Origin of the sequence: Paenibacillus planticolens, from assembly GCF_013141725.1 — a bacterium.
Lineage (GTDB): Bacteria > Bacillota > Bacilli > Paenibacillales > NBRC-103111 > Paenibacillus_E > Paenibacillus_E planticolens.
The window spans coordinates 56,569-114,239 of the sequence record NZ_WHNZ01000040.1 but is presented as its reverse complement, the minus strand read 5'-3'; the positions used below and the strand labels follow the sequence as shown (position 1 = coordinate 114,239).

Sequence of the window (57,671 nt, the reverse complement as noted above, 5' to 3'; positions counted from 1 at the left end):
TGCTTTAGCTAGTTCGCTTAATCAAATGAAGGATAGTCTTCATAGCTTGGTCAAACAGATTAGTCAAAGCGCCGAGCATGTAGCTGCTTCCTCGGAGGAGTTGACAGCTGGCGCAGAACAAACCAGCCAGGCTTCCGCAACCATTGCTTCTACCATTCAGCGGGTCGTCGTTAGCGCAGAGAAACAGTCCCACAGTGTAGAGGAAAGCGTGCGGGCGATGAGTGAAATGTCTGCCGGAGTACAACAAATTGCGGCAAACGCACAAGTTGCATCTTCTGTGTCTATGCAAGCCGCCGAAAAGACATTGCAAGGAAACAATGCGATTCTGTCGGCAGAAGAACAGATGGAGTCCATTCAAACTTCATTCAATCAGCTTGCTGGTGAAGTGAAAGAAATGGGCCAGCGCTCAGGGGAAATTGAACAGATTCTTGACGTGATCTCCGCTATTGCCAGCCAAACCAATTTGCTCGCTTTAAACGCGGCGATTGAAGCTGCAAGAGCCGGCGAACAGGGGCGCGGATTTGCCGTAGTTGCTGGCGAAGTACGTAAGCTGGCCGAACAATCATCCCAATCGGCCGATCAAATTACGCAGTTGATTGCGCATATTCGCAGCGGTATCGATAAGACGACTCAAGCGGTGGAGTCCGGAGCCAAGGAAATAAATGAGGGTATCCGGGTTGTTCACCTAGCAGGAGAATCTTTCGAAGAGATTAAGGGACTTGTAGATCACGTAGCCAGCCAGGTTCAAGAGGTATCGGCGGCCTCGCAGCAAATGTCAGCCAGCGCAGAACAGATCGTCCATTCTTTTGAAGAGATTTCAGAAGGATCGAGAACCGTAACCTCCGGATCACAAAACGTAGCGACTGCCACGGAGGAGCAATTGGCTTCCATGAAGGAGATTTCCTTATCCGCGTCCTCTCTGTCTGTAATGTCAGAAGAACTACAGGCGCTGGTTGGCAAGTTTAAAGTTTAGTTGAGGTGCAGCATGATCGATTCCATGAGCAAAGTTACGCTAAATTCCTGGCTAGTACGTAAAAGAACTTCCCTTACTGTGCTGTTCTTGATTCTTCTGTTCGTAATTATATGGATTGACAAGAATCATCCCCAAGAAAATTTGACGAGTATGTATCTTATTCCCTTAGTAGTTGCAGGCTTTGCCTTCTGGAAACACCTGCATGTACAAATTATTGTATCCTGCGTTTTGATATGGATCAGTGATCATTATGCGCTATATGATCACCCTCTAAGTATACAACTGATAGTATCTCATTGGTTAACCTACACATTAGCCATATTGTCCGTATCCACTTCCATAAGGTTATATATTAGGGAGAGAGAGAACACACTGCATTTAACGTTTGCACTAGCGAAATCTTTGGATTCCAGAGATCCGCATACTGCTTTTCATTCAGAGAACGTAGCCAGGTACGCTTTATTAATAGCCAAAGAAATGAAGCTGCCCAACCGGCAATGCGATGCGATTTATTTAGGCGGCCTCCTGCATGATATCGGGAAAATAGGGGTGCCGGAAGCTATTTTATCGAAGCCAACGCCTCTAACCAAGGAAGAGTATGATTCGATTAAGCAGCATTCTACCATTGGTTATAACATGGTAAAGCATATTCCTTCGTTCGAAAAAAGCGGCATTTTGGATATCATCTTATATCATCATGAGCGGTATGACGGTGCTGGATATCCTGAAGGGCTATCGGGTAAGCAAATTCCCCGATTAGCCCGTATCCTGTCTATTGCCGATTCTTTTGATGCCATGACGTCGACTCGAGTCTATAGAAATAAGATGGATTTGGAGTATGCCGTCGATCAGATCCGAAAAAACCGGGGGACGCAATTTGACCCCGAAATTACGGATGTTTTCTTAAGGATGCTGGAGAAAGAAGGACCGGATATTTTATTGCATATAGAGAGCATCAAAATGTCCCGAACTAGCTTAGTCACAAGCTAATCGGGCTCTTTTATTTTCCATGAAGGGGAGGGACCTTGTGATATCTAAGGCTTTTGACCGGGGTACAAACGCTTCTGCTGCCGCTGCTCAGCCAATACCTGCATCATCCATTGCTGGATGCCATGGGTATACGAATTTGCATAGGAGTAATGTGCGAGATTAACGGTTTCTAAAGGGTCCTCGGTTAGATTATAAAGCTCATATTCATCCGGGACCGGCTGTGTTTTGACCGAAGAGGCATAAAGGGAATGAGTTCCACCGCCGTTTCCTCCGATCGCTCCAATCGGCTGGATGACTTCGTCTTTTACCCCCGGATCGCTCCAGAATTGAGGATTATCATAATAGCGGGAGAGTTTCCACAACTCTTTCCTGCCATTCCTATAAAGAGCTGTAATGACAGTCTCAATGTGGTTAGGTTGAATCACGGAATGAAACGGCTCACCTAGTAGATTGATTTGGTGTTGGCCGCGGGTAAAATCGTCGTCGGTCATGAAATAAACCGGTTCATCCTTAATAAGGAAGGGGGTCTGCCCTAAAATACGGGGAGCAAGGTTGCGTCCCACAAAGGGATGGACTTCACTGAATTTGTTTCGCAAGCCGTTTTGAATCTCTTGGATGTCAACATTCGCCAGTCCGAGCATGGTGGGCAGGAGATCCAAATGGCTTGTTAGTGTATCAATATGGGCAGGCTGCGGAAAAAGATGTTGATTATGAATGAGGAAAGGAACATGCAGAGCCTCTTCATAAGCACAGTAAAATTTTTGACGAAGATGGCCGTGAGCGCCAAGCAGTTCCCCGTGATCCGATGTAAAAATAACAATCGTATTGTCATAGAAAGAGGAGCGGGTAAGAGCTTCAAACACTTTAGACATTTGCTGGTCGGCATTCTTTTGCAGCTGGTAGTACAGCTTGCGGTAATGCGATTCGTCGATAATGGGCTGTAAGGCTTTCGGATAGAGATCCCGATAGCTCGCCTGACAGCGCGGTTTCGTGGTGAGAGGATCATGGATGGTTGGAGGAGGAGGCACCTCCGGCATCGGATCGACATGGAACTGAAACGTGGGTATCAGCTCCGTGAAAGCACCGTATAGAACAATATCGTGCGGATTTACAAATGAAGCTACGAGCAGCCAGGGCTTGGCATCCTTATCATGTTGACTCTGACGGTCGAGGGAGTCGATTAACTCTACCACTTCTGCGGCATAGACTTCGTCTCTGCCGCTTAACCCGATTGCAGCGGAAGAAGCCGAATTTCGAGGATCTTTGCCGTGAGGTTCCGGACCGATCCAAGTGGAGAAGCCGAAGTCCTCTAAGCGGTCGGCATGATCATATAAGGCTTCCTGCTGCTTGTCAGGAACACCGGTCAGCGGATTATAGCTGGGGATGCTCGTGTGGGTGCCGGGAACGATAATATCGGCATTGGATACATGCCATTTACCTTTATAGTAGGTTTGGTACCCGGCTGCGCGAAAGTAATCTCCCATCGTAGGTACTGTGCTCGGATCCAGCCAAAACATATCGGAGTCAAAGGCGCTCTTGGCCACGCCGGTCGTCTGGCTGACACCGTGAAGCGACGGGTACTGACCGGTCAACAGAGTAGCCCGGCTCGGGCAGCACGCAGCGCTGCCAATGTAATGTCTGTGGAATTCCACGGCATTGGATTTCAGAAGCTCTTGGGTAACGAGATTTTGTTTGCGCCACTCTCTGATTTCTGCATTTTCATACACAGGGGGATAGCGTTCCTCGTCCACGAGAAACAGGAGAATGTTAGGTTTTTCAACATTTCGGGTACGAGGTTGCGTATTCTTCATGGAATGCACATCCTAATTTAGCGTTTTACTTTAAATTATGAGGTGAAGCCTCCAAACAGTATGATTCCGGAAAATTTCTAAAAGGCAAATGGACGAATGTTGAGTGGTTGTTGACTTGAAATACATGCAAACGGGCAAGCTAACTAGCAAAAAAGGAGCTGCCAATATGAATATCATAGAAATACTCGGTGATACGATTAAGCCGTTTCTGGACGGTGAAAAGCCGCCTTTAAACGTCGGAGAAGTCATGAATTTGTGGTTTTATTTGACAGCAACAGAGCAAACGATGCGAGGCGAGCAAGTATCCTTTAACATTACTGAGGACCCTGAGCTGAAAGAGAAGCTGCAAGACGTCATTAACAATGTGCATCGGCCGATTTTCACGGAGTTAACGGAGTTTCTGAAGGCGGAAGGCGTTCCGCTGACAGAGGCGTCGCCGGATAAGCCGGTTGGGGATTTCCGGCATATTCCGGAGGGCTCCAAACTGTCGGATGAGGAAATAGCAAGTCTTCTCAGCTTCAATCTTGTACTCGGCATCAATTATGGTTGCCGGGGGATGACGGAAGCCGTGCGGCCCGACGTTGCCCTCATGTTTGCCAAATTCCAGATGAAGAAGCTAACTTTTGCGATAACGTTGAAGGATCTGTTGATGAAAAGAGGGTGGTTAAAAGCACCCCCGTATTTTAAGCCGGAAGGCTAGGATGAAGAGATTAAATACGGAAGGGCTTGTCGCGGCTCTTTCAAAGAAAGAAGCAATGAGAGGCTTTCCCTAGTCAATTCTTTGGCTTGTGGGACAGCCTTTTGTGCAGTTATGCTTCTTCGGTCAAATTAAAGGCAAAATTTACCTGTAAATTGACTGCGGATGTTTGTTAGAGCAATTTAGCTGGAAAAGCTCCCTCTAATTCCACCGATTTTGCGAGAACCTACTAAATCCGGTCAAATTAACAGGAGGATTTCCTTCTATTTTCCCTGCGGGGTCATCTTTCGAGCAATTAGAGGGAGATTTTCCGGTTAGATTCCTAATCTAGTCTTGTTTTTCCAGCGAGACAAGCCCAGTCTTTTCGCAAAAATAAATACGAACATATGTTCATTTCTTGAAAAGAATGGTAAAATGGATAAATGTTAAACATAAACATTCCATACAATTAGAGGAGGAATCAAGTTGAACGTCTCAAGCGAAGCCGCGAACGCTTCAATAGATGTAAGCAAGCTCAAGCGAGGACCGATTGTTGCTGCGCTGGTCATCGGCGCTTTCGTTGCTATTTTGAATGAAACGCTGCTCAATATCGCCTTTCCCGATTTGATGAAAGAGTTCGCGATTACGCCGGCAACCATCCAATGGCTGTCCACTTCGTATATGCTCGTGATTGGTATTCTCGTCCCTGTTACGGCGCTTCTTCAACAATGGTTTACGACGAGGCAAATGTTTCTGACGGCTATGATTTTGTTCCTCATAGGGACCGTCATCTGCGGTGCGGCTCCTATATTTAGCGTCTTACTCGTCGGCAGAGTTATTCAGGCATTAGGAACTGGTCTTATGCTGCCTGTCATGATGAATACGATACTTGTCATTTACCCACCGGAGAAAAGGGGGGGCGCGATGGGAATGATCGGTCTCGTCATTATGTTCGGACCGGCGATTGGCCCCACGTTGGCAGGCCTCATCATTGATCAACTGGATTGGCGTTGGTTGTTTTTCCTGGTTATCCCGCTTGCAGCATTCTCCGTTATTTTCGCGGCCGTATACCTTCGCAATGTCTCCGATTTGACCAAGCCCAGGGTTGACTTGTTGTCCATTATGCTGTCCAGCATCGGCTTTGGCGGCATCGTGTATGGTTTCAGCAAAGCGGGGGAAGGCTCCTGGACCGCGCCTGAAGTCGTATGGACCATCGTTGTCGGCGGTATTGCTGTTCTTTTATTCATCATTCGGCAGTTGGTCGCTGCGGAGCCGATTCTTAATCTCCGGGCATTCAAATACCCGATGTTCGCGCTTGTGACGGTCATGATGCTGGTGCTTATGATGACACTGTTCTCCACGATGATTTTGCTGCCGCTGTTCTTGCAGACGGCGCTTATGATGACGGCTTTCAAAGCAGGCTTAACCTTAATGCCTGGCGGTATTATCAATGGGGTTATGGCTCCGATTTCAGGCAAATTGTTCGATAAATTCGGTCCCCGCGTGTTGGTTATTCCGGGTTTGATCTTGGTGCTGATTGCGCTTTGGTTGTTTACGGGCATTTCTGTTCAAACCTCGACGGGCCATGTTGTAACGCTGCACATTATTCTGCTTATAGGTATTTCACTAGTCATGATGCCTGCCCAAACGACGGGTCTCAATCAACTTCCCCGCCATCTGTATCCGCATGGAACGGCCATCTTGAACACACTTCAACAGGTTGCCGGTGCAATCGGTACGGCCTTGTTTATTAGCATCATGTCATCCGGTACGAAAAATTATTATGCAGCGAACCCTAAGGGGGACCCTGCAGAGGGGCTTGTAGCCGGACTGCATAATGCGTTTGTTATTGCCTTTTGGATCGGCTGCATCGCCCTTATCATCGGATTCTTCATCAAGCGCGTTCAAGCGCCGCAAGAGGGAGAGAAAGGCTTGGCGTGAGGAAAATACAAAAAGAAGCACTCTCTCGGTGCTTCTTTTGTATCTTCTATGATTGCCTCGTTGGTTAGGCCGCCTGCCGGTCATAGCGATTGAACATCATGTTGTACAAGACGGCAGACAGGAGAGCTATTCCCCCAAGCAGAATGAATGTCCACGAGAAGCCGATCCAAGAAGAGATCGGGATCGACAGCGGAGCCAAGGTGCGCCCGAGGGTGTACCGCAAGCTGCCTGCGGCAAAATATTGGCCGCGCATATGTTCAGGAGCCAATCGGGAGACGAAGGCTTGCTGAGGGCCCGCCGACATGAGCTCAGCCAACGTGAAGACGGCAATGGCGAAGGTGAAGCCCCAGAACGTGGACATGTGGCCGAACATGATGATGCCCAGTGCATAGAATACCGAGCCGCCGATGAATACATAGCGATCCCGGTAAGCGAGCATCCATTTGGTAACGACGACGGTAAAGAGAGCGACGAACAGGCCGTTCTCGGATACGATCAGTCCGAACAACTGCTTGCCCGTCAACTGCAGATTCCAGTCTCCGTAGGAGAAGATTGTCGTTAACTTCACAGTTTCCTCCATAAAAACAGGGAACAGCAGATCTAACTGCATGAAGGTTTGAGACAGCAGGACACCTGCAAGAATGAACAGCAGGAACACCCGGTCTGCTGCAATGATCTTATAATCGCGCAGCTGTGCGGCCAAGAAGCGGTACCAAGGCTCGCCGGCCGCCAATCGGTGACGCTCGGCGAGCTGTTCCGGCAGCGTTTCGTGCAAGGTGCGGCTCATCGTCATAGAGAGGATGAGGCAGAACACCGAAGCTGCGGCAAGCACGATATACGGATTATCCTTGTACGTGATAGATCCGAGCAGCGGACCGATAACGACGGACACGTTCGTGGCCGTATAGAAGATGGCAAACACACCGGAACGGTGTTCCTCTTTTACAACGTCAGCCACCATCGCCTGACTGGCAGGCCAGTATAGGGAGCCGGACATGCTGGCCAAACTGAATCCGACGAAGCCAAGAATAGGCATCGCAATCAGGGGCGAAGCGGCAAAGGCGAAGATGCCGTAGCCGATGCTTTGCCCGAAGGCTGCGATGATCATCATCCGTTTGCGTCCGAACCGGTCTGCGCAGTAGCCTCCCATCAAATTGGCGAAAACGGACAGCGTTTGCGACAAGATGAGCAGAATGCCGGTCCAGCCTTTGCCGAACGAATTCGCAAAATAGATCGATAGAAACGGAAAAAACGTCCAAAAAATAACGTTAAAAGCGGTCTCTCCAGCGAGCCGGATTTTTAAATTGATATCCCAATCTTTCATTCTCATCTGTATTTACCTCTAGTTGTCAGTCTTTATTTATCATACTACCATTGTTCATAGAGAAACAAAACGAAGGAAGAACATAAGGATAATCGGAATATTGAACCGTCAGGCAGCATTGCCTGGCCCCCGCATCGGTCCAGAGACGGAGAAAGAATGTGTCCGGCGTCTGAATGAAATACGTCGCGAATCGTATATACTTATATAAAAACAGCAATAGGAGGAACATTTATCATGAATGCTCAAACGTTGATCGGGTATGGCGTGGGTGCTCTGATCATCATACTGGTGTTATGGTTTAGAACCCGTGGTAAAAAACGTCCGATCAAGAACAAAGGCATGGGAATCTTAATTCCCGTCATTTTGCTGCCTGTCATTTTTGGTTTTTCCATCTATTCGTTATCCAAAATTCCCGATCATCCTTTTCATTTACCTGTGATCTGGGAGATGCTGTGCGCCATCCTGTTGGGAATTGGGCTTGGCAGCATTATGCTGTATCATACCGGCTATGAGAAGCGGGAAGACGGGTTTGTTTACCCGAAGCCGAACAAAAACTTCAAGTATGTCATCATCGCCGTGCTGGTCATTCGCATCGCGCTTTCGCAGTATTTTAAAGGACTGGATTATACAGAATTTACGGTTCTTACAATGTTGATGGCGTATATATACATTTGTGTCTGGCGTATCGGAAGTTTCTTGAAGTACCGCAAAGCCAGTTTCAACTAAATAGTGCGGAGGAGTCCCCTAGCGGCATGAGGCTAGGGGCTTTTTCTGTTGTGCCGAGAGGGCGGACGCTCACGATATATCAGTAGAAGATCCTTATCGAATGATGTAATATAAATTAGACAAGAAGTTGCGTTTTTCGCGTAAGGACTAGGTCAATTGGGGGTGGCACATGAAATTTCTGATTTATTTTGCACAGTGCAGTGCATTAATCGTGACCTTTGTTTTTCTGTTAAGATGGCTGTATCCCTACTATGTAAAATGTTCCAAAAGATGGCGGTCGATCATTTTCGGAATCGCTTTTGGGATCTTCGGTTTGGTCATTATGCAAATGCCTCTGAATGTCGCCCATGGGCTGCATATGGATGTCAGATTTGTGAGCGTTATTTTCTCGGCAATTTTCGGGGGGCCTTTATCGGCCATCATCACAACGCTTATGATCGGCGCTTATCGGATCGGCCTGGGAGGAGCGCTGCTTTTCCCGCTGGGTTCTCTCCTGACCACAATGCTTATCTCCATGGTCGTTCATGTACAGAATAAGAAGAACAGAAAATTCATGGAAAAATACGGCTGGTTGCTTGGGCTGGTCATCGGTCTTGAGACCGTTGGTTGGTCGCTGCTTGCGCCGCAGGAAACGATGAACTATTTTATGACTGAATTTTCAGTCACTTATGTCATTTTTCATACCGTAGCCATTCCGCTTTATTACTCCCTAATCGCTTATGAAATTAGAAGCTATGAGACGGAGAAAAAGCTGCGCGAGAGTGAAGACCGTTATCGGACACTGGTGCAAAATTCTCCGGATCTCGTGTATTGCTGCGACCTGGACGGGCAGATTACACAAGCTAATAATAAAATGTCGCATTTCTTAAAGATGAGGGAGCGCGACTTACTCGGTCAAAATATGCTGGAGCTGATCACCTCGGAGAAGACTCGCGAGCAGTGGAAAAAGGCGCTTAGCGAAGTGCTGCGTACCAAGGAATCGAAGTCGTTCGAAGCGGAAAGCATTACGCCGGGCGGCGACAACAAATGCATGCACTACACGATATCGCCCATTTTCAATCAGCACAAGGAGATTGTGGAGGTAACCGGAACCGGTCATGATATAACCGAGCTTAGACAGCAGGAGAAGGTGCTTCATCAATACAAAGGCCATCTGGAGGAACTGGTGGAGGCGCGTACATCGGAGCTGGCGGAGGCAAAGGAAATGGCAGAGTCCGCGAACCGCGCCAAAGGCGAGTTTCTGGCTAACATGAGTCACGAAATTCGCACGCCGATGAATGCGGTCATCGGTTTAAGTTACTTGCTCCAGCAAACGGAGCTTTCGGAACAGCAGCAGATCTATGTGGATAAAACGATTATTTCCGCCAAAAATTTGATCGCGCTCATTAATGACGTCCTTGATTTTTCGAAAATAGAAGCAAAAAAGCTGGTCATCGAGCAGGTCGACTTTGATTTATATGATGTGCTGAATCAGATATCCAATTTAATTGGGATGAAAGCCTATGATAAAGGGCTGAAACTGCATTTCTCCATTCATCATGAAGTTCCGCAAATGCTGGTCGGCGACCCGTTCCGTTTGAATCAAATTTTGGTCAATCTGTCGAATAATGCGGTGAAGTTTACGGATGAGGGGGAAATCTCTTTTGAAATATGCCTCGTATCCAAAAGCGACCGCTGCGTCACCCTTGGATTTACGGTGCGCGACACTGGCATCGGGATAACGGAAGAACAGCAGGAGCAGTTGTTTCACCATTTCACACAAGCGGATATGTCGACAACCCGGAAGTATGGCGGTACGGGGCTGGGTCTGGTTATCAGTAAAAATCTCGTCGAGCTGATGGGGGGAGCCATAGGTGTAGAGAGCAAAGCCGGTCTCGGCAGTTCTTTCTCCTTCACGGCGGATTTCGGATACAGTACAGGGGCGCGGCTTGCGGAGATGAATAAAGACTCACGGCTGAAATTGCTTCGCGTCCTACTGGTTTGCGATGATGCCGACATGCAGTTGGTGCTTAAGCATCAGCTTGAGCAGTTCCAGTTCATTGTAAGCACGGCAGACTCCGAAAATGGCGCCATCGAACAAATATACCGCAATGGCCGCTATGATTTGGTGATTGTGGATTGGAAGCTGAGGGACTCGGTCGCCATTCCGCTTGCCGAGCGCATCCAGCTCGAGTTCTCGTCGCCAATGCAAGTAATTGTAATGGTTACCGCTTATCATGAACCTGAGCTGCAGAAGGGCATTCGCTCCCAAGCCATTGATAAAGTATTGTACTACCCGATCAGCCAATCCCAATTGTACAATGAGCTGATTAGCTTGTTTCAGCAGCATTTTGTGGCGAAGCAAGTCATGGGCCCTGATCTTGAGAAGTCGGAGCGTTTTAAAGCGCTGCAGCATGCGAGTGTTTTGCTTGTGGAGGATAACGAGATCAATCAATTGGTCGCTATGGAGATGTTAAAAGAGGTGGGCGTGCGGGTCGAGGTGGCAGAAAATGGTCTTGAAGCCATATCGCTAGTGAAGCAGCGGCGCTATGATGCGATTTTGATGGATTTGCAAATGCCGGTAATGGGCGGCTACGAGGCAACGAAGCAAATACGTCAGTTGGAGCATGCGAAGGATACCCCAATCATTGCGATGACGGCGGATGCCATGAAAGGCGTGAAGGAGGAAGTGCTTGAGGCCGGCATGAGCGGCTATATTACCAAACCGTTCGATCCGATCCAGCTGTTCGGATTGCTGCAGCGGCTGATCCAGACCTCGACAGTGAAGGGGTACAAGCAGATTGCGGCTTCGGCGGAGACGTTGGATGGGGAATAAGACGAGGTGCTATAATGGAGCAAGTACTTACGAAGCAGGTGATCGTACGAGATGTTAGTTATTAATCAGCGCGAGGTTATGGAATTGCTGCCAATGTCAGCTTGTATAGAAATTATGCAGGCTGTTTTGGCAGATTTGACAAGCGGACAAGCTGTCCAGTCGCTTAGAAGCGTTGTACCTTTGCAGGGAAGCCACCTTATGGGACTCATGCCGGCTTACTTGAAGCGGGAAGAGAGGGTGGGCGCTAAAGTGATTACGGTGCTGCCGGATAATCACGCCAAAGGGATGCCCTCGCATCAAGGGTTTGTTTCATTGTTCAATTCGACCAACGGTCAATTGGAGGCCATCGTGGATGGCACCAAGATCACCGCTATCCGAACGGCGGCTGTAAGCGCGGCGGCAACAAAGCTGCTGGCGAAACAGGAGGCGAGCACGCTGGCAATGATCGGGACGGGTGAGCAAGCCCGCACGCATATTGAGGCGATGAGGCTGGTTCGTCCGATCGAGCGGATCAAGGTATGGGGGCCGAACCCGGCCTATGCCCAGAAGTTGAAGGAGGAGACGGAAAGCAGGTACAACGTGCTCGTTGAGGCCGTCTCATCCGCTGAGCAGGCCGTTCGGGACGCGGATATTATTTGCACGGTCACAGCGTCGACAACGCCGATTGTGCAGGGAGCTTGGATCAAGGAAGGCGCGCACGTGAACGCTGTCGGAGCCTGCCGCGCGAAGGACAGGGAGCTGGACACGGAGCTGGTGCGCCGGGCGGAGCTGTTTGTCGATCGCCGGGAATCTGCCGTAAACGAGGCGGGGGATTACTTGATTCCCCTGCAGGAAGGCGCGATCACGGAGGAGCATATTTTAGCCGAAATCGGGGAGTTATTCGCTGGGCTTAAACAGGGGAGAAGCTCGAATTCAGCCGTTACACTTTTTAAATCCTTGGGCCTTGCCTGCGAAGATCTTGCAGCAGCCCACTATATTGTTCAAGAAGCGGTTCGTAGGAATAAAGGAACACAAATTGCATTTTAGGAGGAGCTTAGATGAAGACGAATCTCACGGAGGGGTTGTACCCGTTTCACTTAACGCCGGAGCAGGAGGCCCGTGCCAGCCAGCTTCACGAGAGCAGTATCATTATCGATCTGCTGTTTCAGGGGCCTTTGTCGCCTAAAGCGATTCCTGCACATATCTCAGAAAGCATCCGTGAAAGCTGTGAGCCTTTTCGGGACGAACCGATGGTGTACAGCGGCATGCCAAGCAAAATGATTCATGACATGGCGGCTCGCGGAGAGCTTCCGGCATTTAAAGAGGAATGGTACCGCTCCGGTATTACCGCGGGTAACCGCCAGCTGGGTATCTCTGATATCGAGAGCCTTGTGACCAGCATGGGGGAAATTCAGCGTCAATTCGATACGATGGATTGGTTGGTCAAAGTGCTGAAGGCTGACGATATTCGTACCGCCAAAAGCAATCATTTAAAAGCGGGAATCGTGACCGCGCAGGAAACGGACGGATTAGGAAAGAATCTGGCTTTACTTGACGCGCTTCATCATTTTGGCCTGCGTGTACTGCAGCTCACGTACAACAATCAGAACTACATCGCTTCCGGCTGTGCCGAGCAGGTTAATGGCGGCGTGAGCAATTTCGGCGCTCGTTTTATCCGCAGAATGAACGAACTGGGCATCGTCGTTGACACGAGCCACTGCGGCAAACAGACGACGCTGGATGCTTGCAGGCTTTCGACGGCTCCGGTCATCGCTTCCCACACCGGCGTAGAGGCGCTGTTCGGCCATATGCGCTGCAAAAGCGATGAAGAACTGCAAGCTATCGCCGGGACCGGCGGCGTAATTGGTATTTTCGCAATGCCATGGTTCGTCTACAAGGATCCGAATGAGACGACGATCGAGCATGTGCTGAATCATATTGACTACGTAGTTCGGTTGGTCGGGGTCGATCATGTGGGTATTGGAACGGATTGGCCGATGAGCGATGTGGAGTGGTCGTTGGTGTATTTTAAGGAGCATATTGCACCAAGAATTGGCTTTGCCAAAGGGGACGGTCCGTCTACCGAGACGGTGAAGGGGCTTGAGAAGTACAGCTATTTTATTAATTTTACCCGTGGATTGGTTGCCAGAGGGTACAGCGATGAGGACATTCAGAAGATTTTGGGCGGCAACTGGCTGCGCGTATTTGAACAAGTTTGGGGATAGGAGCGAACGGGGATGAGCACATATTTTCAGTCAATGACGTTCAATTTGTACTGTGCCGGTGTGTATGAGGGGAAAATCCGTTTTGCCGAAAACGGCATTATGCACGCGAAAGTGGATTCTCGCAGGAGGACCCAAATGCAGGAAAATGTCCTTCCGGAGAGGACACACTATGTGCTGCCTTTTGCTAAAATCAAGACATCCTTGGTGCATTACGACCAAGCGGTGTGGCAGGGAGAAGAGGTTGTTCTTGGAAACGGCGACTTGTATCACAGGCATGTTAGTTACACGGCTTTCTTGGCGGATGATGCCGGGGTAGTAGGGCAGACGGGGCAAGAGCTAACATCTCAAGTTTGGGCGATGCGTAAGGATACGGCGCTTGACATCGTGACGGTGGAGGGACGTGTCGTAGCGTTCGTGGCACCGAACCGATATGGCATGGAGGTTCTCGTGGCGGAGGGGTATGAAGCGCTGACCCCGCTTACGGTATATGATGATCCGCTGCTGTCCAAACCGGAGTTCGGCGTGAATGACTTGGGAACTTTCCTCATCCCGATGCGGGACGGTGTGCGTTTAGCAACGGATGTGTACCTTCCTGAGGGCGCTCAACCGGGGCATAAACTGCCAACCATTCTTATTCGTACGTGCTATGACCGCAGTTTGAGAAAAGAGTTTTTTAAACGTTGGGCGAACAAAGGTTACGCCGTCGTTAATCAGGATGTCAGAGGGCGGGCGGACTCCGAGGGAGAGCTGGTTCCGTTTTATTATGAGCGGGACGATAGTGCGGATACGATTGATTGGATCGTGTCGCAGGATTGGTCCAACGGGAGCGTAGGCATGTGGGGCGCATCCTACCTTGGGTATATCGTGACAGCAGCGTCTACGAGCGGACACCCGAATTTGAAGGCGGTCGTCAATGAAGTGAACGTGGGCTCACCATTTGTGGATACCGTACGCAAGGGAGGAACCGTTTGCTCTTGGCCTTTGCTTTGCTGGACGCTTGCGCAGTCGGTGGGCACTCGGACGGACTTTGATATTTTTGCGGGTAAAACGGTCGACCCGGAGAAAGCCGTCGATGCCAGGCCAATCAAGGAGATTCCCCAGCAGATGATCGGCCGAGCATCCGGTCCTTGGGATCTGTGGAGCGAGCATACGGAGTATGACGATTTTTGGAGAAATTGCACGTTCACGGAGCGTGGCGACCAAGTAAAGGTGCCGATGTTTGTCATTTCAGGTTGGTACGACGGCGACAGCGCAGGCGTTTCGGAGACGTGGAGAATGCTGACCAAGCACGACGTACCCAACCGGAAAATACGGCTCGGACCGTGGGAGCACGGCCCTAACCGGGCAAGGGATCTGCTCGGCACGAGCTTCGGCAACGATGCGGTCGTCTACGATTATGACGTATCGGTGTTGCGCTGGTTCGACCGTTTCCTCAAAGAAATTCCGAACGGCATTGAACAGGAGCCAAGAGCGTCGTATTACGTCGTCGGGAGCAACGAGTGGCGAACGTCGGAGGATTGGACGCCTGCTGAGGCGATCGTTAGGAATTTTTATTTGGGCAGCAATGGGCGGGCCAACTCTAGCTATGGGGATGGGGTGCTGATCTCAGAGCCTCCTCATCATAGTCCTGCGGATACGTATGTTTACAACCCGGAGGACCCGGTTGCCGACAGCGGCGAAAGAGAACCGGAGAACATGCGCAAGCATGAGCTGCGCAGCGATATTCTCGTGTATACGAGCAGTGAGCTGGAGAGCGATTTGACCGTGGCGGGCGAGCTGTCGTGTGAGCTGTTTGCGGCAAGCACCGGCGTTGATACGGACTGGGTCGTCACTTTAAGCGATGTCGATTCTCTGGGCAATTCGATCAAGCTTTCGAACTACATCGTGCGAGCGAAGTACCGCAATGGATTGGATGCGCCGGAGCTGCTCACGCCCGGACAGGTGGAAAAGTACGAAATATTCATGCAAAATATCGCTCATACGTTCCGCCAAGGCCATCGCCTTCGGTTTACCGTCACGTCGTCCAGCAAGTTTATCGCGTTCCCCAACACGAATACCGGCATTAACCCATATGAAGATCCGAAACCGGTGATCGTGCAGCAGACGATTTATCACTCGAAGGAGTATCCGAGTCATATTAAGCTGCCGATTCTTTCGTAGCATAGAGGAAGTGAAAGAGAAAGGCACCGTTGGGGTGTCTTTTTGGTGTGAGTGAAAATCCATCTCCCGAATGTCGATGATGGTCCCTTTGACGTGAGTGGATATTTAAGGAAAATAAAGGTAAAATTTCCCTCGAATTTGACTGCAGAAGGTTGTCAGATCCATTTAACAGGAAAAACTCCTCTATTTGCACCGATTTCTAGAGAATTTACTGAATCCCGTCAAAATAACGGGAAGTTTTCCTTTTAAAATCCCTATAAGGCCATCATTCGAGCAATTTAGAGGGAGGGAGATTTTCCAGTTAACTTACCAATTTATTCATGCGGAGACGGCAAGTCTCCAAAATCCATGCTCCAGTCTCCAGCCTCCATGCTCCGCAGGAAAATAGAGGAACTGCAGGGCGTTACTTTTCTAAAAACGGCCCTTTGGACGAATGGGAGGGAACTAGGGTCCGCTATTTCGTCACGCTGGACAGAAAATTGGTCAATGGAGGGTAGTTAAGACCCTGTAGTTCCCTCCAACGCCCGAAATTCCGCTTTCCGCCTAAAATAAGGGAATGGAATTCCCTTCGATAGGGCGAATCTCAAGATGAGCCGGTATGAGAAGGCTCAACCATCCCCGCTCACAGCTCCACTATCAGCCCATCATACGCAACAACAATCCCATGAGGCTGAAAAATATCAACCAAATCCTCATGCAGCAACCCTGCATTATGGGAAAAATGCGTGACGAAAACTTGCGCTCCCGGCTTTAGGACCCCGGTTTCGTCCATCCACGTTTTCGTTTCGAGGACAGCATCCACGTTCATGTGATTGTTTCTGTGTCCGACACGGCCTGTCGTGCATTCGAGTATGACCAGGTCGAACTGCTTATCCTTCAGCCAAGCCCAGGTTTCATCCGGGAACCAGCCGCTGTCATTGCCGTACAGGATGGTTTTGCCGTCTTTTTCGATGGAATAAAGCAGGCATGTTTCGAGAGGGTCATGGTCCGCCAGCAGTGGCACGATCGTGGCAGTTTGCGTCTGGACAGCTTGAAACGGAATAACCCGGTGAAACTTATAGTTGTGTTTCAGCCCGTTAAGCGCCTGAAAGCATAGACGGAAAGGAATGTCATGCCCATAGACATGCATGGTTTCGCCGCCTGATTGGGCATAGCCTTCTGCACGGATGGCCATATCCTCGGCATACAGATGATCAGAATGCGAATGGGTGATGAGTAGGTCCTTCACGCTGTTCATATCCAGACCGTATTGAAGCGAATGCATGAATGTATCGGGCGGAAAATCGACTTTTAGGTCATGGTCGATCATCACCGAGGTGCGTGAGCGAATATTTCTCCCTCCGCGTTCACGGGCTTGTTTGCAGGTGAGACATTGGCAGAATAGGGATGGAATCCCCTCATAAGCTGCTGTGCCCAGAAAATGAGCCTTCATGGATATACCCTCCTTAACGATGTACAGCATAAAAACAATCGGGCAAGCTGTTGTTTTGTGATTATTTAGTGTTGTTTATTGTTGTAATCTTGTTGTTTATTGCCAATTGTATCGTCGCCTGGCAGCGCTGTCAATGCAGAAAAATGATTGCTGGATTCCAACAGGAGAACATGTTTTTCAAGTTGAAAGAACGAGGCTCAACGGTGGGAAACCAAAGATTGGGGCGTTTTTGTGACCAAATGCAAATAATATGAAGGAAATTAACACGTGGTTAATAATTTCTATTACTTTCTCCTAACATTTTTCCGATAAGATTGCTGGGACAAGAGGCAGGCGGTAAACTCTCCCTTACTAATTTGAATTTCGGAGGAAATACATGCAATCGGCAGCACATCAACTTCACATGTTAACGAACAGACGGATGAAATTGAGTCTTAGGCAAAAAATGATCGGATCCTTTACAATGGTCCTTCTACTTATGGCCATATTAAGCCTTACGGATATTTTGAAAATGAAGCATATGAAGCAGGATATTACAGAAATCGCGAATCGGTGGATGAAAGGTACGCAGGCCATTGAGGATTTCAGCTATTTGACGGAGCATTTTGCGAAAGATTTGATGGGTATACAAAACCTCAAGGATCCATCCGGCAAGGTGGAGCTCACGCGTGATATTGAAGCGACGATTACGAAAGGCGATAGGGCGCTCGAAAATTATCAAAGCACACTGGCCGGCGAGGAAGATGTAAAGAATTTCAACATGCTGCAGGAACGCTGGGATTCGTTAAAAAAGAACTACGCAAAGTACAAGCAGGCAGCAAGCGCCCCAGATGCAGCCGCAATTTATGAGGATTTAACGCAGAATTACAATGATGTGCAAAATATTTGTCGCCTCATGGTGACATACAGCCAGAATGGAGCGCAAGCCAGCGTTGAGAAAAATGATGGGCTGTATCACAGCAGTATCCTGAGCGCTATTCTCTTACTGAGCTGCGCTATATTTTTGTCTGCCCTGATTGTCTGGATGATAGTGAGAAACATCTCTAGACCTGTCATTGCTGCGTCCAAAACGGTTGAACGGATAGCGGAAGGCGATCTAACCGTCGAACCGCTGAACTTCAAGAATAACGACGAGATTGGTATCCTCATACAGGCTGTGAATGGGATGACACGCCAAATGCGAGAGGCCATGAGCCGCCTGCAGGAATCCTCGGGCAGCGTAGCGTCGTCTGCGGAACAGTTGTACGCCGGCTCCCGGCAAAATAGCGAAGCCTCCCAGCATGTAGCGGTGGAGATTCAGACGATCGCTTCCGAAGCCGAAACCCAGCGCTTGAATGCGCTGGAATGCGCCAGAGCGATGGACGAAATCGCAATGGGCGTGCAGAGCATAGCGGAAACGGCGTCAGACGTCTCGCATTTATCAATGCAAGCGTCCGACCAAGCCAGACAAGGGCAAGATGACATTCACCATGTCATGCTCAGCATGAATGCGTTAAGCGCCGCAGTGACACAGGCGAATGAAACGATTCTCCAGCTCGCCGAGCATTCCCGAAATATCGGTCAAGTGTCCCGGATTATCGGCGAGATTGCGAATCAAACGAATCTGCTGGCTTTGAATGCTGCGATTGAAGCGGCGCGTGCCGGTGAGAGCGGCAGAGGTTTCGCCGTCGTCGCTGGCGAGGTACGCAAGCTTGCATCGCAAACGGAACAATCGGTTGGAGCTATCGGCGAAGTGGTATCGAGCATCCAGAAAGATACCCAAGAAGCTGTGCGCGCTATGGATGTAGGACTAACCGAAGTGGATAAAGGACTTCAGTCTGCGAATCGTACGGTGCAAGGATTTGGGGCCATTGTCCGTTCAGCCGAAGAAGTCTCTGCGAAGATTCAGGAAACAGCTGCAGCGGCGCAGCAAATGTCGGCGAGCTCGCAGCAGGTGGCGGCAACGGTGACGAGTATGGAGAATGGGTCGCGGAAGACGTCCGAACTGGCGCAGAGCGTTGCTGGAGCGACAGAAGAACAGCTGGCCTCCTCGCAAGAGGTAACATCCTCTTCCCAAATGCTAGCCAGTATTGCCCAAGAGTTACAGGACATCATTCATGCTTACAAAATGAAATAACGGAATCGGAAGAGGGGCTAGCGAAGCTTAACCTTTTTTGATGGCAGCGAGCTTATCCCGGACGGTAGTCTCGAGCTTGAAGATTCGTTGTTTCTCCTCATTGATTTGGCGCAGCAGGGAAACCATGGAAGTGAGGGAGCTTTGCACGCCGAGCGGCTCACCTTGCTTGGCGCTTTTTTTAAAGGCGCTCCATAACGGGGACAAGCTTTTTCGCGATGAGTTCACAGCGCTTTGCTTGGCTTTAATCTGCACGTTAGTCGGATCAATGTCATCGAGCAGGCTACGAATTTTCTTCGTTGCTTTGGAGGCTTTCTCCTTGGCAGCTTGCAAGGTGTTCTCCTTTGCTTTAATGTCGGAGCGCGCCAACTGGACAGGAATTTTCAAGGCGGCCGCCTGAAGCCGAAGCAGGGTGTTCATGCTTTTATTTTTGAACGGCCGTACGTCTTCGATCTGTTTATTTAATGCGGTGTAGAGGGATAATAATGGTTTGTACCGCGCTCTCGTTTGCAGGACATCCTCCTCCAATTTGGCTAATTGGGCTTCATCGATCGCTTTGGCCTGTTTGCTCAGCTCGGCATGGGTCTCTTTATTTTGGCTATGCTGCGTGCTAATCGCAGTGTCCCATTCTTGTTCTTGCTTCTGAAGAGTGTGCAGCTCATCCTTCAGGGAGTGGATGCGATTGGCCTGAGTTTGGGTAGCGGCGGCCAGCGTTTTGTCGAGAAGCGCGGGGGTGATTTCGATGGGGGCTGCCGCGGACGCCTCCGCGGAGATGGCAGTGGCTAGAGCTAAAGCGGCTAGAAGCGAAATGAAATTTTTCAAATAGAAGCCTCCTTTTCATTTCGGAAATACAAAAAAGCACCTGCAAGAAAAGGCCTAAGCCTTATCCTACGGGTGCTTCCCACGTAAGTATTTACTCGAAATATGATAGAGATACTATACCAATTGACCTTGCAAAGTGTCAATACGAACGCCAAATTTGCTCCGGGGGCGTTCGTACTTTACACTAAGTAAGACTGGTAAAATAACCACGGCTAAAGGATGGAACTGCCATGATAAATCAACTTTCGATGAATGATTTGAAACGGTTTAAACATGAATTAACAAGATTTATGATGACTTACAAATTCGCTTTGGACGCTATGGAGACCCGCGTAGAAATATTAGTGCAGGAATTCGAGATGCTGCATGAATATAACCCGATCGAGCATACCAAATCCCGCTTGAAATCGCCGGAGAGCATTTTTCATAAGCTAAGCAGGAAGGGCGGAGAAATGTCTTTTGACGGGATTAAAGCAAGCATTCAAGATATTGCGGGCATGCGGATTACATGCTCATTCGTCTCCGATATTTACGTCATCTCCAATATGCTTAAAAATCAAAGCGACTTGAAGGTGCTGGGGGAAAAGGATTACATCAAACATCCGAAGCCGAATGGCTATCAAAGTCTTCATTTGTTGATTGAAGTTCCGGTGCATTTGACGGACCGCCAAGAAAGTGTGTGCATCGAAATTCAAATTCGCACGATCGCGATGGACTTTTGGGCCAGCTTGGAACATAAAATATTTTATAAGTTCAACGAAGGCAATCAAGCCGTGCCTGCGCGTCTGCTGGAGGAGCTTAAACAAGCGGCTGTCGCGGCCTCTGCGCTTGATTTGCAAATGGAACGCCTGCATGCCGAAATTGCAGAGATTAAAGAAGAGCAAACCTCATCTATTGTGGCAAGCGATAATCTCAATAAAATTGTCATTAACAATCAGCAATTTGCGCTGCCGCAGGCTCTGCTGCAACTTTTAAACGAGGAGGAGGATAAATAAGAACATATCCTACAAATGGATGATGTGTCCCTTCACTTCTGTGGTATAATGGAATGATTGGAACAGAAGGGTGTTGCTGCGGACATGCAGGCATTTCAGGATTGGAATCAAAAGGTGAAAACAACGTTTAATGCTACAAGTAATGAAGTCGTTTTAACGGTGATGGAAGCCGGGAAGTCACTAGGATTAACCAAAGATCAGATGAAACAATATGTAGACAAACACAATTTAACGAAGGTGCCTATTATGAGAAGCGTTCACCGTTACTTGCTTTTAAAAAGCGAGATCGATGAGATTGTGAGGAAATCATGAGAAATGGCAATCAAACCTATGCGAACCACCGTAGAATGCACCCATTGTTTCACTACGTATTCTCTTTGCTTGCGCTAGTGCTGCTAGTGATGTCGATCATCGAACTGGTCGAATCCTTGCAATCGGGGAATGGCTTGATCCCCTCCTTCCTGTTTCTTCTCATTTCTATTATTGTAATCATTGTATTTGTGCTGCTTCGCTCCTATCCGTTGAAAGCGCAGGATCGCGCAATACGTGCCGAAGAGAATCTCAGGCACTATGTTTTGACCCAGAAGCTGCTGGATTCAAGGCTAACGATCGGCCAGATTGCTGCTTTGCGCTTTGCTTCCGACGAGGAGTTTCCTGCGCTTTGCAAGAAGGCTGCTGCCGAGCAGTGGTCGCCTGATGCGATTAAGAAGTCTATTAAGAGCTGGAGAGGCGACGGGTACCGCATATAGCTTTTTAAAAAGAAAGAGACAGATCCTGACGGATTGTGTCTTTTTTTTGTTTGTTTTTAAATGAAAAATAGTTATTTTATCCTAGGACTTCTGGTACAATTTCATTAGACATCCAATAAATGAGGTGTATCATGAGCAGCATGCTATCGAATAAATTGTACCAAACCTTCGTACAGAAGTTCGCAGAGGATACCAAGGAGTATAAAAAAGTTTTCCTCCTATTCGCCTATCTCTTCTGTGTCGTATCAGCGTCGACGGTTGGAAGAACAGCGGCAGATACGCTTTTTTTAAGCCGGTTTGATAATTCTTATTTATCTATCATGTACTTGCCCCAAGCGATCGTCATGATTACGGCGGGCATCCTGTTTCAACGGTACTCGCCGAAAGTACGGTTGGAAAGCCTCATGAAATGCTTGATTCCCTTAATTTCTCTGCTCGTGCTGGTTTCCAGATTTGGCGTGGGGCTTGAATTGCGCTGGGTGTTCCCGGCGATTTACATCGGCTATGATGTATTCAACTTTCTGATGATCGTCTGCTTCTGGCAGTTCGCCACATCGGTCATGGATCAGAGGAAAGCGAAACAGATGATTGGAATTGTCGGCAGCGGGGGGATTACGGGGGGCATTCTGAGCGGTTTCGGGCTAAAAGCACTCGTTCCGCTCGTCGGTACGGCGAATTTGATTTATTTCTACGCAGGCTTGCAATTGCTTGGCTTGGCGGCTGTATTTTTAATTTTAAAAGTGACTAAAGATTCGGTAGAAAGCAAGCCAGTCCAGCCCAGGACAGCATCTCCGAAGCAAAGCGCACAGCGGAAAGCGGGCCTTTTTGCCAGTGTACCTCATTTAAAATATGTGGCCATCCTATCCGCAGCGCTCGTCCTGTCCCTGACCCTAATTGACTATCAATTTAAAGTAATCTTAAGAGGAACCTTGCAGAATGAGGCTCTTGCCGGATTCATGGGAAGCTTCTACGGGTTCTCCGGATTGATTGCATTAGGGTTTCAATTGTTTGTCTCGGGCCGCATTTTGACACGTTTTGGCGTGATGACGGCTTTGCTTGTTTTCCCGATTACACTGCTGGCCGGCAGTTTGGGCATACTAGCCCTCCCCGTGCTGGCGATGGCAGTCGTCGTGAAGGGGAGCGACAAAGTTGTGGGGGATACGCTCTATTCTTCGGTCAGCCAATTAGTGATGTTCCCCGTTCCGCCGGAATGGCGGGGCAAAGCGAAAAGCTTTCTGGACGGCATCGTGCGCAATGGGGCAAAAGGGTTAGCGGCCATCTGTTTGCTGATCGTCTCGCGTCTGCTGGCTCCTGAGCAGCTCAGTTACATCGTCCTCGCTCTTCTTGTTGTAGGCATCGCAGCAGGGATCAAGGTTAAAAAGGCGTACCTGCACACACTGCTATCCAACCTGAAAACAGGGGGAGACGACCTGCAGAAGGTTGAACTCAATTTGCTGGATGCGGTGAGCCGTCAGATGCTGATTGATGCGCTGTCTAGTCCGGATAAGCAGCAGGCTTTGTATGCTTTCGGTCTTTTGCGCAATATGGAAGGCTTTGACCTTACCCCTCATCTGGAGGACCTGCTGCATCACCCGATTGCTGACATGCGGATAGAAGCTTTGGCTTATGTGGAGCTAAAGGTGCCGGAAGGCTTCGAGCCTGCCCTGAGAAAGCTAGCGGTAACGGCAGACAACCACGAGAAGGTCAAGGCGAAGGCTTTGCTGGCGCTGGCTGCCTATGCCAATGAAGCTTACCTCGATGAAATTACAGCACACTTGGAATCTCCTGAAGTCGAAGTACAAGCGGCTGCCATTGCGGGATTGGTGAAATATTACAGCATCGAGGGGATGTTTCGGGCGGTAGGAAAGCTGAAAGCGATGATGGAAAGCGGGAAAGAGGAAGAACGAATCGCGATGGCTGCCTTATTCGGGCAAATCCGTGTGAAAAACTTCTATAAGCCGCTCATCTCGCTTTTGCATGACAGCAGTCTGCAGGTCAGAATTCGCGCGTTGGAATCCGCTGCCATTCTCCATGTGCCACCTTTAATTGTACCGATCGTTACTATGCTAAAAGATAGCCAAACCCGGCGCTATGCCGCCCAAGCCCTCGCTGCTTACGATGAGGAGGATGTGCTGCCGCAGTTGGCTCCTTATTTGGCACAGCAGGAAGTCGGTTTGTATATGCCAGCGGTTTTCGAGCAAATCGGATCGCAGGCAGCTTTCGATCTCTTGATCGCTTCCTATGAAATGGCTTCGTACGACATGCGGGACCGCATGTTGGAAGCGCTGCTTCGTATGCATCGCAAACTGCCTCATGTGAACAGTAAAATAGTCGAATCCTATATTTTCCACGAATTGCAGCTGTATGGACAATTTGCTGAGCATGGAGCAAGTATTGCCGGGGTAGAAGGTTATAAAGGCGTTGAAGCAATTATAGGAGAAATTCGAGCTGGGATTAGCAAGCGCGTCTTCCAGCTATTGTCCCTTATTCATGAGGAGCGGACGATGCAGGCTGTTTTCATCGACTGGTCCGAGGGGGATTCACGCCAACAGGCAAATGCGGAGGAGGTCATCGATCAAACGCTGCAGGGATCGCTCCGTACAGAGATGGCGAAATTCATGTCGGGCTCGCGCAGCTTGCAACGCACTGGCGTAAGCGGTGGTCAAATCCAGCTGCACCTTGATTGGCTGGAGGCTCAGCAGGATGCTTGGCTCACGCAGAACATTCGACATGCGGCAGGGACCCATGTGGATAACTTTTCCTCACAGGATCATGAATTGATGCACCGAGTGCACTTGTTAAAGCATGTTTCTTTGTTCAAAGGAATGACAAGCCGGGATCTTGCGCACATTGCCCAGCGATTATATAAGCTAAGCGCTGCACAAGGCAGCATCGTGATCCAAGAGGGAGACTCGGGAGATTCCCTGATGATCATGGACACCGGCAAAGCAGGCGTCTACCGGAACGGACAGCGGCTTGGCGAACTGAAGCGGGGGGATTGCTTCGGCGAAATGGCTGTGCTCAGTGAAGGACCGCGGACCGCGACGATTCAGGCGGAGGAGGATGTCCTCCTGTGGCGGTTGGATTCAACAGCCTTCTACGATATGATCTTTGACCAGACGAGCATTGCGGTGGAAATGATGAAACTGCTTTCCCGCAGGCTGCGGTCCGAACTAGCGAAGGGTCAGGTAGCTGCGGAGGGGGACTCATCTCAATCCAAGTTTATGCAGCCTGAAGCCGCAGCGGCAACACAATTGCCGGAGGACAAAGCGGCGCAAGGACTGACGCGGGATGAGGTGCTGTTAAGGCGAATCCTCGTCCTGCAAAAGATTGATCTGTTCCGGCATTTGGCACAGGATGACTTCATCTGGCTGGCGCAAATGGTGGAGGAGGTCGCTTATGAAGCTGGAGAAGCGATTTGCCGTACCGGTGACTTCGGGGATACGATGTACGGCATCATCGAAGGCGGCATTCGTGTACATCGAGGCAGTGAAGAATATGCCATTCTTCGGGAAGGCGACTTTTTCGGCGAGATGGCTATTATCGATAGCGGTCCGCGCTCAGCCGATTGTACGGCGAAGGAAGCAACCTTGCTGCTGCAGCTTCACCGGGATCAGGCGATGACTTTCTGCTTCCAGAACATCGACGTTCTGCGCAGTATGATGCGGGTGGTTGCGGAGCGTTTGCGCGGCATGAATTAAAGAAGAGGGGCTGCCCGGAGTTAGGTCATTTCTGACCATTCGGGAAGCCCCTTTTATTTCGTACACGCGGTGACGGACAGCCTTGATGCCCCAGGGGCTATAAGGTGCGGTCGTTCCCCTTCAATCCTCGTCAAAGGAAGAGTCCCATCGTCCTCGCCACAGCCACACCGCTCGTCCCAGCCATAGCCACGGCGCCAACCGCAGGGTAAATTAGCTGGAAAAACTCCAGCTAATTTCAGCATATCGTCGCTCCAAGAAACGTTTAACGGGAAATTCTCACGTTAAATCGGCGGAATCACTCTACATGCTCATTTCTAGTGCGAAATAACTGGAGTTTTTCCAGTTATTTGCATGAAATGCATGGTACAGTAACCGAATAGCTGAGTTTCTCCCGTTATTCGGATGAACCCCCGTCGATCGCCCCGCCATCGCCACGCCGCCAACCGCCAACCCGCACCCGCCGACCGCCAACCCGTACCCGCCGACCGAAGCAAAATAAGCTGAAAAACCGAACGCTTATCGGCGCAAACGTTCCTTACGCAGCAAATAAATGAAATACGGCGCGCCGATAACGGCGGTCATGATCCCCACCGGCACCTCGCGTGGGAGGATAATGATGCGGCCGAGCAAGTCGCCGAGCAGCATCAAATCCGCGCCGATGACAGCGGCCAGCGGGATCAGCCACTGATGCCGGCTGCCGACGAGGCTGCGCGCGATGTGCGGAGCGATCAGGCCGATGAAGCCGATCGCGCCCACGGCCGACACGGAGATGCCGGCCAGAGCAACGGCAAGAAGCAGCAGCAGGAAGCGCTGCTTCACGAGGTTAAGCCCCAGCGAGGCGGTGATGTCATCGCCAAGCTGGAAAACGTTCAGCTTCGCAAAGTTCGACCACACGATGGGCAAGAGCACTGCGATCCACGGCAGCAGCGTGTAGACATCGTGCCAACTGCGGCTCCACAAGCTGCCGGACAGCCAGAGCAGCGCCATGTTGATGTCGCTGGGATGTTTAATGATCAAATACTGTGTGCCGGCTTGGAACACAGTCCCAATCGCGACGCCTACCAAGGCTAGCGAGGCGGGCGTGAGTGTTAGGCGGCGGCTGAGCAGCAGCAGGAGCAAGAAGGCCGACAGGGCGCCGGCGAAAGCGGCAATCGGCAAGACGTAGCTTGGCGATTTGGGGAACAGAAAGAGCACCGCTGCTGCCATGAAACCGGCTCCTTTCGTAATCCCCACCACGTCGGGACTGGCCAGCGGATTTCTCACCAAGCCTTGCAGAATTACTCCGCCGACGGCTAAGCCGAATCCCGCTAATATCGCAACGAGAACGCGGGGTAAGCGGACTTGATGCACGATGAAGTATGACGGGCTTTGCGCATTCGTTAAGCCGCTCCATACTTCGTTAATCGGAATACGTACGGCACCTACATGAACGTAAAGGGTGGCTAGCACAAGCATGATCGCAAGCGCCACTATCAGAGAGATGGAGGATGTGTGTGTGAATTTCTTCACTTCGCACCTCCTTGCTTGCGAGCCAAGTAAATGAAATACGGCGCGCCGATCACGGCAGTGACGATGCCAACCGGCGATTCGAACGGAAACGCGATGAAGCGGCTGAGAAAGTCGGCGTATACGAGCAATATTCCTCCGAGCAAAGCCGTCATCGGACCTAGAATGTGTAGATGAGGTCCTATCATCGCACGGGCGATATGCGGAACAAGCAGGCAGACGAAGCCGATCGGGCCGCATAAGGCTACGGCGGAGCCGGCAAGCACGATGACAAGCATGATGCTGACGCCGCGTACGATATTCACGCGCTGGCCCAGGCCTGCCGCGATGTCATCGTCGAGCAGCAGCAGCTTGAACGCCGGTAGCATAAGGCCGAACAAGACCATTCCGCCTACGAAGAAAGGCAAAATGATTCGCACATCCGGCCAACCTGCCTGATTCAGGGAGCCGACCAGCCAGAAAATCATGCTATCCGTCGCGTGCTGGTTCATAATAATGAAGCCTTCCGTCAATGAAGACATGAGGAAGTGGATGGTGATGCCGGCAAGGGCTAGACGCACATACTGCTGGCGTCCCGCGCCTGCAAGCGACCAGATCAGCAGCGCGCTTAGAGCGGCTCCGACGAAGGCGAAACCGATGAGCCCAAAGTTGCCGAAGTGGGGCAAAACAACCAGGCCGATCACAACGGCTAATGAAGCCCCGGCATTAATTCCGAATATATGCGGGGAGGCCAGCGGATTCTTGGTTGTCAGTTGCGTAAGCATGCCGGCCAAAGCGAGCTGCATCCCAACGATGCATGCCATGATGGCGCGCGGCAAACGGAGTGTTTGTATGTAAAGATGGGCTTTGTCGCTGCCCTGATATGTCACGGCTTCGAACAAAGTGCGCCAAGAAACGTAAGCTTGGCCCCACTTCAAGCTGCATATGACACCGATCAGCATCACGAGAATAGCGACTGAAAATAGGAAGAGCAGAGGCCATTTCTGGCTCTGCTTCTCAGTTATAGGATTCATTGGACTATTGCCCCAAATTCTTCACGATATCCTCAAGGATTTTTTCAGATCCGAGGAAACCGCGGGATAGCGACCAGTCACGACGTTCTACAGTAAATACTTTGTTGTTGGCTACAGCATCGATTTTTTGCCATAGCGGATTCGATTCCCATTGTTTGACGATCGTTTCTTTCTCCGTTGGCATCAAGAACAGAACTTGCGGATTTGCTTCAACCAACTGCTCAAGCGTAAGCTGCGGATAGGCGGCGGCATTTTTGACAGGGTCCGTGTATCCTAGCATCGCTAAGTAAGAACCGCTGTAAGCATGATCGGAGTGTGCGAAAAATCCTTTCGGATTCACAACAGCCGGAAGTACGCGAAGGTTCGTTGCGCCAAGCTTCTTTTTCAACGTATCCACCTTAGCTTGGTGTTCAGCCAGACGCTTCTTGGCTTCCTCTTCTTTACCGACAGTTTTGGCGATAATGTCAACGTTTTTCAGCATTTGATTGTAGTCGGCTTGGAAATCGTCCAAAACGAGAACCGGCGCAATGCCTTTCAGTTGAGCAATGGCATTCTTATGCTTATTGATATCCGCGATGATCAAATCAGGCTTTAGTGAGGAAATAAGCTCGATGTTTGGCTCGTAGCGGGAGCCTACGGATTTATAGGTTTTAAGTTGGGCTTTTACGGAGTCCATCAAAAGATCCGGGCTGTCGTCGTCCGCAACGCCTACGGGCTGTACGCCTAAGCTGACAAGGATGTCAGTGAAGCCGAATTCCATGGCAACAATGCGTTCTGGCTTCTTAGGCAATTCAAGTGTACCTGTAGCATCCTGCACGGTGATTTTACCGTCCGTTTGAGAGGCAGGCTTCTGACTGGCTGCAGCCGGAGCGGCTGTTGATGCTGCTGATTCGGTATTCGTCGATTTGCCGCAAGCTGCAAGGCTTAATGCAAATACGGTGATCAGTGCGATCAGGCTAAAACGTGTAAAGTAGTGCTTCATTTGTGCATTCCCCCGTGACAATGATTATTATTCTCATTTGAAATGATACTCAATAATCCAACGTTAGGACATGTCTAATATGCATAAAGGACATGTCCCATTATTAGATTTAATTTTGGTTCGCCAGAAACTCCGAGGGTGTAGTTCCGGTCTTTTTTTTGAATACTTTGCTGAAATGGAAATAATCGACGAACCCGACGCGGGCCGCTACTTCTTTGGCGAGCAAATCGGTATGAAGAAACATTTGCTTCGCTTTTTCAATGCGCAAGGTGTACAAATAATTCATCATCGTCATTCCGGTCTGCTTTTTGAATAGGACCGTTAAATAGCCGACACTCATGCCTGCGCGTCTAGCCAGCATCGGAAGTGACAGCTCCAGCATGTAATGCTCGTTCATATAGGAAAGAATCTCCTCGATCGATTCGGCGGAGGACTTTTTGTCCTGCGTCAAATGGGATTCATATAAGTAGATGAAAAGAATACGTTCCAGCATCATGCGCTTTCGAAAGGTGTGAGCGGCTATTTCTTCATCCGTAAGCGGGTGCAGCTCCTCCGTCGTCCGAAGCAGCTCGTCCAGCATGTAATGGATTTTAATTTCGCTTAAGGTCGTAAGCGGGCCGTGCTGGGACCATATGCCGTCGTCCGGCAGCATCCGGTAGGTGATGATGACGTATTCGGCGGTTTTGGTTTTGGGAACCTGAATCGCGTAGGAGCCATGATCGGGATGGCAGGCATAGGCTTGTGAACATACCGTCGGTTCATGATCGTGTCTATGTATGGAAATATGGCCGCGGCGCACAATAATAAGCCGGTACGTGCTGGCCGGAACTTCCAAGGTCAGCGAGGAAGCGCTGGTCTCGATCTGCTCAATGAGCGGGACGAGGGGAATAAGCTGTTGAAAATTCATAAGCAAGATCCTTTCCTATCCTCGTAATGCTTCTCATTTGATAGTGACACAGATAGAGGCTCGCAACAAGGGTGAAAACTTGGAAAAGGGCCCCAGAGGGGCGTTTTTGGGTGGCGAGAAGCCTGCGGTTGGGGAGGGATGAACGTTTGCTGTGTATAAGGAACTTTTGAGACTGCTTTTTGCGCACGAAAGAGGGTGACGCAAAAGGCCATGACGGACCTGCTGGTAGGGGGAACAATAGTCCGCTATTTGCCCTAAAAGCAGCCATTTGGAAATTTAGAGGGAACTCTGTTCCGCTATTTTGCTGCTTTCAAGCGATGTGATGTCTTCATAGGGCAAATAAGACCTTGTAGTTCCCCTCCGGCTCCCGAAATGCCGTTTTTTACTTAAATAAGGGAACCCAGTTCCCACATTGTGGCATCCAAGCGCTTGTCATCGCACAAAAAAGAGCTAAGCACAGTTAAGCGCTTAGCTCTTTCTCATTCCCAATACTCGGATTCGTTATAGCGCGTAGACGCTTCTCATAATAATCTCCGGCAGCTCGGCTTGCTGGGCATAGTACTGCTCAAGCGTGATGCTGCCGCTGGACAGACGCTTATCGAGCTGTTCGGTTAGCTCTGCGAGCTGCAAATCGATTACTTTTTGGACATCGACCTTATTCGCTTCGGCGATATCGGCCAGCGACTGTCCGTTATATTGGGCATTGTAAATATCGTCCTCGGAAGCTAGCCCGAGAACGTGGAGCAGGTCGTATTTTGCAGCAATAGTTCGTTTTGTCATCATAGATTACCACCGTACATCGTTATATACCAGCAGTCTGACCGGCTGATGGCTTGTGTCTTCCTTAAGGTCTTGCTCCAGTATATGCAGGTGCTTTCGAAATGGCTTGGGGACTTACCTTATTACACAAGAAGGGCGTGCTTGAATCAGGAGCGGTAAAAGAAAAGAGCGGCCCCGGATAATCTTGCAAGCAAGATTGCTTTGGGACAGCTCTTTAATAGTAAGTATTAGCCCTGCCATGCTCCAATGATAATACCGGCAATAAGGTAGGACACCAGATGATAGCCGACAGTGATGAAGTACAGCGGAAGCTTGGCATTTTCGAACAAGTAGTTCATGCCGATTTTCAACGCGATGCTCAGACCGATGAGCGCGCCAACCGCAAGTCCTGTTGCCCAGGTTGTCTCACTGCCAAGCGTCAACAGAAGCGCCAGGATAAAGGAGCCCCCGAGAGCGGTTAGCGCGGTAAGCACGTATGTCAGCGGGCCTCCGCCGGACATCTCTCCCATCTTCACATTTCGCAGCTTGGCCCAAGCGCTTCCGAATAAAACGGGCGAATACCACAGAAAGCCGAGCACCATGGTGACGATTGTGGCGACGAGCACAGCTAAATAATTTACTTCCAATAAGTTCAAGATATAGCCCCCATAAATGATGAATTTTATATTGGTTACAGATGAATTGTATCGTGACGCTTCATTCTTGTAAATGCGATATCTTATCCGTCTGGTACGAAAGTATACCTGTTCCGCTCCTAAGGTAGCAGAGATAAATCACTCTATCGGGTGAAGTCGCAAAATGTATGCCAAGCTACAATAAAGTTATAAGCAAGTGCAGAACAAGAAGGAGGCAGGGCAGCGCGATGATTCGTTTGAAACGCAAAGCGATGATCGTTTCATTGAGCCTCTCGACTTTCCTCGTCATGAGTACGGCGTATGCCTGCTCCGATGCGGGAGTACCGCTGCAAAACTGGTACAAAGCGAGTTTTCAGCAAGGGAACAATGAAGTAAACAGCAAAGCCCTTCAAGATTTGAATGAAGGCAGGCAGGGCATGAAAGCACTGGTCAATGAGAAAGTCTCTACGACAGCAGCCAGCCTCAAGCAGGTCCAGGATGTTAAGCGTCAACAAGCCATAGATCGTGTGGAGACAGTTAACCGAAATTACGTCAGTCAAATCGAACACAAAGCGGCAGAGCTGGCAAAGACCGAAGGGTCGGCCGAATTTGACGAGTATGTCAGTGCTTCAAGTGAGAAAATGGACAGGGAAATCGATCGAGTGGCTGTTGAAACGCTTCAGGAACTAACGTCAAAAATAAACGATTCTAAGGGAGATTGATGAATGATGAAAGCATTGAAAAGTAAATTGGCAATTGGTGTTGTCGCAACAGGTTTAGTAGCGGGTATGGGGACGGCTTTTGCAGCTACAGATGCTGGCGGCCAGCTTCAAAGCTGGTATAACAATGCAACCAAAGTTACAAAAGCATTAGTGGCAGGAGACGTTGCAAGCTTCGTCGCTTCCAATAACGAGAAGCTGGTATCGGATTACAAAGCCATCAACAACGGTGCAGTTAACGATGTAAAGACAGCGGCCTCCACAGAATCGACTCAAACGCAAGCTGCGATCAACGGGCAAGCAGCGGCCTATTCCAGTGCCATTGATACGAAGAAAGGAAGCATCGCAGCCAATATGCCCGGCGAGTACGATAAAGTTGTCAATGACACTAACAATTTTAACAATGGCGTTATCGACGGTCTTGGTTTTGCCGGTAAGCTGGACATCACACACGATGTAAACGAACAAGGTAAAAAATCGTTGAAAGCGCTGGAATCCGATGTGGCGACTGCTCAAAATCAAGCTGCAGCTGCATTGATGACCAAAATTGAAGATACAAAAACGCAGCTGAACAGCTTGCTGAACCAAGAAAGAACCGCAGCATCGCAAGAAATTAAAGATAACTTAACGGCTAAAATTGCGGCTAAATTGGCGGAGCTTCAAAAGCTTGCTGATGATTTGGAAGCGGCTAACATTAAAACGATTACGGATAAAGGCGATGCTCTGGAAGCTTCCGGTAAACTAGCCTTGGAGAACATTGTGCTTAACGGTTTGAAATAATGAAATGCAATTAGGCGGACAGGCCCCGGCTTCGGGGCCTTAAGCTTATGAAAGGAAGAGGGGGAATGAACATGATGAGAAAGAAGAAACAGCGTAATGTGAAGTCCAGGCAGATCGTCGCAGCCGGAATTGTTTCTTTAACTGTCGTTCTCACGGCGTCGGCCGGAATTTCCTATGCAGATATGGATGCTGCCGGTGCTATGGCTTCTTGGTTTGCCAAGAAAACGGAGCGGGTTCTCCTGGGATTGGATCAATCCATGAAGTCGGAGACGGATACGCAGAAGGAATTGTTAAAGAAAGAATTGCAGCTTCGACTTGAAGCATCCGCAAGAAGCCTCGAATCCTTCACTGATGAGCAGAAGCGTCTTCACCTGCAGGTGCTTGAGCAGTACGCACAAAGTCTGCTTGCCGGCACGGAGGTCCAAACTGGACAAGACCGCGAACAGATTTTGAATAAGCTGCAGGCCATTCTCGACAGTGCCAAAGAGGCAATGGATACATTAGCAGGCAGCTATATGCCTCCTGCCATGGTGTTTACGCCGAGCGCTCCTGTTGTCCTGGTGCCGCCGACAGTGAACTCGGATGTGTATGGGCAGAAGCCAGCAGCAACTGTAAGTCATGTGACATACAATCAATGATAAATTAGCGATAAAGCGAGTGAGGGCGGAAAAGCATCATGTCGAATGAGATTTTGGAACGCAGCCAGCTAATGAAGAGGCCAAAGAGTGAATTCTGGGGTTGGGTTCGCTTTATTTTGCTCCTTGCCCTGGCATTTATTTTAATTAATAACATGATAGGACTTACAAGGGTTTCCGGCAATTCCATGAATCCCACCCTGCAAAGCAGCAATATTTTGCTAATGAATAAAGTATCGCTATTTTTTAAAACGCCAAAGTACGGCGATGTGATTGTCATCAAGGATGAGCGGTTAGGCTTCAGCATTATTAAACGTGTCATTGCCGTTCAAGGCGACCGCGTACTGATTCGGGCTGGCGTCATCTATGTCAACGAAACGCCGCTGCCTGAGCTTTATACAGCCGGAAAGTCAGAGGATATGGACGTACAGACCATTCCAAGCGGCCACCTGTTCGTGGTTGGAGATAATCGGAACTTGGGTGAAAGCAAGGATAGCCGTGATCCCTCGCTGGGTCCTGTGCATATCAAGGATGTGAAAGGCTTTGCAGCTTTCTCGCTATTTCCTATGCACCGGATTGCGGAGCCGCTTGACCTATAAAGCAGAAAGATCCGGCGGGGTATCCCGACGGATCTTTCTTTTGTATCAATGCGATCTAACGCTGCATTTCGAATTGCACCAGCCCTTTGGATAGAGCATATAAGGCGGCCTGTGTTCGATCCGCCAGTTCTAGCTTGGCTAGAACCTGACTCACGTGCTTTTTAACGGTGAACTCAGTGATGTAGAGAGCGTTTGCGATTTCTTTGTTGGAGCGGCCTTTGCCGAGAGACATCAGCACTTCAAGTTCTTTGGGAGTGAGCTCGGACAGCTCTTGCTTTTCTCTGCCTGCTCGATGTGACATCATGGTACCCATTAACACAGGATCGTAGTACTTGCGACCGCGGGCTACAACTTCAATCGCATACAACAAATCTTCGGGAAACGCTTCCTTTAAGCAGATGCCTTCAATCTCCATGGATTGTGCGAGCTCAATCTCACTTTGCGTGATTGATGACGTTAAAATCATATATTTACAAGAATGTCCCGCCCTTCGGGCCTCCCGTATAAAGTCTAAGCCATTCTCATTCCCTAAGTTCAAATCTACGAGTACGAGATCGGGGTGTGTCTGATTCAGAAGTCGCAGCGCTTCCTTCGAGTTCGCAGCCTCCCCAACAATATGCATGGATTGACCGGATGAAACAATCGTGCAAATGCCTTTGCGAACAAGCGGATGGTCATCAAGGATAATCATATTCATCTATCGGGTCCCTCCAAATTGATGCGATCTATGATATACTGTTCATGGGTATAATTAACTAGTTCTTTATGCCTATGACAAATGTTAACTGCTTCATTGTATATCAAAAATGGTCGAAAGACCATTAAGAATTCATAAAGTTTAGGAGTCGTTCGGCATGCTTTTATCCTACAGATCGGGCTTATATTTATTTTTTGGGTGCAGATGGGTACTGCTGTTGATGGGGCTGTTGATTTATACCAAATCGGGGAGCGTTACGCCGGGGCTGCTGTTAGCCGCGGTTCTTTTTCACACGGCCTACAGCCTGTTATACGTATTTAAAATGAATAGACTAGCGGCAATTACAGCAGCTTCGTTTGATACTGGTTTTGGGATTTATCTACTCTGGTTGACAGGCGGGTTGTCTTCCCCGTTTTTAATCTATTGTTTTACCGGACTTTTCATGATCAAGCGGTTTGTGACATGGAGAAAGTATTATCCCATCTGCCTCAGCTATGCGCTTCTCCTTCCGGCTATCTTCGCTCTGTTTTCTGAAGGGCCTGCGCTCAAGTATCTTCTGGACCGTTTCGATTATAGCTTTGTCGTGCTGGCCTACTTTTCCTTGATAAGTTTTGTGCAATATACCTTGCAAGGCGTGCGTAAACAATACCGTAAGCTGGTGATGATTTATTCGTCCCGTTTTATGGCGCGGCAACCGATGAAGCAAGGAATCGTTCCTTACATGGAAGCGATGCTCAAGAAAGTTTTGGATGAGCGGGAAGTCATTCTATGTATAGAAAGCGCAAGGCAGAGCGAGAAAGTGCAGAGCTGGAAGCATACTTATTTCACTAACTATATGAAGCAGAATACGCCACCGCGCCGTCAGAAAATGCACGCCAAATTGCCTTCTCCCACAGGTGAATTAGAGGCTATGTACGTCCAGACACTGCTGGACAGAAGCGGGAAATCTTATGGTTGGCTGCTGGTGAAGGCGGAAAAAAATGAACTATCCATCCTGCACAAAATATATATCCAATTCCTTCTCATGAGGCTGGAAACTTTTCATTTCAGTGATGAAGAACTACTGGATGCAGAAGAAAAAGCGGTCGCTACCGAGCGCAATGCGATTGCCCAGAACATACACGATGGCATCACGCAGGAGCTGTTCTTCATCTCCATTCAGCTGTTTCAGTTGAAAAATGCGCTCCCCGCACATGCGCGAGAGGAAATGCTCCCTTATGTGACCGAGATCGAGAAAATGGTGAAAGAAAGCCATCGGGACATCCGGCAATACATTATTGAGCTTAAGAACGAGAAGAGAAAATTTAATCTTCATCATGCAATTGAGAAACTGCTGCAGCGTATTACGGAACACACGGATGTGCAGCCGGTCTTTGAACATATCGGTTGGGTGTCGCAAGAACAGGTGGATATTGAAGGCGCCATCTATCATTTGGTGGAGGAAGCGGCCAACAACGTCATTAAACACGCGAAGGCGAAGCATCTTCATGTGACGATTGAAGTTACGAGTGTACAGTGGACGATCGTGATTAAGGACGATGGAATCGGAATGAAGAAAGTGGATGTGCAGCAAGAGGGGAAATTTGGATTAGGCGGCATGGAGAGCCGGATCAGAGCTTTGAACGGGACAATTTTTTTCCAATCGGAGGAGGCGGCGGGAACAACAGTTACGGCAATCATACCACGTGAAAGGGGTACGGCTTATGTATAAAGTCGTTATCGCTGACGATCGTTCCCTTGTCAGAGCAGGCCTTCATATTCTGCTTGAGAGCTGTGGGGCCTATACCGTTATGGGCGAGGCAGCTAGTGGCGATGAAGCCATTGAACAATCCCTGTCTTTAGTGCCGGATCTTCTGCTGACAGACCTCAAGATGCCCGGCACATCGATCATCGAGGGGGCGAAGATGCTGAAGGGTTCCCATCCGCGTATGAAAATCATTATCCTGACTGCTTTTGACGAAAGCGAGGATATTTATCGGGCTTTTCAAGCAGGCGTGGATGGCTATTTAATGAAAGATACAAGTCCTGAGGTTATCCTTTCCACGATTGACGAGGTCATGAAGGGGAGTTCTTATTTCCAATGTAAAGAGCACGAAACCCATCCCGTATCAAAAAGGAGTTCGCTCTTATGAACTTGCAACGCCTCAAGAGCCAGCCGATTGACCAACTGCTGATGTTCCTTATTGCCAGTATGGCAACCGTATGTTCGCTAAGCGGATTGATCTATTGGCTTCTCCTCAAGGACTCGGATTCTTATCTGTATCTGGTAACCTCGCTGACCGTGGCGCTTTTCTGCTGGGGGATCTTTATGATTCAGAAGAATCTTCCGAAAGAAAATGTTTATATGAAACTAATATCACCGTTAATGATCTTTGCTGTTGTTGTCGTGACTACGCTGTACAATCCTTTGTCTTTGTGGCACATGTGGGTTGCGATTGCCTTTTATCTCATCGTGCTTAGTTTGCTGGTTGATTTCAAAATATATGTATATGGATGCATCGTTGTTATGACGTACGTCGTGATGCTCTATATATTCGAACCTTCCGCGGTTATCGTTGGAGACGTTTCACCGATGATTGCTGCAACAACCAAAGGGGTGTACACGCTAGGCAGCGCGATTCTGGGGAGCGTAATCCTGATTGCGCGCAATCAGAGTGAAAAGCGTATTGAAGCTTTGGCACTTCAGCGGCAGAAACAGCAGGTGATTAACCTGCTGCAAAGCTTCATTCCGGTCGGCGAACGGAAAACCCAAACGTCACGGAAAGAAATCGGAGAAATGAGCGCACTGCTCAAATCGCTTGTGAAAGCACATGGAGGATTGCACGTACAGGAGTGGGAGATTGATCTGCTGTCTCTTCTGCATTTTGTAAGCAGGGTTAAGCTCCCGGATTATATGTTCGAAAAGGAAGGAAAGCTGTCCGAATTCGAATTCGAAGTCGTCCAGGAGCATTGTTACATGGCAAAGGAATTGTGCGAAGGAATCCCCGATTTTCAAGAGGTGGAGAAAGCTTTCTTATATCATCATGAAAAAGTGGACGGCACCGGCTACCCGTACCGGCTTGCAGGAGACCAGATTCCGCTGCTGTCGCAGATGCTTGGCCTCGTAGAAGTATTCCTGGCGCTAACGACGCCGCGCTCCTACAGGCAGGAGATGTCACAGCGCGATGCTTATGCAGAAATTCAGAAATTGGTGGGACATTCCTTTCGCGCGGATATCGTGAAGATCTTCGGAAAAATGATCAATTAAGCAGTCGGCGGCGGCCTGATCGATATCCAATATTACCCTGCTGGATGCACGCCTACTCTTGTCTTTCCTGAGGCATATTAGTAAAAGTCTAGTCTATGTAGGCTTTACCAAACCACAGAAGGCAAGGAGTGAATCTGCACCCGTGAATTACATCCGTATCCTTACCGTCGTGCTGGCGATGCTGCTCGGACAGGCCACGCTCGTTTCCGCTGACGGGTCCTATCATTTCGGCTTCAAAAAAAGTGTCAACGGACAGCGCCCATCCATTGATGAAGAAGGCTTCAAAAGTTTGTTGAAGCAGCACGGGGCTATTTTTACAGGCGATCTCGCAGTCAAAGAGCTGTACCTGACGTTCGATAACGGGTATGAGCAGGGGTATACCGGTAAAATTTTGGATGTGCTTAAAGAAAAGCAAGTGCCTGCCATCTTCTTTGTAACCGGGCATTACATCAAAACCGAGCCTGAACTGCTGAAGCGCATGGCGGCAGAAGGCCATTTGATCGGCAACCATTCTTGGAGCCATCCGGATATGAGCCAAATTTCGGCGGAGCGCATTAAGAAAGAGCTCGACCAAGTCCGAGATGGCGTCATCGCCGTTACAGGGCAGAAGGAGATGCATTATTTGCGCACGCCGCGGGGCATCTTCAACGGTCAATCATTGGCCGTCAGCCGCCAGCTTGGCTATACGAACGTATTCTGGTCCATTGCGTACCGCGACTGGGAACCCAAGCAGCAAAAGGGCTGGGAGTATGCCTACAAAAATGTGATGGCGCAGTTGCATCCGGGCGCGGTGATTTTGCTGCATTCCGTATCCAAAGACAACACGGAGGCGCTTGGCAAAATCATTGACGATGCCAGAAGTCAGGGGTATCAGTTCAAAAGTTTGGATGAAATGAAAACTCGTTCACCATAGAATGACCAAAAGGGCCGCCCCCAAGTAGATTGTCTACTTGGGGGCGGCCCTGGTTAAGCCGAATCCATGTATTAGGCTTTCTTTAAATAGTTCTCAATCGTGGATTGGGACTTTTTCTCCTGCAGCCATGTGTTTGAGAGAGAGGCCAACTGCTGGTTGGTGATTGCTGTTGTAATATCCTCTTTTTTCTCCTCCATGGTAGGGGTATACGCTGCTTTGTGATCCGTTACTTTAATGATGTCATACCCTGAGCTTGTCTTCACAGCACCGCTTGTCTCGCCAGTTTTTAAAGCGAAGGCCGCGGTATCGAACGCTTCGTCTCCACTTCCTTTCGAAATGTAGCCAAGAGAACCGGCGTTGTCTTTGGTTGCCGTGTCTAGCGATTTGTCTTTGGCGATTGCGGCAAAGTCACCGCCATTTTTCAACTCAGCCAGAATGGCATCCGCTTCTTCTTTCGTTGCAACCGAGATATGAGAAGCCTGAACTTGCTCCGGCACCTTCAAGGTTTCCAGATTTTCATCGTAGTACTTTTTGATATCGTCATCGGTAATCTTGACTTGAGGCGCTAAAATCTTTTTCAAGAGCACTTGCGATTTCATGCTTTTCTTTAAGTCGTCTAACGTCATTCCATAGGAAGTAAGAGCCTGCTGAAACTCAGCATCCGAACCATAGGAGCCTTTAACGGAAGTTATTTCCTTGTTAATATCGTCATCGGTGACTTGAACCCCTGCTTTTTGCCCCTCCTGATTAATGATCTCTTCTGAAATCATGGAATCAAGCGTCTGCTCGCCACCACCAGCCAGCATGGCAGTATACAATTGGTCAGAGTTGATCGTGACGCCGTTGACTTTGGCTACAGGTGTTACCGGCATCTGAGCTGTTTTCTTAGTCGGAGGGTAAAAGGCGATATAAGCGACAAGGCTGAGGACCAAGAGAGCCGACACCCATTTCCACGTGCCATTTGATGATTTATGTGTATTTTTCATAATTGCTCCTTTCAGTTTGTGTCTCTGGAGGACATGCTTCTATTATGCCAACGGAGTCTGAAGCCCACATGAAGGCCAACTGAATGTTTAATGAATGCATAGGGGGATTATGGCAGTGGGTCGGCGCCTTAATTTATATTGTACACAATATAATTGTTGACAAATCGAGATGGATTTGATACGATTTACTCATAAAGATTGCATCAAATTAATTTGCTAACAAAACAATGGTGGAGCAAAGCAAATAAACAAATAAATTCTAAGCACCTTCAAAAGGAGGCACTTCTATGCATCACAAAGCGATCATTATCGGAACGGGCCCGGCGGGATTAACTGCTGCTATTTATCTGGCAAGAGCGAATATCGCTCCACTTATCATTGAAGGAACTCAACCTGGAGGCCAGTTAACGACGACAACCGAAGTGGATAACTTCCCTGGCTTTCCGGATGGCATTATGGGCCCAGAGCTTATGGACAACATGCGGAGGCAGGCGCTACGCTTCGGTGCGACGATCCAGTCGGGCCGGGTTACGGAAGTCGACATGTCGAAACGGCCGTTTACTTTATTTCTAGAGGATGGGGGTCAGTTGACGGCTGACTCGCTCATTATTTCCACTGGCGCCTCGGCCAAAAAGTTGGGTATCCCAGGCGAAACTGAGAATATCGGAAGGGGTGTCAGCACCTGTGCCACTTGTGACGGATTTTTCTTCAGAAATAAGAAAATTATCGTGATTGGCGGCGGGGATACCGCGATGGAGGAAGCGCAATTCTTGACCCGGTTCGCATCGGAAGTGCGTGTCGTGCACCGTCGCGATGAGTTAAAGGCGTCGAAAATTATGCAGGATCACGCCCGCGGCAATGACAAAGTTGCCTGGAGTTTAAACCGCACACCGCTTGAAGTAGTGGCCGGACCTATGGGAGTAAGCGGACTGAAAGTGCTCAACAACGAGACGGGTGAGGAAGAGCTGCTGGAGGCGGACGGGATTTTTCTAGCCATTGGGCATACGCCGAACACCGGTTTCTTGGGCGGTCAACTGCCAACCGATGAGCTTGGCTATCTGCAGGTCATTCCGGGAACGTCCCAAACAGCGGTGCCTGGCGTATTCGCCTGTGGCGATGTGCAGGACCGCATCTATCGCCAAGCTATTACATCGGCAGGCAGCGGTTGTATGGCGGCACTCGATGCAGAACGATTTATTTCTGAGCAGCATGCGTAAGGTAACATCAGATAACTATCATTTTCTAGGAGGAATCAGCTATGTCAGTTAACCAAATTTCCGATGCAACGTTTCAAAATGAGACCAAAGCGGGTACCGTACTCGTCGATTTCTGGGCACCTTGGTGCGGACCTTGTAAAATGATCGCTCCGATTTTGGATGAACTTTCAGCCGAGATCGGTGAAAAAGCGAAAATCGTAAAAATCAATGTGGACGACAACCCCGAGTCTGCTGCCAAATATAACGTAATGAGCATTCCAACCCTGCTCGTTTTCAAAGACGGGCAAGTCGTTGACCAGCTTGTCGGCGTGCAATCCAAAGAAAAGCTTAAAGCCGTTATCGAGCAAGCTTAATCCAGCCGGTTCGAGCTAACCTTTTAACATATAAACGAAAACAACCTATAAAACCATTCAGGAGGCATCACAATGACACAAATACAAGAGCGCACAGGAATAGCAACTGTTGGAGGGAACCCGGTAACCCTGCTGGGTCCAGAGATTAAGGTGGGCGATCAAGCGCCTGATTTCAAGGTGAATAAAGATCTCCTGACAGAAGTCAGCTTGTCGGATTACGCAGGCAAAGTGAAGCTGATCTCCGTTGTTCCTTCGGTAGATACAGGGACTTGCGATGCGCAGACGCGCCGTTTCAATGTGGAAGCCGATAAGCTTGGGGATGACGTGGTCATTCTGACGATTTCGGTCGATCTTCCTTTTGCGCAAAGCCGGTTCTGCGGAGCTGCCGGCATCGACAAAGTCATCACCCTGTCCGATTACAAAAATCGCGCTTTCGGGCAAGCATACGGCGTGTTGATTAAAGAGATTCAGCTGGATCAACGGGCGATCTTCATCTTGGATGCGAACAATACCGTTCGCTATGTAGAGTATTTAACGGAAATGAAGGAGCATCCGAATTACGACGCGGCCCTTCAAGCGTTGAAGGAGCTTGTATAAATGCAAAAAAGACGAAGCGGTCTTTAGACTGCTTCGTCTTTTTTTTTGATAGAAGCTTCCCCCTTATTCATGTTGGGCGAAGGGGAGGGGAGCAACGCCAGAGGAGACTTAGGCTCGTTGGATGAATTCCAACGAACAGGCGATTTTTGATGCTTAAATGCCAATCACATTGGACAAAATCCAACGGGGATGATGAATTTGGTAGGTTTTCGCACCTTTTCAGCGGCTCTTGTTGGATTTCATCCAACGAAATGAAGAAATAATACGTCTGCAGGGCATCTTCATTGGAATTCGTCCAATGAGTGCTTTTTTATGAGGTAGTTCCTGCGGCAAAAGCTCTGAAGGCTGCTTGCTCAGCCTATCGAGCAGTCTTACGCCTCGCTAACGGACAGAGAAGCCCATATTCGGTGAAAAAGAGCCCCTTAGAGTGTGCAACGGACACCAACGTCGTTATTTGCTCGTTGGGGGCCTGCTTTCACCCTGAAACCGGCAAATAAAGCATCTGGTGTCCGTTAGAAGTGAAACATAACGTTTTTCTCTAATTTAACGGCTGCTGTGTCCGTATGGACGGGAATATAGGGGTTCTTTCCCTCGTTGTGTCCGTGAGCAGAAACTCCGCGCACTCACCGTAAACCTGCAAGCATGCAAGCCGCCGCCGCGCGCTAGCGGGCAGGTGGGACGAGCCTGCTGCCCTTGACCATGGCCCCGCCGCACAAGGGGCACGGCTTCGCCGTTCGCCGCGATTCCTGCGGCGAAGAAATGCGCGACCAGGCCTTGCAGCCGGCCTGATTGCAGACCCACGCCGCGACCAGCTCCGTCGCGGCGGGCTTCGCAGCGGCAGCCGCCCTCGGCGCGGCTGCCTTCACGGCCACAGCCGCCGCAGGCTTGCGGCTGTCAGACCGGTCCGCGTCAGGGAACGCGGACAGCAGGAAGCGGGAAGGCTCAGCCTTCTTCCCGCGATAGTACGCCGGCGAGCTGATCAGCAGCTCGGCCTTGGCGCGCGTGACGGCGACGTAGGCGAGCCGCCGTTCTTCCTCCAGGGCAGCGGCCGTCTTGTCGCGCGCGGTAACACCTGCCAGCTGAACATCGTTCAGCTGGTTCGCCTCCAGTGCCGAGCTGTGCGGCATGTTGCCCTCAATCGCACAGAGCAAGTAGACCACATTGAACTCGAGGCCCTTTGATTTGTGGATGGTCATGAGCGAGATTCGATTCGCGGCATGGCCTTTTTGCAGTGCGCTCATCTCCGTGCGTTTTTCTGCGACTTCATGGATAAAATAAAGGAACTGCTCCACCGAATCGAAACGCTTGGCAGAGGACTCCAGCTCGTCCAGCGTCTCCTTCAGCATTTCCCGGTGATGCGTAAGCTTGCTGCGTTTGTTTGTCTCCAGAAAAGCATCATAGAAGTCCTTGCGGATCGCTTGAATGGCTTCCAAAGGTTTCATGTCGACAAGCGATTTGATAAGTCTGATGCGGCTTTTTATCTTTTCCTTCTGAAAATCCTTCAGCTGCGGCAAGCCCAGCAGATGGATGAGCGGCCACTTTTTGGCCTGAAGCGCTTCCTGCTCTTGAATGATGCGCATGCCTTGGTCACGTCCGATATATAATGAGGGGAGGACACCCTCGATCGCTTCGAAATTGCGGCGTTCATAGGCAATCCGGAGATGATCGATAATCGGCTTCACCATCCACTGCTCATAGAAGGAATCGCTGCTGCCATAGTCGACAAACGGCAAATTATGCAGAATCAACTGCTCAATAATCGCCCTGCTGTTGCTTTGCGTCCGGTACAAAATAGCAAAATCCCCATACGAATAATCACCCTCGGCGACTTTGACCCGGATATCGTTGATCAACCAATCGGCCTCATCGTCGCTGCTTGCAGGCCTGACATACAGCGGTTTCGTTTCACTTTGCTTGGTGGCTAGCAGCGTCTTGTTTTTACGCTGCACGTTATGCTTAATGATGGCATTCCCCAGCCCGACAATGCTCGAAGTGGAACGATAGTTGATATCGAGTGTGACCGTTGCCGCTGTGGGATACTGCTTGTGGAATTGTAAAATAAATTCATTCCGCGCGCCGTTAAATGAATAAATCGTCTGATCGTCATCGCCGACAACCATCAAATTTTGATGATTTCGCGCAATCATTTTAATAATTTCATACTGCACCGTGTTTGTATCCTGAAACTCGTCGACGCTGATATAAGTAAATTTTCGCTCCAGCGAGCGCAGGATGTCTGCGTTTTGCTGCAATAATTGATGCGCGAGGATCAAAATATCATCGAAGTCGATCTTCATCTGTTCCATTTTCCACTGTTCATATTGCAGAAAAATTCGTTTCATCTCCTGATCTTCTTCCGTATTTTCGGGAAGTTCGCTGACTTCGATCAGCTGCATTTTATAGGAGGAAAGGAGAGCAATAAGAACCTCGGGCTGGTAAGCATCCTGAAGCCCCATACTCAGCATAATGCGCTTGAACACAATTTGCTGATAGCGGCCGTCGCTCAAAATCTCTTGATTGAACCCGTTCATACGCAGCAAACGCAGACAAAACGCATGAAAGGTCCTGACCTGCATGGAGTGGGTTACACTTGTATCAAGACCCGGTAGAGAAGCGAGGCGTTCCCGCATTTCTTCGGCGGCTTTTTTCGAAAAAGTAATCAGCAGCACATTGGACGGATGCACCCTCTGAACGCACAGCAAATAAGCGACCCGGCACACCAATACCGTTGTTTTCCCTGAACCTGCTCCCGCTAATGTGAGAAGAGGCCCCTTATAATGGCGCACAGCCTGCACTTGCGCTTCATTCAGCATAATCCGATGACGTTCCAAATCGCGAAAAAAATAAGCATCTTGGTCCTCGTCCGTCACAAAATCCGAACTATTCGTTAAACGAGCCATCTGCGCATGCGGAACTTTTTGCTCGTTGGCAGGTTTAGAGCCTGATGGAGTAGGGTAAATAGAAAGAGAATTCATTGATTATCACCTGTTCCTTGCATAACTGAACTACCTATTTTATCACAATTCTTGAGCAATGAAAGGATAACTCTCTTTATGGTTCTATCTAACTTAAAATTGCTCTGGCAGCAATTCCAAAAGCACGATGCTACCGGGCTGGCCGCGCAGTGCGCGTACTATTTTTTGCTGTCGCTGTTTCCGTTCCTGCTCTTTATTTTGAGCTTGCTCGGGTATCTGCCTTTCTCTACGGACGATGTCATGGAGCTGATCAAAGACTACATCCCGGGGGCCGTCTCCAGCTGGCTTGAGGACACCTTGAGCAATCTGCTCGATGTCAAAAGGGGAGGAACGCTGTCCTTCGGGTTAATCTTCGCCTTGGTAAGCGCCAGCGCCGCGATGAATGCCATCGTGATTGCCGTGAACAAAGCTTACGGCCTGCCTGAGCGCAAAAGCTTCATACATTCGCGTTTTCTGGCTGTCATGCTGACCTTAGGCATGCTCATTGTCATTGCATCCGCACTGCTGCTGAGCGTGTTCGGGCATTGGATCGGGGATTGGCTGCAAGCGCATGTCCATATGGCAGCGGGCACGGTCAACATTTGGAACAACCTGCGCTGGGTCGCGAACTTCATCATCTTGTTCATTGTTTTCACAGGCATTTATTACATTGCTCCTAACACCTGCTTGACGTGTAAAAGCGTGCTTCCCGGCGCCTTGTTCGCCTCCCTCGGTTGGCAGGGGACAGGGCTGGGCTTTTCCTTCTACGTTAATAATTTTACGAATTATAGCGCCACTTATGGCAGTGTCGGGGGGATCATCGTGTTAATGACGTGGTTCTATATTTCCGCGCTGCTCATTATTATCGGAGGAGAAATCAACGCCCTGAAGCATGTGAGGAGCCAGGAGCATATGCACACGACTCCGCAGGGCAACAAGGATAAGACGATTCGTTGAGTGAGGTGAGATCTGGCTGAGGGGGAGTCGCAAGGGAACTAGGATCCGCTATTTTCCGCGAAAGCAATGATTCCGCCCATCGGGGGGAACTACATTCCTCTATATTGCCAATATTAACTTTACATCGAGCTTTTAATCACAAATAAGACCCTGTAGGTGCCTCAATCGCCTAAAATCCCTCATTTTGCTCAAATAGGGCCCCTGTAGTTCCCTGATATCACGAAAATGAGGTGTAGCACACGACATAACTACCACTTCAAAACACCGCCATCGACCCTCTTGATGCCACGGATCTTACCTAACTGTTCGGCCAGCCGGAACAAAGAAAGATCCTTCATCTTCGCCTCGATCATGACATCGACCCGTTCAAGACCTGCTTCCTTGCAGCTTTTCAAAAAAGCGACAAGCTGTTCCGGCTCAATGTAGTCGGCATGGGAGCGAAACTCCTTCGTATCCCTTGGGGACTTTGGGGATGAAACATGGATTTTCATAGGGATATCGCCCCATGTCTTCGCAATCTCAGGTAGCAGCTCCTGTGGCGTGGATTGCGAGGGGTTGCACCAATCATGATGCAAATCGAGCATGCAGGGACGCTGCAGCCGTTGGCTCACGGCCAGAGTTTCCTCCAGCGTGTAGGTTTTGTCGTCATTCTCGAAGGTAAGCCGCCGCATAATATGATCCGGAACCTCCGGGATCTTCGCAAAAAGCCGCTCCGTCGCGGTTGCCTTGTCTCCGTACACGCCGCCTACGTGGATGTTGATGATCGCGGATTCATCCAGCCCCATCCCGTCGAGAATCGCCGCGTGGTAGCGCAGATCCTGAATCGCCGCCGCCACGACCGAATCGCTTCCGTTCAGCAGTGTGAACTGGTTCGGATGCATGCTCAGGCGAATGTCCTGCGACTTCGCGAAGTCGCCGAGCTTTTTGAGCTCGTCTTTATATTCATTGGCCACGTCAATCTGCACGTCGGGGTGCGTAGCCAGCGGAATGAGTGATGAGGAGAGACGAAATAAGCGGATGCCATGAGCGGCATTGTAATACAGGATGCGCTGCGCAGCTTCGAGATTTTTGCGTCCGATGGCGATCGCGCGCTGGAGTGCCTCCTCGCGCGGACGCTCTGAAAATAGTTTATATGTAAAGGTCGAGCTGGGGGTATTATTGAAAATCGCTAATGCGATCGATACGAATCCGAGTCGGATGATCATAACTTCGGTGCCTCCCGTTAAGTGCGATGTAAAAGCGTCCAGCTCCAATAGTCTGCCCTATAAGAGTAGCCAACAACGTAGTCTTCGCGCAACATTTACTGTAAAATGCTTTCGTTCGTTTTCCCCTTAATTTGACCGCAGGCAGAAGCACAACTGCACAAAAAGGCTATCCCACAAGTCATAGAAATGACTGGGGATAGCCTCGTTTCAAACAACCAACTGCTTAAACCCGCTCAACCTTCAACAGGTTGGTCGTGCCCGATTTCCCAACCGGCACGCCGGCGGAAACGACGGTAAGGTCGCCTTTTTTCACATAGCCGAGCGTTTCGGCATGTCCGATGGCTGAGCGAATCATCGCATCGGTCGATTCACAGAACTCGCCATGGATCGGGATTACACCCTGAACCATGCTGAGAAGGTTAATCGCGTACTCATTGGATGTTACCGCGATAATCGGCGCCTCCGGACGATACTTGGCGATCATCCGGGCGGTGAAGCCGCTCTCCGTCGGCGTCAGGATCGCCGCAGCTTTGAGCTTGTTCGCAGACGTAACAACCGCTTGGCACAGCACTTCCGTCACTTCGTTGTTCGATTGCAGCTGTGAGTCGATCAAGGAGCTGCGCTCCATGGTTTGCTCGACGCGCTCGGCAATTGTCGCCATCATCGTCACGGACTCGACGGGATATTTGCCAGCGGCAGTCTCGCCGGACAGCATGACCATGTCGCTGCCGTCAAGCACGGCGTTCGCGACGTCGCTCACTTCAGCGCGCGTCGGACGCGGATTCCGCTGCATCGAATCAAGCATTTGCGTTGCTGTAATGACCGGCTTGCCGGCAAGATTACAAGCGCGAATCATGTCTTTTTGCGCGATCGGAACTTCCTCCGTCGGAATTTCCACCCCAAGATCGCCGCGCGCGACCATGATGCCGTCGGAAGCTTCAAGGATGGAAGCGAAATTGGTCATGCCTTCTTCGTTCTCAATTTTTGAAATAATCGGCGTATGGCCTGCACCGTGCTGCTCCAAAATACCGCGAACTTCCTGAACATCGTTCCCGTTACGAACGAAGGACATCGCGATGATGGAGATGTTTTCTTCGATGCCGAATTTAATGTGCATCACATCACGCTCGGTTACACCCGGCAGCGATGTGCGTACACCTGGCAAGTTAACGCCTTTCCGCTGTTTCAGAACGCTCTGGTTGAGGACGCTGCAGATCACTTCCGTACCGCCGATCGCTTCAACACGAAGCTCAATGGAGCCGTCATCGATGAGGACGAGGTTGCCTGGCTGCACATCCTGTGGCAGACCGGGGTAATTGACGGAAACGCGGCTGCTGTCACCGACGATTTGTTCCGTTGTCAGGACGATGCGGTCACCGCTTTTCAAATCATAAGAAGCATCTTTTAGTTGGCCGATGCGGATTTCCGGTCCTTTGATATCCATCAGAATCGGAACGACAACCCCCAGCTCCTGAGCCGCTTGACGGACGCGCTGAATGCGCCCCCGGTGCTCATCCAAATCGCCATGGGCCATATTTAGCCGGGCAACGCTCATGCCGGAGCGAATTAACTCCTTTAGTGTCGGGACGGAATCGCAAGCAGGACCCATGGTGCAAATGATTTTCGTTTTACGCATTGTTCAGACCTTCCTTTCGTATTGGGCGAATCAATTTTGGCTTCATTATATGCCTTATTTCGACAAAGTTCCATGAAATATAGTATGCTATATGTACTATGGTATGTAGGTGATGGAAGATGAAGGTAACGAGCTATACCTATGATAAAAGCAGCAATTGGTATGAAGAATCGCAGGAGGGATGCCAGGACTGGACGCTCGTGCTTGTTACTTACGGCCGCTGTGTCTATTGGATCGATGAGAAGAAGCATGTGCTGGAGAAAGGGCAGTGGCTGCTCATCCCGGGCGGCATTCCCTATTACGGAAGAAGTGTTCCAACGATGCTGCACGAAAAATATGTGATGCAGTTTGTGCCGGGAGCGGCTCAGGAGTCATTTCCGCTTTTTAGGCAGTTAAGTGCCGCAAGCCGGATCACAAGCAAATATGAACTCATTGTTGACCATCTGCGCCACATCCATCAGCAATGGGAAGACAAACAGCCCTATTATCAGACGCTGTGTGAAGCGCTGTTAACAGAGCTGTTCGTTTATCTTCATCGGGAGTGGGATCATGAAGCCGCGACAAGCGCCACTCTCCAGTTGGTGGAGAACATGAAGCTTTATATCCAGAACCATTACCGGGAGCATGTCACCAAGGATGAGCTGGGGGCTTGCATCAGCAGATCGCCGAACTATGCGGCCACCCTGTTTCGCAAAGTGACCGGCCAGACGATCAGCGAATTCGTACATGCCGCCAGGATCAAAACGGCCGTCTACATGCTCAAGCATTCGGCACTTACGGTGACGGAGATATCGGATTTTATCGGGTACAATGACCCGTCTTATTTTTATCGTGTTTTCAGGCGGTTGACCGGCCTGGTGCCGACAGATTTGGTATCCGACCGCGAAACGGTGCGCAAGTAAAAGGAGCATCCGTTTTTTCTAGCGACCCGGAATTTACATCGTACCTCCGCCACGCCGAACTTCGGACGGGATTTGTTCAGGACCTTTGTCAATGTTCTGGTAGATGAAAGTGCCTACGCTGGCTTCGTCAAACTTGGGAAGCTGCATTGTTTTGGTCCAGGCGGTTACGACAACTTCCATATCGCCGGGCACATCGGGATTCGGCACAGCCAGCACACCGGCTCCCGCTTTCTTGAAGCGGCTCAAATAGTCAAGCCGATCCAGCAAATCTTTGGGCGCATCGGGATGGTAATAGATGATAATATCGCCGTGTTCTAAATTATGGACAAGCATGGCATAAGTCGGTCTTTCTGTGTAAAAGCCGAACTTCAGGTCATGCGGACTGTGCGTGCCTGAGGTCGGAATTTTCATCTCATACGTCAGCATGTCCTCGCTATGGCCGCGCCCGTAATCTTTATCCGTCGTGACCTGGATAGGGGCATTATAGTTAAGCTTTTCTATGCTATATTTGTTGGACGAGAACTGAATCAGGGAAGTTCCCAAAGAGCAGATCGCTAGAATTACAAGCGTATGGGAGAGTACCAGCCACGTTTTCTGCTTTTTTTGCAGTGCCTGCTTTTCTGCTTTTTTCAGCTTGCTGGTGTTCGCTTTGTTCGTTTTCGCGGCAAGGATATAGCCGATGACGGCGATAATGAAAAGGGCTAGCCCTATGTAAAGCAAAATAGCAACAACATCCGGTCCGTTCTGCATCGTGGAATGGTCCATTTGGTATGAGCTCCTTTATGATTTCTTTTGTACACTACATATTGTAGTTTTGGTGGGGGTCAGAAGTCAAATTCTGTGCAAAGATTTGTTACCAGCGTAAAAAGGAGGAGTTTTTTTCTCGAACGTTGAATGATGAGATGAATTGTCTTTTTTTGTAGATAAAATAGGAGGGATGACCCATGACTGCTCAGATGTTAGAGCATCATAGAAGAAACGGATTAATGGTCAAGCTGTTGTGGGCATGTTTGGCGCTTGGAATGGGGGCATCATTTAGGTCTGTAGAACTAGTTGTATTGCTGCTGACTTTCGGAGCACCTATCGCACTGGTTTGTACATTGATGGTTTGGAAAAAAGTTGCAATCACTTCCACGCGGTATGTCATTGCAATAGGTGTTAATGTGATTTCTTATTTTTTCATGTTACATAATACCTCAGCGTCAGGCATGCTAATCTTATATTTAAGCTTGGCTATTGTTTCCTTGTATATGGATTATCGGCCTTTGCTGCTAAATGGTGTGGTGGGGCTTGTCAATTTGAATTATTTCAATTTCACTTTACCCGTTCCTGTTGACTATACGATGATCAATGTTTTTTACGTACTGACAATTATTACGCTTATCGGCCAAGGTCAGGTTGGGACCCGATTGTTGACGCGGGTAGTCCAGAGTGCAAGGGAATCCGAGGCACTGCGGATAAAGACGGAAGAGGCCCTGGCAGGCGTTCGTACGACAACAGAGGTGCTGGGCACTTCCAGTACTGTGCTGCATGAAAATGCGTCTGTCACCGGCAGAATTACGGAAGAAGTCGTGGCGGCTTTTCAACAAATTTCTATCGGCATTGAATCTCAAGCAACCTCGATTACGGATATCACGACCGCGATCCAAGAGGTGAATGAGACGGTGGAGGAGACCTCTTCCGCATCGAACGCGATGAGCAGCAGATCCCGGGATACGGCCCGGATAACGCATGAAGGCAAAAACCAAATGGAAGATCTTTCGCACAAAATCAATGACATTACCGTTATCGTGACCGAAACGTCCAACATCATGAATGAAGTCAACGAGGAAAATGTGAAAATCGGAAATATCGTGACAACGATTGCCGAAATCGCCAATCAAACGAATCTTCTCTCGCTCAATGCTTCCATCGAGGCCGCGCGAGCCGGGGAGCATGGCAGAGGCTTTTCGGTTGTTGCGGGAGAGATTCGCAAGCTTGCGCAAAATGCCCATGTGGCTTCCACAGACATCTCCGAGATTTTAGGTTCCATTCAACTTAAAGTAGAAACAGCTGTAAATAAGGTGGCAGTCGGTAAAACGGCAGTGGAGTCCGGGAAAAAATCAGCGGAAAGCGTCGATCAATTGTTCGAAGTCATTAACACGAATACGGTTGAAGTCATGGAACAGGCGGAGAATTTGCAGCGTATGAACCAGCAATTGCAGTTATCCTCTCAAAAGGTAGCCGAGGAAATGACGTCCGTCGCAGCGATTACCGAACAATCCGCGGCTTCGGTGCAGCAAGTATTGGCTAGCGCTGAAGTTCAGCAGAAGAGGGTGGAAGATATCGTTGACAGCATCAGCCAGCTGAACGGTTTGACGAAGGATTTGCAGCATTTGATTGAAAAATAAGTTTGAAAAAAAGCATTGCCAAATATCGGTGAATCCGCTACAGTTAAGCCAAATGAATAGCAACACGGGTGCTTGATGAAGTCAGGCTGAGATAGTGGCCCTATGCCGCTGACCGTTAATCTGATCTGGGTAATGCCAGCGTAGAGAATTCGAGTGCCTTTCTGCACTAATTTTATGCCTGCCGCATCCCGGTAGGCTTTTTTTGTCGTGTTCGCCTATCTCATTTTACAAATTCGATCTAAGAAAAGGAGTTGGAGCAACACATGGCACAAAAAGAAACAGGGGCAAAAGGGTTAAAACTAACCGATATCTTGGTGACGATCGTGATCGCGGCGGTATTTGGGGTGATTTATCGCATCTGGGGTCCGATGTACGATATCTTAAAACCGTTAGGTCTGCACGCAGAACAGTTGAGTTACGGAATGTGGTTCATGGCGGCAACGTTTGCCTTCCTTGTCATTCGCAAACCCGGCGTCGCCTTGCTCGCTGAAGTAGCGGCTGCGACGGTTGAGGCGCTTTTAGGAGGATCTTGGGGTGTATCGACGCTTGTTTACGGTATTCTTCAGGGGCTAGGCGCAGAGTTGATATTTGCGGTATTTCTGTATCGCCGGGCGAGTGTGAGCGTAACGGTCCTCGCGTCCTTTGCATCTGCGGCGCTTTCTCTGCTTATAGATAAATACTATGGCTATATTGATCAATTAACGTTCTGGAACTACTGTTTGTTTATTGGGCTTCGTCTTGCGGGCTCTGCGATCATTGCAGGCGTGTTCGCTTATTATTTGGCTGGGGCGCTGGCCCGCACCGGTGTGCTTAGTCTGGTTCGTCCCGTTTCGAAGAAAGATTACGACGTATTGGGGTAATGGACATGAGCGAGGAATTCGGCGTTACCAATCTGAGGCTAAAATATCCAGGAGAAGAGGCCCCCCTGTTATTTCAGGGGGTTTCCTTTTCGGTGAAGCCGGGGGAGAAGGTTTTGCTGCTCGGTCCAAGCGGATGCGGCAAATCTACGCTGCTTCAAGTGCTGAGCGGGATTGTCCCCGATATTATCGAGCTTCCTCTCAAGGCGGACAGACTTACGACTCCAAGTCGCTGGGGCTACGTGTTTCAAGATCCGGATGCTCAATTCTGCATGCCGTATGTGGATGAGGAAATTGCTTTCGTCTTGGAAAATATGCAGGTGCCCCGCGAGGAAATGCCGGCGCGAATTGCCCAGTATTTGAGCTTGGTGGGGCTGCAGCTTGACGATACGCATACGCCAATCGGCGTGCTGTCGCAGGGGATGAAGCAGCGTCTGGCGATTGCGAGCGTCCTCGCTTTAGAGCCGGAGGTGCTGTTTCTGGATGAGCCGACGGCGCTGTTGGATGAGGAGGGAACGAACCTCGTCTGGGAGACCATCCGCTCGATTGGCGCTGACAAGACTTTGGTCATTGTGGAGCATAAAATCAGCGGTATCCTCGACCTTATCGACCGTCTAATCGTCATCTCCCCTAATGGAGAGCTGCTTGCCGATGGCTCGCCTCAAGCCGTATTTCAAACGTACAAAAAACAGCTCGCTGACTACGGCATATGGTATCCGGGCGTTTGGGATGACTGTCACACGGGGCGAACAGCGGAGAGTGCTGCTGCCGGTGAAATGCTTGCTGCCAGGCAGCCGGTGATGACCTTTCACGATTTCGCGGGTCTTCGCGGCGGCAAGATTAAGACCTATGTGGATAACTTATGCGTCTATCCCGGTGATTGGATCACCGTCACCGGCATCAACGGCGCAGGCAAAAGCTCGCTCCTGCTAGCCATCATGCGGCTCATCCCGACGCAAGGCAAGAGCTGGATCGAGGGCGTGAAGGGCAGCAAAATCGAGCAGCTTGCGGAGCAGGTCGGCTTCGTGTTCCAAAACCCGGAATTCCAATTCGTCACGAATTCGGTGGAAGAAGAGCTGCTCTACTCCTTGCCGGAGGCGGAGAAGGGGGAGGCGGCCGCGCAGCAGGCCGCTCTGGAAGAGCTGCTGCTGGAGTACGACCTTGCAGCGCTGCGCAGGCGGCACCCGTTCCAGCTCTCAATGGGCCAGAAGCGCCGCTTGAGCGTGGCCTCCGCGATGGTGCGCCGGCCGCGCATTCTGCTGCTGGATGAGCCCACCTTCGGGCTTGACGCGCAGGGCACGATGCGTATGCTGGAGCAACTGGAACGGCTGCGCGCAGGCGGGACGGTCATCGTGATGGTGACGCACGATGAAGAAATCGTCAAACGCTGCGCTACGCGCGTTTGGCGCGTTGAAAACGGCTGTGTGACAGAGGCGGTGTCGGAGAACTCTGCACCTCTTGCCGCATTCGCCAGGGAAGGAGGCTAGGGTGGTATGCAAATAACGTTCACGTACCGTGAAACTTGGCTGCACCGGGTGAATCCGGGTGTGAAGCTTGTCCTGTCTCTGCTTCTGTTTGTTCTTGTTGTATTCACGCATAATCTGAATACGATGATGTATTTAACAGCGGGGGTGCTGGTGCCGCTGCTCTTGTTTTCAGGCCAGCCGCTGCGGCGCCTGCTGCTGTATGCCTCGCCGTTCCTGCTCATCTTCCTCTCCTCTGCGGCGGGGATGATGATGTTCGGCAACGGGGAAACACTGTGGTTTCAGCTGGGTTTTGTTCGAATCACCGAAGAAAGCTTCTACCGCGGTCTGCATCTCGGCTTTCGCGGCCTTCAGGTCGCGGCTGTGGGGCTGTTGTTCAGCTTGACCACACGTCCTGTCGCTCTTTTTTATGCGCTGATGCAGCAGTGGAAGGTGGCTCCGAAGTATGCCTATAGCTTCCTTGCCGCGCTTCGCATGCTGCCGCTTATCGTAGAGGAGTTTCAAACGCTGCGCTATGCGCTTAAGGTGAGGGGCAAGAAGCGGCGCAATTGGGTAACGGGCTGGTACACGATGCTGCGCATGTATGCCATTCCTCTGCTGGCCCAGAGCATCCGCCGCGCTCATCGGACGGCCGTGGCGATGGAGGCGAAGCGTTTTTCCACTCAAAAAAAACGAACTTATTATTATCTTTCCTCTTACTCCAGAGTGGATATTTATTATTTAATTTATTGGCTGCTTCTTGTCGTTATCGCACAATGGGTCGGGACGGCATGGCCGATCTTGGATGCACTTGATGTTCGATAACGGATGTTTTTGCGTTGGTTATTGCCCCCATTTGAGCGACAACGTAACTTCACAGCAGGGGACTCCTCCATCGGTTCGGGGATCGATAGTAAATCTGACGGAACTTGGGGAATAGGTGGTCGCAACGGATGATGTGCTGCCGAAGGAGCGGACGATGCGGTCCACTTCTTTTTGATTGCCCTGCTGGGCATGCTTCATTAATTCATGAGAGGTTGCGGGATCAGCCAGCTTTTGAATGACGAGCGAAGCGTCCTTGAGCAAATGCTGAGAGGTTGTAAGCGAGTGTGAAAGTATCTTCGTGTCGACAGCTGGATAATCGCGATGCTCGTATAGCCCATGATCCATTGCAGCGGTGCGGTCCCAGCTCCCGTATGGGGAGCAGCAAGGTTGACAGTAGGGGGAAGCAGTCGGGGTATGCGGGTAAACCGGCTGTTGATTATAGTAGTAAGCAGGGTAGTCGTACATCGGATAGCCCCTTTTCTTGGGAAAATAGCGCGCAATAGCAATATATGTGGAATGGGCACGATGGTGCATAGTGCAACATTGTTCAATAAGAACACAAAAAAGGCTATCTCTGAGAGAAAAACTACTCAGGATAGCCTTTTTTGTGTTACATATTAGCGCGTAAGCGTTACATAGCTTGTCGCTTGCTGACCGGATGGAGTCACAGCTGTCAATTCGAATGAAGTCACATTGCCTACAACATGAATTTGGCCTCCCGGACCGGCGGTTACGGTTCCTACAGGTGCATTCGCATCTCCTACAACATCGTTGGTAATGAAGAGTGTGCCCAGAGCAAAATTGTAATCTTCAATTTCTGAGTTTTTATAAGTGATACCGAAGTTATCTGTTAGAGCAAGATCCATGTCGGTAAATGGATTAATATCGGCTTTGTAGACGCCGCCGTCAACCGTCATAGCTTTATTGATAGATGTTTCGTTTGCTTTAAATTCCTTCGCAGTCATGGCGTCATTCGTAACAGTTACCGTTACTTTTAATTGCTTGGGATCGCCATTGCCAATCTGAACCATGACAGTTACTTCTGCTGTTCCCGCCTTGTTGCCGATCACATAAGCGCGGTGATCCGCTGAAAGACCCACTTTGGCGATGCTGGAGTCAGATGAGAAAACGGATTGAACAATACCTGGTGTAGCCACGGTATCGCCGTTAGCCGCGGTTAATTTAATCTCGATTTCTTTGGCAAATCGACTTTGGGTTGGATCTTCAGCGATTGCTTTGGTGATTGAGCCTGCTGCTGAGGCTGTTAGGCCGCTGTCAATGACAGCAGGCAATGTGTAATTACCGATAATCGCAACATTTCCATTTCCAGTTTCGGTTCCAGTGCCAGTTGCAGCTACGCTGAAGCTGCCGGAAGCTGTTTGAACAGTTGAAGCATCCAGACCGCCAAGCGTTACTGTGTAATCACCGGCGGCAAGCGCAGAATCAACCGTCAGCGTTGCTGTGAGGCCATCTGCAGACCATGTCGTTGCGGCAGGAACCGTGGCGGTGCCACTTTTGAGCGTTAACGTTGCTTTGGCAGTGTCCACTTTTGTATTTAGAGAAACTTGAACCTGTTTATTATCGGAAGAAGGTTGAACTTTGGTGATCGAAATGAGCGTTCTGTTGTCAAAAGCTTGCTGAGCGGAATAAGAGCTTTGAACAAGGTCAGCGCGGTTTGCCGGCTGATCGCCCGACTTGCCAGTCGGATGAATGCCAAGCTCAGTCGCTTGCTTCACGGCATCCGAGTACCAAGGAGAACCCGTTACGTTGACTTTTTTGCCAAGTCCTTTAAGCAGCAAGGTGTCGAGTTGACCCGCGGTTACGGAGTCGCCCGGAACGAAGGTCGTATCCGTTACACCGTCGATGAGACCTGCCTTTTTCGCCGCTTCAATGTAAGGAATGGCCCAACCGTTAGCCGGATCGTCCGCACGAACGTCGGAGAAACTGGACACTTTAACAGCTGAATCAACGGGAATGTCATAAATGAGAGTGGCTACTTTGGCAAACTGTGCGCGAGTCATATTTTGCGTAATGCCGAACGTATTGTCGGACACGCCTTCGAAGATATCGGTTGCCAGCATGGCGTCAATTTTGGCTTTCAGCGAAGCATCGATGCTGGACAGATCCGTGAAATCTGCACTTGTTTTACCCGCCGCGGAAGCCGGGTGGGTAAGTGCTGCGGAAGTGATTAAGGAGAAAGCTATAGCAGCTGTCGCGATCATTGTAAGTTTTTTCATTCGATAGTACCTCCCTGGGATAATGATGATTTGTGAGGAAAAGGAAACCAATTGATCAAACTGTGGCTCCAGCAATTAAACTTTGATGATTCTAGCAATCTATCGTGCGTCGTTCTGTTGCTATAACTATAGCTTGCCTGATTGAAAGTGTCATTGTCAAATTCTTGGCAGTCCAGGCAGGAGAGTGCTAGAGAGATTCATATGAAATAGTGCCTAGTTGAGAATGATAATTAAAATCATTTACTAACTTTTAATAAACTACTTTACA

General features: G+C 49.7%; 50 protein-coding genes and 1 riboswitch (1 of these 51 running past the window's edge). Of the genes, 31 read left to right on the top strand and 19 right to left on the bottom strand.

Annotated elements, in window-relative coordinates; translation table 11 throughout:
* Together GC097_RS35035 and GC097_RS18075 are read left to right on the top strand one after the other, a co-directional pair.
* Window positions 1-973, top strand: the 3' portion of a protein-coding gene (locus GC097_RS35035) for a methyl-accepting chemotaxis protein (RefSeq protein WP_312875693.1). The gene continues 737 nt to the left of window position 1, outside the view; 973 of the gene's 1,710 nt are visible here — the last part of the coding sequence; the start codon falls outside the window, past its left edge; the stop codon is at window positions 971-973.
* A 402-nt stretch (window positions 974-1,375) separates the two neighbouring features.
* Entirely contained in the window at window positions 1,376-1,963 is a 588-nt protein-coding gene (locus GC097_RS18075; protein WP_171684698.1) for an HD-GYP domain-containing protein, read from the top strand.
* 44 nt (window positions 1,964-2,007) lie between these two features.
* Here the strand turns inward: GC097_RS18075 and GC097_RS18070 are convergent, their stop codons facing one another.
* A complete protein-coding gene (locus tag GC097_RS18070) occupies window positions 2,008-3,774 on the bottom strand; it encodes a sulfatase family protein (protein WP_171684697.1) in 1,767 nt (588 codons plus the stop codon).
* 166 nt (window positions 3,775-3,940) lie between these two features.
* On the opposite strand from GC097_RS18070, the gene GC097_RS18065 reads away from it, so the two are divergent.
* Both GC097_RS18065 and GC097_RS18060 read left to right on the top strand, forming a co-directional pair.
* Entirely contained in the window at window positions 3,941-4,474 is a 534-nt protein-coding gene (locus tag GC097_RS18065) for a DUF3231 family protein (protein WP_171684696.1), read from the top strand.
* 495 nt (window positions 4,475-4,969) lie between these two features.
* The gene (locus GC097_RS18060; protein ID WP_376768403.1) at window positions 4,970-6,391 is read left to right on the top strand and encodes an MDR family MFS transporter; all 1,422 of its coding nucleotides are present in this window, start codon (window positions 4,970-4,972) and stop codon (window positions 6,389-6,391) included.
* A gap of 64 nt (window positions 6,392-6,455) precedes the next feature.
* On the opposite strand, the gene GC097_RS18055 is transcribed toward GC097_RS18060, so the two are convergent.
* Window positions 6,456-7,721 (bottom strand): MDR family MFS transporter, encoded by a 1,266-nt coding sequence (locus GC097_RS18055; protein WP_171684694.1) that lies wholly within the window; start codon window positions 7,719-7,721, stop codon window positions 6,456-6,458.
* Window positions 7,722-7,949: 228 nt separating this feature from the next.
* Here GC097_RS18055 and GC097_RS18050 point away from each other — a divergent pair, with 228 nt between their 5' ends.
* From GC097_RS18050 to GC097_RS18030, 5 genes are all read left to right on the top strand, one after another.
* Complete coding sequence (locus tag GC097_RS18050; protein WP_171684693.1) at window positions 7,950-8,441, top strand: CcdC protein domain-containing protein; 492 nt, start codon at window positions 7,950-7,952, stop codon at window positions 8,439-8,441.
* 169 nt (window positions 8,442-8,610) lie between these two features.
* Window positions 8,611-11,256, top strand: a complete 2,646-nt coding sequence (locus GC097_RS18045) for a response regulator (protein WP_171684692.1) — start codon at window positions 8,611-8,613, stop codon at window positions 11,254-11,256.
* A gap of 51 nt (window positions 11,257-11,307) precedes the next feature.
* The gene (locus GC097_RS18040) at window positions 11,308-12,282 is read left to right on the top strand and encodes an ornithine cyclodeaminase family protein (protein WP_171684691.1); all 975 of its coding nucleotides are present in this window, start codon (window positions 11,308-11,310) and stop codon (window positions 12,280-12,282) included.
* Between the two features lie 11 nt (window positions 12,283-12,293).
* Window positions 12,294-13,460 carry a dipeptidase gene (locus GC097_RS18035; protein WP_171684690.1) on the top strand — a complete coding sequence of 389 codons (1,167 nt, stop codon included), beginning with the start codon at window positions 12,294-12,296 and terminating at the stop codon, window positions 13,458-13,460.
* A 12-nt stretch (window positions 13,461-13,472) separates the two neighbouring features.
* Window positions 13,473-15,620 carry a CocE/NonD family hydrolase gene (locus GC097_RS18030; protein ID WP_171684689.1) on the top strand — a complete coding sequence of 716 codons (2,148 nt, stop codon included), beginning with the start codon at window positions 13,473-13,475 and terminating at the stop codon, window positions 15,618-15,620.
* A 622-nt stretch (window positions 15,621-16,242) separates the two neighbouring features.
* Here the strand turns inward: GC097_RS18030 and GC097_RS18025 are convergent.
* Window positions 16,243-17,052: an MBL fold metallo-hydrolase gene (locus GC097_RS18025; protein ID WP_171684688.1), complete on the bottom strand. Its 810-nt coding sequence runs from the start codon at window positions 17,050-17,052 to the stop codon at window positions 16,243-16,245.
* A 376-nt stretch (window positions 17,053-17,428) separates the two neighbouring features.
* Between GC097_RS18025 and GC097_RS18020 the strand changes: the two genes are divergently transcribed.
* Window positions 17,429-19,168 (top strand): methyl-accepting chemotaxis protein, encoded by a 1,740-nt coding sequence (locus GC097_RS18020; protein WP_171684687.1) that lies wholly within the window; start codon window positions 17,429-17,431, stop codon window positions 19,166-19,168.
* Between the two features lie 27 nt (window positions 19,169-19,195).
* Here GC097_RS18020 and GC097_RS18015 read toward each other — a convergent pair whose 3' ends face one another.
* The gene (locus GC097_RS18015; RefSeq protein WP_171684686.1) at window positions 19,196-19,987 is read right to left on the bottom strand and encodes a hypothetical protein; all 792 of its coding nucleotides are present in this window, start codon (window positions 19,985-19,987) and stop codon (window positions 19,196-19,198) included.
* A gap of 230 nt (window positions 19,988-20,217) precedes the next feature.
* On the opposite strand from GC097_RS18015, the gene GC097_RS18010 reads away from it, so the two are divergent.
* The 4 genes from GC097_RS18010 (at window position 20,218) to GC097_RS17995 (ending at window position 25,432) form a co-directional block, all read left to right on the top strand.
* Window positions 20,218-20,982 (top strand): GTP pyrophosphokinase, encoded by a 765-nt coding sequence (locus tag GC097_RS18010; protein ID WP_171684685.1) that lies wholly within the window; start codon window positions 20,218-20,220, stop codon window positions 20,980-20,982.
* A gap of 84 nt (window positions 20,983-21,066) precedes the next feature.
* Complete coding sequence (locus GC097_RS18005) at window positions 21,067-21,294, top strand: DNA-binding protein (RefSeq protein ID WP_171684684.1); 228 nt, start codon at window positions 21,067-21,069, stop codon at window positions 21,292-21,294.
* Window positions 21,291-21,731, top strand: a complete 441-nt coding sequence (locus GC097_RS18000; RefSeq protein ID WP_171684683.1) for a DUF6526 family protein — start codon at window positions 21,291-21,293, stop codon at window positions 21,729-21,731. The genes GC097_RS18005 and GC097_RS18000 overlap by 4 nt, the downstream gene beginning before the upstream one ends.
* Before the next feature lie 131 nt (window positions 21,732-21,862).
* The gene (locus GC097_RS17995; RefSeq protein ID WP_171684682.1) at window positions 21,863-25,432 is read left to right on the top strand and encodes an Npt1/Npt2 family nucleotide transporter; all 3,570 of its coding nucleotides are present in this window, start codon (window positions 21,863-21,865) and stop codon (window positions 25,430-25,432) included.
* A gap of 300 nt (window positions 25,433-25,732) precedes the next feature.
* On the opposite strand, the gene GC097_RS17990 is transcribed toward GC097_RS17995, so the two are convergent.
* From GC097_RS17990 to GC097_RS17960, 7 genes are all read right to left on the bottom strand, one after another.
* Window positions 25,733-25,903, bottom strand: coding sequence for a hypothetical protein (locus tag GC097_RS17990; protein WP_171684681.1), 171 nt, complete (start codon window positions 25,901-25,903; stop codon window positions 25,733-25,735).
* A gap of 45 nt (window positions 25,904-25,948) precedes the next feature.
* Window positions 25,949-26,887, bottom strand: a complete 939-nt coding sequence (locus tag GC097_RS17985; RefSeq protein ID WP_171684792.1) for a FecCD family ABC transporter permease — start codon at window positions 26,885-26,887, stop codon at window positions 25,949-25,951.
* A 50-nt stretch (window positions 26,888-26,937) separates the two neighbouring features.
* Window positions 26,938-27,951 (bottom strand): FecCD family ABC transporter permease, encoded by a 1,014-nt coding sequence (locus GC097_RS17980; RefSeq protein ID WP_171684680.1) that lies wholly within the window; start codon window positions 27,949-27,951, stop codon window positions 26,938-26,940.
* Between the two features lie 4 nt (window positions 27,952-27,955).
* A complete protein-coding gene (locus GC097_RS17975; RefSeq protein ID WP_171684679.1) occupies window positions 27,956-28,933 on the bottom strand; it encodes an ABC transporter substrate-binding protein in 978 nt (325 codons plus the stop codon).
* Between the two features lie 109 nt (window positions 28,934-29,042).
* Window positions 29,043-29,840, bottom strand: coding sequence for an AraC family transcriptional regulator (locus GC097_RS17970; protein ID WP_171684678.1), 798 nt, complete (start codon window positions 29,838-29,840; stop codon window positions 29,043-29,045).
* A 501-nt stretch (window positions 29,841-30,341) separates the two neighbouring features.
* Window positions 30,342-30,620 carry a hypothetical protein gene (locus GC097_RS17965; RefSeq protein ID WP_171684677.1) on the bottom strand — a complete coding sequence of 93 codons (279 nt, stop codon included), beginning with the start codon at window positions 30,618-30,620 and terminating at the stop codon, window positions 30,342-30,344.
* Between the two features lie 227 nt (window positions 30,621-30,847).
* Window positions 30,848-31,255: a DUF1761 domain-containing protein gene (locus GC097_RS17960; RefSeq protein WP_171684676.1), complete on the bottom strand. Its 408-nt coding sequence runs from the start codon at window positions 31,253-31,255 to the stop codon at window positions 30,848-30,850.
* 227 nt (window positions 31,256-31,482) lie between these two features.
* On the opposite strand from GC097_RS17960, the gene GC097_RS17955 reads away from it, so the two are divergent.
* The 4 genes from GC097_RS17955 (at window position 31,483) to lepB (ending at window position 33,967) form a co-directional block, all read left to right on the top strand.
* Window positions 31,483-31,956 (top strand): hypothetical protein, encoded by a 474-nt coding sequence (locus GC097_RS17955; RefSeq protein ID WP_171684675.1) that lies wholly within the window; start codon window positions 31,483-31,485, stop codon window positions 31,954-31,956.
* Window positions 31,957-31,959: 3 nt separating this feature from the next.
* Window positions 31,960-32,733 (top strand): hypothetical protein, encoded by a 774-nt coding sequence (locus GC097_RS17950; protein ID WP_171684674.1) that lies wholly within the window; start codon window positions 31,960-31,962, stop codon window positions 32,731-32,733.
* A gap of 74 nt (window positions 32,734-32,807) precedes the next feature.
* Window positions 32,808-33,371, top strand: a complete 564-nt coding sequence (locus GC097_RS17945; RefSeq protein WP_171684673.1) for a hypothetical protein — start codon at window positions 32,808-32,810, stop codon at window positions 33,369-33,371.
* A 38-nt stretch (window positions 33,372-33,409) separates the two neighbouring features.
* Complete coding sequence (lepB, locus tag GC097_RS17940) at window positions 33,410-33,967, top strand: signal peptidase I (protein WP_171684672.1); 558 nt, start codon at window positions 33,410-33,412, stop codon at window positions 33,965-33,967.
* Between the two features lie 55 nt (window positions 33,968-34,022).
* Here the strand turns inward: lepB and GC097_RS17935 are convergent, their stop codons facing one another.
* On the bottom strand, window positions 34,023-34,664 hold the full coding sequence (locus GC097_RS17935) for a response regulator (protein WP_171684671.1): 642 nt from the start codon (window positions 34,662-34,664) through the stop codon (window positions 34,023-34,025).
* A 157-nt stretch (window positions 34,665-34,821) separates the two neighbouring features.
* Between GC097_RS17935 and GC097_RS17930 the strand changes: the two genes are divergently transcribed.
* From GC097_RS17930 to pdaA, 4 genes are all read left to right on the top strand, one after another.
* Window positions 34,822-36,375, top strand: a complete 1,554-nt coding sequence (locus GC097_RS17930) for a sensor histidine kinase (protein WP_171684670.1) — start codon at window positions 34,822-34,824, stop codon at window positions 36,373-36,375.
* Window positions 36,368-36,796, top strand: a complete 429-nt coding sequence (locus GC097_RS17925; RefSeq protein WP_171684669.1) for a response regulator — start codon at window positions 36,368-36,370, stop codon at window positions 36,794-36,796. Before GC097_RS17930 ends, GC097_RS17925 begins: the two co-directional genes overlap by 8 nt.
* Complete coding sequence (locus tag GC097_RS17920; protein WP_171684668.1) at window positions 36,793-37,911, top strand: HD-GYP domain-containing protein; 1,119 nt, start codon at window positions 36,793-36,795, stop codon at window positions 37,909-37,911. Before GC097_RS17925 ends, GC097_RS17920 begins: the two co-directional genes overlap by 4 nt.
* Before the next feature lie 178 nt (window positions 37,912-38,089).
* Window positions 38,090-38,824, top strand: coding sequence for a delta-lactam-biosynthetic de-N-acetylase (pdaA, locus tag GC097_RS17915; protein WP_171684791.1), 735 nt, complete (start codon window positions 38,090-38,092; stop codon window positions 38,822-38,824).
* 71 nt (window positions 38,825-38,895) lie between these two features.
* Here the strand turns inward: pdaA and GC097_RS17910 are convergent, their stop codons facing one another.
* The gene (locus GC097_RS17910) at window positions 38,896-39,810 is read right to left on the bottom strand and encodes a peptidyl-prolyl cis-trans isomerase (RefSeq protein WP_171684667.1); all 915 of its coding nucleotides are present in this window, start codon (window positions 39,808-39,810) and stop codon (window positions 38,896-38,898) included.
* A 287-nt stretch (window positions 39,811-40,097) separates the two neighbouring features.
* Between GC097_RS17910 and trxB the strand changes: the two genes are divergently transcribed.
* The 3 genes from trxB to tpx all read left to right on the top strand — a co-directional run bounded on the left by trxB (window position 40,098) and on the right by tpx (window position 41,977).
* Window positions 40,098-41,027, top strand: a complete 930-nt coding sequence (gene trxB / locus GC097_RS17905) for a thioredoxin-disulfide reductase (protein WP_171684666.1) — start codon at window positions 40,098-40,100, stop codon at window positions 41,025-41,027.
* A gap of 41 nt (window positions 41,028-41,068) precedes the next feature.
* Window positions 41,069-41,380: a thioredoxin gene (trxA, locus tag GC097_RS17900; protein WP_171684665.1), complete on the top strand. Its 312-nt coding sequence runs from the start codon at window positions 41,069-41,071 to the stop codon at window positions 41,378-41,380.
* A gap of 72 nt (window positions 41,381-41,452) precedes the next feature.
* Complete coding sequence (gene tpx, locus GC097_RS17895) at window positions 41,453-41,977, top strand: thiol peroxidase (protein WP_171684664.1); 525 nt, start codon at window positions 41,453-41,455, stop codon at window positions 41,975-41,977.
* Between the two features lie 662 nt (window positions 41,978-42,639).
* Here tpx and GC097_RS17890 read toward each other — a convergent pair.
* Window positions 42,640-44,952 carry a UvrD-helicase domain-containing protein gene (locus GC097_RS17890; RefSeq protein WP_171684663.1) on the bottom strand — a complete coding sequence of 771 codons (2,313 nt, stop codon included), beginning with the start codon at window positions 44,950-44,952 and terminating at the stop codon, window positions 42,640-42,642.
* 78 nt (window positions 44,953-45,030) lie between these two features.
* Here GC097_RS17890 and GC097_RS17885 point away from each other — a divergent pair, with 78 nt between their 5' ends.
* Window positions 45,031-45,888, top strand: a complete 858-nt coding sequence (locus GC097_RS17885; RefSeq protein WP_171684662.1) for a YihY/virulence factor BrkB family protein — start codon at window positions 45,031-45,033, stop codon at window positions 45,886-45,888.
* A 248-nt stretch (window positions 45,889-46,136) separates the two neighbouring features.
* Here GC097_RS17885 and uvsE read toward each other — a convergent pair whose 3' ends face one another.
* Both uvsE and pyk read right to left on the bottom strand, forming a co-directional pair.
* Window positions 46,137-47,141, bottom strand: a complete 1,005-nt coding sequence (gene uvsE, locus GC097_RS17880; RefSeq protein WP_246294318.1) for a UV DNA damage repair endonuclease UvsE — start codon at window positions 47,139-47,141, stop codon at window positions 46,137-46,139.
* A gap of 175 nt (window positions 47,142-47,316) precedes the next feature.
* Window positions 47,317-48,729, bottom strand: coding sequence for a pyruvate kinase (gene pyk, locus GC097_RS17875; RefSeq protein ID WP_171684661.1), 1,413 nt, complete (start codon window positions 48,727-48,729; stop codon window positions 47,317-47,319).
* 119 nt (window positions 48,730-48,848) lie between these two features.
* On the opposite strand from pyk, the gene GC097_RS17870 reads away from it, so the two are divergent.
* Window positions 48,849-49,631 carry a helix-turn-helix domain-containing protein gene (locus GC097_RS17870; RefSeq protein ID WP_171684660.1) on the top strand — a complete coding sequence of 261 codons (783 nt, stop codon included), beginning with the start codon at window positions 48,849-48,851 and terminating at the stop codon, window positions 49,629-49,631.
* A 33-nt stretch (window positions 49,632-49,664) separates the two neighbouring features.
* Here the strand turns inward: GC097_RS17870 and GC097_RS17865 are convergent, their stop codons facing one another.
* Window positions 49,665-50,396: a DUF3105 domain-containing protein gene (locus GC097_RS17865; protein WP_171684659.1), complete on the bottom strand. Its 732-nt coding sequence runs from the start codon at window positions 50,394-50,396 to the stop codon at window positions 49,665-49,667.
* Between the two features lie 179 nt (window positions 50,397-50,575).
* On the opposite strand from GC097_RS17865, the gene GC097_RS17860 reads away from it, so the two are divergent.
* From GC097_RS17860 to GC097_RS17845, 4 genes are all read left to right on the top strand, one after another.
* Window positions 50,576-52,021, top strand: a complete 1,446-nt coding sequence (locus tag GC097_RS17860; RefSeq protein ID WP_171684658.1) for a methyl-accepting chemotaxis protein — start codon at window positions 50,576-50,578, stop codon at window positions 52,019-52,021.
* 54 nt (window positions 52,022-52,075) lie between these two features.
* Window positions 52,076-52,185, top strand: a riboswitch (TPP riboswitch).
* Window positions 52,186-52,284: 99 nt separating this feature from the next.
* Window positions 52,285-52,881 carry an ECF transporter S component gene (locus GC097_RS17855; protein ID WP_171684657.1) on the top strand — a complete coding sequence of 199 codons (597 nt, stop codon included), beginning with the start codon at window positions 52,285-52,287 and terminating at the stop codon, window positions 52,879-52,881.
* A 5-nt stretch (window positions 52,882-52,886) separates the two neighbouring features.
* Window positions 52,887-54,365 (top strand): ABC transporter ATP-binding protein, encoded by a 1,479-nt coding sequence (locus GC097_RS17850; protein ID WP_246294317.1) that lies wholly within the window; start codon window positions 52,887-52,889, stop codon window positions 54,363-54,365.
* A gap of 6 nt (window positions 54,366-54,371) precedes the next feature.
* Entirely contained in the window at window positions 54,372-55,166 is a 795-nt protein-coding gene (locus tag GC097_RS17845; protein ID WP_171684655.1) for an energy-coupling factor transporter transmembrane component T family protein, read from the top strand.
* Between the two features lie 18 nt (window positions 55,167-55,184).
* Here the strand turns inward: GC097_RS17845 and GC097_RS17840 are convergent, their stop codons facing one another.
* Together GC097_RS17840 and GC097_RS17835 are read right to left on the bottom strand one after the other, a co-directional pair.
* Window positions 55,185-55,631: a YuzC family spore coat inner layer protein gene (locus tag GC097_RS17840; protein WP_171684654.1), complete on the bottom strand. Its 447-nt coding sequence runs from the start codon at window positions 55,629-55,631 to the stop codon at window positions 55,185-55,187.
* A gap of 152 nt (window positions 55,632-55,783) precedes the next feature.
* Window positions 55,784-57,403 (bottom strand): S-layer homology domain-containing protein, encoded by a 1,620-nt coding sequence (locus tag GC097_RS17835; RefSeq protein WP_171684653.1) that lies wholly within the window; start codon window positions 57,401-57,403, stop codon window positions 55,784-55,786.
* Between the last annotated feature and the right edge of the window lie 268 nt (window positions 57,404-57,671).

Excerpts from the sequence above, each read along its gene's own strand:
- GC097_RS18070 (WP_171684697.1), bottom strand. The coding sequence starts at position 3,774 with ATGAAGAATACGCAACCTCGTACCCGAAATGTTGAAAAACCTAACATT.
- GC097_RS18065 (WP_171684696.1), top strand. The coding sequence starts at position 3,941 with ATGAATATCATAGAAATACTCGGTGATACGATTAAGCCGTTTCTGGAC.
- GC097_RS18055 (WP_171684694.1), bottom strand. The coding sequence starts at position 7,721 with ATGAGAATGAAAGATTGGGATATCAATTTAAAAATCCGGCTCGCTGGA.
- GC097_RS18050 (WP_171684693.1), top strand. The coding sequence starts at position 7,950 with ATGAATGCTCAAACGTTGATCGGGTATGGCGTGGGTGCTCTGATCATC.
- GC097_RS18045 (WP_171684692.1), top strand. The coding sequence starts at position 8,611 with ATGAAATTTCTGATTTATTTTGCACAGTGCAGTGCATTAATCGTGACC.
- GC097_RS18040 (WP_171684691.1), top strand. The coding sequence starts at position 11,308 with ATGTTAGTTATTAATCAGCGCGAGGTTATGGAATTGCTGCCAATGTCA.
- GC097_RS18035 (WP_171684690.1), top strand. The coding sequence starts at position 12,294 with ATGAAGACGAATCTCACGGAGGGGTTGTACCCGTTTCACTTAACGCCG.
- GC097_RS18030 (WP_171684689.1), top strand. The coding sequence starts at position 13,473 with ATGAGCACATATTTTCAGTCAATGACGTTCAATTTGTACTGTGCCGGT.
- GC097_RS18025 (WP_171684688.1), bottom strand. The coding sequence starts at position 17,052 with ATGAAGGCTCATTTTCTGGGCACAGCAGCTTATGAGGGGATTCCATCC.
- GC097_RS18020 (WP_171684687.1), top strand. The coding sequence starts at position 17,429 with ATGCAATCGGCAGCACATCAACTTCACATGTTAACGAACAGACGGATG.
- GC097_RS18010 (WP_171684685.1), top strand. The coding sequence starts at position 20,218 with ATGATAAATCAACTTTCGATGAATGATTTGAAACGGTTTAAACATGAA.
- GC097_RS18005 (WP_171684684.1), top strand. The coding sequence starts at position 21,067 with ATGCAGGCATTTCAGGATTGGAATCAAAAGGTGAAAACAACGTTTAAT.
- GC097_RS18000 (WP_171684683.1), top strand. The coding sequence starts at position 21,291 with ATGAGAAATGGCAATCAAACCTATGCGAACCACCGTAGAATGCACCCA.
- GC097_RS17995 (WP_171684682.1), top strand. The coding sequence starts at position 21,863 with ATGAGCAGCATGCTATCGAATAAATTGTACCAAACCTTCGTACAGAAG.
- GC097_RS17985 (WP_171684792.1), bottom strand. The coding sequence starts at position 26,887 with ATGCTTGTGCTAGCCACCCTTTACGTTCATGTAGGTGCCGTACGTATT.
- GC097_RS17980 (WP_171684680.1), bottom strand. The coding sequence starts at position 27,951 with ATGAATCCTATAACTGAGAAGCAGAGCCAGAAATGGCCTCTGCTCTTC.
- GC097_RS17975 (WP_171684679.1), bottom strand. The coding sequence starts at position 28,933 with ATGAAGCACTACTTTACACGTTTTAGCCTGATCGCACTGATCACCGTA.
- GC097_RS17970 (WP_171684678.1), bottom strand. The coding sequence starts at position 29,840 with ATGAATTTTCAACAGCTTATTCCCCTCGTCCCGCTCATTGAGCAGATC.
- GC097_RS17965 (WP_171684677.1), bottom strand. The coding sequence starts at position 30,620 with ATGACAAAACGAACTATTGCTGCAAAATACGACCTGCTCCACGTTCTC.
- GC097_RS17955 (WP_171684675.1), top strand. The coding sequence starts at position 31,483 with ATGATTCGTTTGAAACGCAAAGCGATGATCGTTTCATTGAGCCTCTCG.
- GC097_RS17950 (WP_171684674.1), top strand. The coding sequence starts at position 31,960 with ATGATGAAAGCATTGAAAAGTAAATTGGCAATTGGTGTTGTCGCAACA.
- GC097_RS17945 (WP_171684673.1), top strand. The coding sequence starts at position 32,808 with ATGAGAAAGAAGAAACAGCGTAATGTGAAGTCCAGGCAGATCGTCGCA.
- lepB (WP_171684672.1), top strand. The coding sequence starts at position 33,410 with ATGTCGAATGAGATTTTGGAACGCAGCCAGCTAATGAAGAGGCCAAAG.
- GC097_RS17935 (WP_171684671.1), bottom strand. The coding sequence starts at position 34,664 with ATGAATATGATTATCCTTGATGACCATCCGCTTGTTCGCAAAGGCATT.
- GC097_RS17930 (WP_171684670.1), top strand. The coding sequence starts at position 34,822 with ATGCTTTTATCCTACAGATCGGGCTTATATTTATTTTTTGGGTGCAGA.
- GC097_RS17925 (WP_171684669.1), top strand. The coding sequence starts at position 36,368 with ATGTATAAAGTCGTTATCGCTGACGATCGTTCCCTTGTCAGAGCAGGC.
- GC097_RS17920 (WP_171684668.1), top strand. The coding sequence starts at position 36,793 with ATGAACTTGCAACGCCTCAAGAGCCAGCCGATTGACCAACTGCTGATG.
- pdaA (WP_171684791.1), top strand. The coding sequence starts at position 38,090 with ATGCTGCTCGGACAGGCCACGCTCGTTTCCGCTGACGGGTCCTATCAT.
- GC097_RS17910 (WP_171684667.1), bottom strand. The coding sequence starts at position 39,810 with ATGAAAAATACACATAAATCATCAAATGGCACGTGGAAATGGGTGTCG.
- trxB (WP_171684666.1), top strand. The coding sequence starts at position 40,098 with ATGCATCACAAAGCGATCATTATCGGAACGGGCCCGGCGGGATTAACT.
- trxA (WP_171684665.1), top strand. The coding sequence starts at position 41,069 with ATGTCAGTTAACCAAATTTCCGATGCAACGTTTCAAAATGAGACCAAA.
- tpx (WP_171684664.1), top strand. The coding sequence starts at position 41,453 with ATGACACAAATACAAGAGCGCACAGGAATAGCAACTGTTGGAGGGAAC.
- GC097_RS17890 (WP_171684663.1), bottom strand. The coding sequence starts at position 44,952 with ATGAATTCTCTTTCTATTTACCCTACTCCATCAGGCTCTAAACCTGCC.
- GC097_RS17885 (WP_171684662.1), top strand. The coding sequence starts at position 45,031 with ATGGTTCTATCTAACTTAAAATTGCTCTGGCAGCAATTCCAAAAGCAC.
- pyk (WP_171684661.1), bottom strand. The coding sequence starts at position 48,729 with ATGCGTAAAACGAAAATCATTTGCACCATGGGTCCTGCTTGCGATTCC.
- GC097_RS17870 (WP_171684660.1), top strand. The coding sequence starts at position 48,849 with ATGAAGGTAACGAGCTATACCTATGATAAAAGCAGCAATTGGTATGAA.
- GC097_RS17865 (WP_171684659.1), bottom strand. The coding sequence starts at position 50,396 with ATGGACCATTCCACGATGCAGAACGGACCGGATGTTGTTGCTATTTTG.
- GC097_RS17860 (WP_171684658.1), top strand. The coding sequence starts at position 50,576 with ATGACTGCTCAGATGTTAGAGCATCATAGAAGAAACGGATTAATGGTC.
- GC097_RS17855 (WP_171684657.1), top strand. The coding sequence starts at position 52,285 with ATGGCACAAAAAGAAACAGGGGCAAAAGGGTTAAAACTAACCGATATC.
- GC097_RS17850 (WP_246294317.1), top strand. The coding sequence starts at position 52,887 with ATGAGCGAGGAATTCGGCGTTACCAATCTGAGGCTAAAATATCCAGGA.
- GC097_RS17845 (WP_171684655.1), top strand. The coding sequence starts at position 54,372 with ATGCAAATAACGTTCACGTACCGTGAAACTTGGCTGCACCGGGTGAAT.
- GC097_RS17840 (WP_171684654.1), bottom strand. The coding sequence starts at position 55,631 with ATGTACGACTACCCTGCTTACTACTATAATCAACAGCCGGTTTACCCG.
- GC097_RS17835 (WP_171684653.1), bottom strand. The coding sequence starts at position 57,403 with ATGAAAAAACTTACAATGATCGCGACAGCTGCTATAGCTTTCTCCTTA.